This window comes from Bacillus cereus group sp. MYBK101-2 (assembly GCF_051918845.1).
GTDB lineage: Bacteria > Bacillota > Bacilli > Bacillales > Bacillaceae_G > Bacillus_A > Bacillus_A paranthracis.
Genome location: NZ_JBQAIE010000014.1, coordinates 57672 through 115342 on the forward strand (window position 1 = coordinate 57672; position 57671 = coordinate 115342).

Below are 57671 nucleotides of genomic sequence, written 5' to 3' on the forward strand. Positions count from 1 at the left end.
CAGAAAGAGATTTCACAGCTTGCTCTCCACTAGATGCTTTCACATTAAGAAGTTTCATCATGTCCGCTGTAAACTGTTGTTCTAGTTCGTTACTTAAGACGCTTCCCTTTGAAAGACTTTCTAAATTCGGTAAAGCTAAATTTTCTCGAATTGAGAAATCTAGCACTAATCCTTCAGATTTTCTATCCTCTGTAATGAAAGCTATTCTTTGTCTAATCGCATCTATCGGACTATCAATCTTTACTTCTTGTCCATTTATAAAAATTTGGCCAGAATCTAAAGGTTCGTATCCAAATATCGCTTTCATAATATCTGTACGGCCAGCTCCCATCAAACCAGCAACACCAAGGATTTCACCTTTTCTCACCTGAAACGATACATTTTCAAACTTCCCTTTTTTCGTTCCATTACGCATCTCAAAAATCACATCGCCAATTTGACTATTTCGTTCTGGGTAACGTTCACCAATGCTGCGTCCCACCATCATACTCACTACTTCATCAAACGATGTTTCCGGAATGGATCTCTTTCCGACGTATTCCCCATCACGTAAAATCGTAATGGTATCACATATTGAAAAAATTTCTTCCATTCGATGTGAGATATAAACGAACGAAACGCCTTCTTTACGTAATTTATTAATGACAGTAAACAACGTTTCAATTTCACGATCTGTTAATGCAGCTGTAGGCTCATCCATAATAATAACGCTTGCATTTGTCATTAGTGCTTTCGCAATTTCGATAATTTGCTGTTGTCCAACCGATAACTCTCCTGCCAACATAGCGCCTTTTACATGTAATCCTAACTCTGCTAGTTGCTGCTGCGCAATAGCGTTCATTTGACGCGTACGTAAAATACCTGTCTTCCCATACATTAACTCTTTACCGAGAAACATATTTTCAGCTACTGTTAAATTCGGTAATATGTTCAATTCTTGATGTATAAATGCAATACCGTACTCTTCAGCTTCTTTCGCATTTTTAAAAGTTCGTTCTTGTCCATCAATCGTGATCGTTCCACCATCTCTTTTGTATACACCTGTTAAAATCTTCATGAGCGTTGATTTACCCGCTCCATTTTCCCCCATCAATGCATGGACTTCTCCTGTTTCAATCATAAACTGTGCATTCTTCAAAACAGGATTGCCATTGAACGCCTTTGAAATATTTTTCATTTCAATACGCATTCCCATCACTTCCCTTTATTAAAAAATCACGCCTGCATGTAAAATTACATTGGCATAAGGCGTAGCCTCACCTGTACGAATAATAGCTTTCGCTTTCTTTGTATGCTCTTTAAATTGTTCATGAGATACATATTCAAACGCTGGCTCTACTAATTTCAGCTCAATCTCTTTATTTATTTCCGCATTATTGTTAATAACCTCTTCTGCTAACGTCACTTTTTCAATTGCCATATCATCAGCTACCACTTGCAATACATCTAAAAAGCTAGGTTTTCCTATTTCAACAGCTAAATCAATTCTTTTTACTCCGTCAGGAATTGGTAAACCGCAATCAGCAATTACAATCGTATCCGTATGCCCAAGTGAAGCAAGGATTGATGCAATCTCACTATTTAATACGCCGTGCTTCTTCATCCGACAATCACCTGCACTTCACGTACTTTATCTCTCGTTGGCATACCGCCTTGCGCCCCAAGTTTCGTTACAGAAAGACCACCAGCAATATTCGCAAAACGAATTGCTTTTTGAAGTGTTTCTCCTTCAGAAAGCGCAACTGCTAATGCACCATTAAATGTATCACCAGCTCCAGTCGTATCTACTACATCAACAGCAATGCTAGGAACATGTACAATCTCCGTACCATTATGGAAACGTACACCGTTGGAACCTTCTGTCATCAATAGTTTGTTTGGATATTTAGCCAGTAACTCTTCAATTGGTGATGTGAAATCATCTAATACGATGCGACACTCATGTTCATTTGGCGTAATATAAGTTGCCTTTTCTAAAATATCTTCTGATAACACTTGTGCTGGCGCTGGGTTTAACATAACCGGGATTTTGTGTTCCTCACAAATAGCTAATACATATTTTACTGTTTCAAGCGGAATCTCTAGTTGAAGCACAACCATATCAGCTTTTATAAGAAGATCTTTTGAACGATTTACAACCGACTCATTGACAAGAGCATTCGCTCCTTGCACGACAACAATACTGTTATCCTCTTCTGCTAAAACGATATGAGCAATTCCTGTCGCCGCATCTGTAACCGGTACCACATAGTCGATAAAAACGCGTTCGTTCTCTAAATTTTTTCTAACTACAGTTCCATAATTATCGTCTCCTACCGCTCCAACCATCGCTACATTTGCGCCTAATCTAGCTGCAGCAACCGCCTGGTTAGCTCCTTTCCCTCCTGGAATTGTATGGAATGCTTCACCAATTACTGTTTCCCCTGCTTTCGGACGTTTTTTTGAAACGGCCACTAAGTCCATTGAAATACTACCTACTACTGCAATATTTGGCATCTATTTCATCTCCTTACTTCGTTGTATTTCGTTCTATAATTTCAATCGGTAAACGATAATGTTTCTCTTCTAATACGTTTCCTTCCATCTGCTCTAACAGCAGTTCTGTTGCAATTTTCCCCATTTCATAAATTGGCTGTGCAACAGTTGTAATAGATGGATACATCATCTCTGTTAAAGAAATTCCATCGAATCCGATAATTTGTAAATCATCCGGAATAGAAATCCCCTTTTGAAGCGCAGCCTTTACGATACCTATTGCAATTAAATCATTCCCAGCAACAATTCCATCAATATGCGGGTATTGTTCTAATAGTTCCACCGCTACACGCTCACTATTAGCTGGATCAAATGTACTCTCTGCAATCATATAAGAAAGATTATTTTGCGTAATAACGTCTACAAAGCCTTCAAAACGTTCATTAGCTGTACTTACGTCACGCGGTCCACGAATATGCGCAATATGTTTACAGCCTTTATCTATTAATAACTTTGTCGCTGCCTGACTTCCCGCATAGTTATCTGCATACACAGCAGGTATACGCTCATTAAACATACGGTCAATTGCAACGACTGGTACTGACAAGTTCATGTAATTCACACTATTTTGTGGATTTGTCGCTACAATAAATCCATCTACATTATTTTGCCTAAGTACATCAATATATTGCTTTTCTTTCTTTAAACTTTCATCAGAGTTACAAAGTACAACTGTATACCCTTGCTTATGCGCTACATCTTCTACGGCACGTGCAACTTCTGGAAAGAATGGATTCACGATATTTGGAACAACTAAGCCAATTAAACGAGATTTTTTATTATACAGTGAACGCGCTACTGTACTAGGCTTATAGTCTAGCATCTCAATCGCTCGTTCTACTTTCTTTAACGTATCTTCATGAACATATCCATTTTTATTTAACACTCTGGAAACGGTCGCAACAGATACTCCCGCTAATTTTGCAACGTCTTTAATCGTACTCATTTTCTTCCCTCTCCATTTCATGTAACCGTTTACAGAAAATAATATAACGTATTTCTAGAAATACGTCAATCATTTCTCACGAAAAAGCTTTTAAGGTTATACTCAAAAAAGCACCGCCATAAGGCGATGCTTTTTCATTACGAATAGGATACAGTTTGTTCTTTTTCCTCTGTAGCTGGCTCTTCAGCATCCTTTTTACGATCTGACAGTTTAATCTTCTGTAAGAAAATCGTAAAGATAGCGCCTACTACGATAAATACTAATCCTGTTAAGAATACAGTATGAAGTGAGTCTACTAAAGAGTTTTTCAAAATTGGTACAATGCTATTAGCGAATGCTTCTGGCATTTGTTTTAATGCCTCTGGACTAAATAACATTGAATATAAGCCTTGCGGATCTGTATGAATCATATCTTTAAATTTCGTTACCATTTGTCCCGCTTCTTTTGGGAATGTATCTAATACAGGTACTAAATTTTTTGTTAACGTTGTACCTGAAGTGTTATTCATGATTGATCCTAAAATTGTAATACCAAATGTTCCGCCGATTTGACGGAAGAACTGACTTGATGATGTTACGACACCAAGATCTTTTTTCGGGAAGCTTTCTTGTAACGCTAATGTTAATGTCGGCATTACAAGACCCATTCCTAAACCGATAACCATCATATAAGAAGTAGCAGTCAATTTAGTTGTGTGCATATCCATCGTTGTTAATAACCAGAATCCTCCAGCCATTATAAGCATTCCTGTAATAATTTGTGGTTTTACACCAACTTTTAATACAAGTTGCCCGCCAATAATACTCATCACAATCATTGTAATCATCATTGGCGTCATAATTGTACCTGATTCAGCAGCACTTACTCCTACAATTCCTTGCATGAAGAATGGGACGAACATAATCGCACCGAACATTCCAATACTCATAAAGAATCCAATCGCATTTAGTAATGTAAATGTACGATTTTTAAAGAAATGCATCGGTAAAATGGGTTCTTCTGCTTTCGTTTCAACGATAACAAAGCTAACTATACCAATTAGAGCTAATGCAAATAACCCGATAATTTGCCAAGAATCCCATGCGTAATCTTTTCCACCAAACGTTAATGCAAGTAATAAACTTACAACACCGAGAATCATCGTAAAGATCCCAGCGATATCAATTTTAATTGGTCCTGTTTGTTTATGTGATTTTAATCCCATTGCAATAAAGATTGTTGCTAAAATACCAACTGGCAAGTTAATGTAGAATACCCATCTCCAGTTCACTGCATCTACAATCCAACCACCCACTTGTGGTCCAATTACAGAAGCAAGACCGTATAACGCACCAAAAATACCTTGCCATTTCGCACGTTCTTTCCCCGTGAACATATCTCCAATAATAATCATAGCCATCGGCATCATAATACCGCCGCCAAGACCTTGAATACCACGGAAAATAATTAATTCTGTCATACCATTTGCCATACCACATAATGCTGAGCCAACCATAAAGATAACTAGCCCTGTTATATATACGTTACGACGGCCAAGTAAATCCGCTAATTTACCTGCGATTGGTACAACTGTCGTTGATGTTAACATATAAGCTGTTGTTAACCACGTCATTAAGCTTAATCCACCTAGTTCACCAACGATACGTGGCATTGCTGTACCAACGATTGTTCCATCTAAGGCAGCAAATAGCATCGCAATGATTAAACCGATTAACAACAACTTTCTATTTATATTTTCTTGTTGCTCCATGTAATCTCCTCAATTCCTCTTAGTTATTCTCTTTTTTCTCTTGTGTCCCGCAAATAATTGTTTCTAACTTCTCAAAGAGGCGTAACAAATCTTCTCTTTCTTGTAATTCTAAATGTGAGAAATATTTTGCAATGTGCTCATTACGAGCGGTCATTGCCTCTTCTACTCTAGCTTTCCCCTTTTTGGTTAACTCAATGACAACAACACGACGGTCCTCTTTGTCGTGATAACGCTCTACAAGCTCTTGGTCAATTAAGCGATCGATCATCACTGTAATTGCACTAGGCTTTACATACATCTTTTTTGCTAATTTTGTCGCCCTTGAAGCTCCAGAATGATCTAAAATCTTTAAAATATAAAACTGCGGTGGTGTAAGTCCTGTTGCTTGCATTTGTTCTAATAACTCTGTCTGCATTTTCTTTCCAATCGAAAAGGCAAGAGCTTGAATTTTATCGATATGCGTCATATCATTTGGCATGTTATCCACCTCTTATTTAAACAATAAAATATTTAACGTATTTAAATATTAATCCGACGAACAAAATCCGTCAATACTTTTTATCCGTAAAAACGTTTACATTTTTGTCACAAAGTTGTATAATTTTCGACGAAGTTAATATTGACAGTCACGGAGAATCGGAGTACACGGCTATGAATCATAAAAAAGGAAACTTTTTTATATTTCATGGCCTTTTTATATTCTCTCTGACTTACGACACTTCGAATTAATTTGGGGAGGATTTTCATTTTATGTTTTTCACACAATTCTTTAAACCTGCGCCCCACGCGGAACGCTTACCAGCTGATCGCGTTGATAGTGAATACCGTAAATTACGTTTACAAGTATTTTTAGGTATCTTCATCGGCTATGCAGGTTACTACTTTGTTCGAAAAAACTTTTCACTAGCAATGCCATACTTAATTGAACAAGGCTTTAGTAAAGGGGAGCTTGGGGTTATCCTTTCAGCAGTTTCTATAGCTTACGGATTAAGTAAATTTCTTATGGGTATCGTATCCGATCGTTGTAATCCTCGCTACTTTTTAGCAGCTGGACTATTTTTATCAGGTATCATTAATATTATTTTCGGCTCATTTTCTTTCATTACAACGAGCATTATACTTATGTTTGTACTTCAGTTTTTAAATGGATGGGTACAAGGGATGGGATGGCCTCCTTGTGGTCGTACAATGGTTCACTGGTTCTCTATTAGTGAACGCGGTACAAAAATGTCTATTTGGAACGTCGCTCATAATGTCGGTGGCGCACTTATGCCTTCCCTTGTAACATTAGGGTTATATTTCTTTGCAAATGACTGGAAAAGTATTTTTTACTTCCCAGGTATTCTTTCAATTTTAGTTGGTATTTATGTATTAATTACGATGAGAGATACACCTCAATCTTGCGGATTACCTTCTATTGAAGAACATACTGGAGAATATCCACCAGATGAAAAAGTACAAGATCGCGAACGCGAACTTTCGGTAAAAGAAATTTTATTTAAATACGTATTAAACAATAAATTTTTATGGTACATCGCTATTGCAAACGTTTTTGTTTATTTCGTACGTTACGGTGTTGTAGACTGGGCTCCTACTTATTTAGTAGAAGAAAAAAGCTTTACTCATAGTAGTTCACGTACAGCCTATGCTCTATATGAATGGGCTGGTATTCCAGGTACACTTCTTTGTGGCTGGATGAGTGATAAACTATTTAAAGGACGCCGCGCACCTGCTGGTATTTTATTTATGGTTGGTGTATTTATCGCCGTTCTTGTGTACTGGCTAAACCCTCCTGGTAATCCAATGGTTGATAGTATCGCACTTGTTGCAATTGGATTTTTAATTTACGGACCTGTTATGTTAATTGGTCTACACGCTCTTGACTTAGCACCAAAGAAAGCGGCTGGAACTGCAGCTGGATTAACTGGCTTCTTCGGTTACTTAGGCGGAGCAGCTTTCGCTAGTGCCGCTATGGGCTTTATCGTCGATGCATTTGGATGGGATGGCGGATTCATCTTATTACTTGCATCTTGTGTACTTGCAATGTTCTTCCTTGCTCTTACTTTAAAGACAGGATCTGTAAAACAAAAACAAGCTTAAGTACTAATATTATTCTTATCAAAAAAAGAGAGACTGTTCTTTCCAGAACACCTCTCTTTTTTCTACATATAATACTTTTTTCTTACAAAAGATTTATTTCCCTCTCACATATATGTTAGCGTTTCCAAAACACTTCAACCACTACTACAACTGTATTCAATTTTTATATAAAAAGATTTTTGAATATTTTCTCAACTTTCTCTTGTCAAACATTGTCAATTTATATTAAAATAACAACAACATACAAAATATTTAGTCTTTTCAGAAAGATGGAGGGATAGCCATGAAGAATCCACTTCTTCGCATTGAAAACTTACAGACTTCCTTTCGCATACAAGATCAATATCATGCCGCAGTTGATGATGTTTCGTTAACTGTCCATGAAAATGAAATTGTCGCGATAGTTGGTGAATCAGGTTGCGGAAAAAGTGCACTTGCCCTTTCCATTATGCGACTGCATAATGAAGCAAATACAAAATTACAAGGGCAGCTTAACTATAGAGATAAGGACTTACTAACGATGTCAGCCGCAGAAATAAATAAAGTACGCGGATCAAACATCGGTATGATTTTCCAAGAACCTCTTACAGCACTCGATCCTCTTATGACAGTTGGAAAACAAATAGAAGAAAACTTAGACTACCACACAAATCTTTCGAAATTAGAAAAGAAAGAACGCACCTTAGAACTACTTCATCAAGTTGGTATTCCAAAACCAGAACTTACATATAAACAATACCCACACGAATTATCTGGCGGAATGAGACAAAGAATTGTTATCGCAATTGCAATTGCTTGTAACCCAGCACTTATTATTGCAGATGAGCCAACAACGGCTCTTGACGTAACCATCCAAGCACAAATTTTAGACTTACTAAAATCTATTCAAGAACAAACGAAAATGGGCATCATTTTAATTACTCACGATTTAAGTGTTGTCGCAGAAACAGCCGATCGTATCGTCGTTATGTACGCTGGACAAGTTGTAGAAACAGGAAAAGTTGAAGAAATTTTTAACAACCCTCTTCACCCATATACTCGTTCTCTATTAAACTCCATTCCATCTGCGTATGCTGAAAAAGAAAAATTGCATGTAATTCAAGGAGTAGTTCCTTCGTTAGCGAAGATGCCTCGCACAGGTTGCCGCTTCCAAGCTCGAATTCCATGGATTAGGCCTGATCAACACGAGGAAAATCCAATTTTACATGAAGTAAAACCAGACCACTGGGTGCGTTGTACTTGCTACAAACATTTTAACTTCCAAGATAAGAAAGGAGATGACGTAACTCATGGCACTGCTTAAAGTAGAAGATTTAAAAGTACACTTTCCAATTAAAGGTGGTGTTTTCGGTCGTACATTAGATTACGTTCGTGCTGTTGATGGCGTAAGCTTCGAACTACAACCTGGCGAAACGTACGGAATCGTTGGGGAATCTGGGAGCGGCAAATCAACAACTGGAAAAGCAATTATGCACTTAACAAAAGCAACAGGCGGTAGCATTCATTTTAATAATAGAGATTTAACAAAATTAAGTCGCTCAGAACTAAGAGAACAACGAAAAGATATTCAGATGATTTTTCAAGATCCTTATTCATCCTTAAACCCGAAGAAACGTGTTATGGATATTATCGCTGAACCACTTCGGAATTTTGAGAAACTCTCACCTGATGAAGAGCGTAGAGCTGTTCAAGATTATCTTGATAAAGTTGGCTTAAATCCAGAGTCTATTTATAAATACCCACATGAATTTTCCGGTGGACAAAGACAGCGGATTGGTATTGCACGCGCACTTACACTAAAACCGAAGCTTATTATCGCAGATGAACCTGTATCTGCACTTGACGTGTCAGTACAAGCGCAAGTTTTAAACTTCTTACAAGATTTACAATCTGAACTCGGACTAACATACTTATTTATTAGTCATGATTTAGGTGTAATTCGCCATATGTGTGACCGTATCGGTGTTATGTATCGCGGACGCATTGTGGAAGAAGCAACTAGTGCTGAAATTTATAATAACCCACAGCACATCTATACGAAGCGCCTAATATCAGCTATTCCTGATATTCGTCCGGAAAACCGCGAACAACAGCGTAAATTGCGTCGTGAAGTAAGCGCTGAGTACGAAAAATCATACGAAAATTATTTCAATGAAAATGGACGTGCTTACGATTTAAAACCAATCTCGCCAACTCACCGGGTGGCATTACCATAAGGGAGTGATAAAACATGTGGAAATTTATATTACGCCGGATTTTAGTTATGATACCGCAATTATTCGTATTAAGCGTACTCGTCTTTACACTTGCTAAAGCAATGCCAGGTGATGCATTAAGTGGCGCTGAACTCGCAAACCCAAAAGCCGATCCAAAAGTAATTGAAGAACAACGTGAGAAACTTGGGTTAAATGACCCTATTCCCACACAATATGTAAGGTGGATTTCAAATGCCGTACAAGGGGATTTCGGTATTTCTTACGCACATAAAATACAAGTAACAGATATTATTGGGGAACGCCTTGGTAATACAGTGCTGTTAGCTCTTCTAATTCTTATTCTTACTTATTTAATCGCCATTCCACTTGGCGTTATAAGTGGGCGTTGGAATGATACGTGGGCTGATCGACTCATTACACTCTATAACTTTTTAGGATTTGGTACACCCCTATTTATTTTCGGATTAGTAATGTTATTCTTATTCGGCTTTTTATACCCGATCTTCCCTACAAGTGGTAGCGTTGATCCACAAGTGGCAGCCGGATCATTTGATTACTATTTAAGTAAATTAAATCATATGATTTTACCAGCTTTATCTGGGGCATTAATTGGCACTGTAGGAACTGTACAATATTTACGAAGTGAAATTATTGATACGAAACATAAAGATTTTGTACGCACAGTAAAAGCAAAAGGTGTACCAGAATCTAAAGTATATTCCAGACATATTTTACGAAATTCATTTTTACCAATTGCAGCATTTTTAGGATATGAAATTACAGGTTTAGTTGGTGGCTCTATTATTCTAGAAAATATTTTCGGCTACCCAGGAATTGGACAACTATTTTTCCAATCTATCACTCAACGTGATTTCAGTGTCGTAACTGCTCTTGTATTATTTACTGGATTCGCAACGCTACTCGGGACTCTTCTTTCCGATATTATTCTAAGCATCGTTGATCCACGTATTCGTATTGATTAATGGAGGTGAAGAAACGTTATGTTAGCAAATCCTGAAAAACAAACTGAAGTCATTCATTACGAAAAGAGCCCTTCTGGTTTCTCCATTATGTGGCGCGAATTTCGTAAAGATAAACTAGCAATGTTTTCCCTATTCTTTTTAGCTTTAATATTAATAGCCGTTTACGCAACTTCATTTATTATGAAACAAGAAGATATCGTTCGAGTTGATCTGTTCGCCATTTATGATCCTCCTTCAGCTGAACATTGGCTAGGAACTGATTATGGTGGCCGTGATATTTTCGGACAATTAATTATTGGTACACGTAATTCCTTTACAGTTGGTTTAGCCATTACTCTTTTATCAACCCTTATCGGTCTTACGATGGGACTAATTGCTGGCTATTTTGGAGGAGTTGTTGATAACATCATCATGCGTTTTATCGACTTTATGATGATTTTACCATTCTTAATGATTGTTATCGTATTTATCTCACTCGTTCCAACTTTCAATATTACTACATTTATTCTCATAATGACGGCTTTCTTATGGGTCGGAAAAGCAAGGCTTATACGCTCTAAAGTATTAACGGAGAAAGAACTTGATTACGTATCTGCATCAAAAACGTTAGGAACACCAAATTGGAAGATTATCTTCCAGCAAATATTACCTAATTTGAGCTCTATTATTATCGTAAATATTACATTAAATCTTGCTGGTAACATCGGCATTGAATCTAGTTTGACTTACTTAGGCTTCGGTCTACCAGAAAGCACACCGAGTCTTGGTACACTTGTAAGTTACGCAACAAACCCAGATGTATTGCAAGAAAAATGGTGGATTTGGTTACCCGCATCAATCATGATTTTAGTGTTGATGCTGTGTATAAATTTTATTGGTCAAGCGTTAAAACGTGCGGCTGATGCGAGACAAAGAAAAGGTTAAGGGGTGGAGAAGTTATGAACAAACCAAAATTGTACAAAGTATTAAGTACACTTGCTGCTTCAACATTATTACTATCTGCATGTGGGGGTGCTGATAGCGGTAGCAAAAAAGCAAATACGAAAAAAGTAGAAACAAATAAATTTAGTGCTGCTGTAAAAAATGATGGTAAAGAAATTAAAGACGGATCATTAACTTATGGACTCGTTTCAAATTCACCTTTCGCTGGTGTTTTAAGTAGAGTATTGTATGAAGTTGCTCCAGATTCAGAAATTATGGATTTCTTTGATGAAGGTTTATTAGCTTCAGATAAAAACTGGGAAATCACAAATGACGGTGCTGCAACGTATACAATTTCTGAAGATAAAAAAACAATTACTATTAAGATTAAAGATAATGTAAAATGGCACGATGGTAACCCTGTAACCGCTGAGGATTTAGAATATTCTTACTTAATCATTGGTAATAGTAAATATACAGGTATCCGTTACGATACACAAATGCAAATGATTGAAGGTATGGAAGAATATCACGCTGGAAAAGCTGACAAAATCTCTGGTATTAAAGTAGTCGACCCAAAAACAATTTCGATTACTTATAAAGAAGTAAACCCTTCATTGAAAACAGGTATTTGGACATATCCTACACCTAAAAAATATTTAGGTGATGTACCAATTGAAAAACTGGCTGAATCTGATAAGATCCGTCAAAATCCAATTGGATTCGGACCATTTAAAGTGAAGAAAATTGTTCCTGGTGAATCAGTTGAGTATGAGCGCTTCGATGATTACTGGGCTGGCAAACCTAAACTAAAAAATGTAACATTAAAAGTTGTAAATCCATCTATTGTTAGTGCATCTCTGAAAAAAGGTGATATTGATATTGCATCAATTACTGCTGATCAATATCCAAACGTAAGTAAATTAAAAAATACACAACTAGTAGGAAAAACTGCGCTTGCTTACACTTATATCGGATTTAAATTTGGACATATGGACAAAGCAAAGAATGAAGCTGTAATGGATAACGATAAGTTCAAAGATGTTCGTTTACGTCAAGCAATGGCTTATGCAATTGATAGAGAAAAATTAGGAGAAAAAGTATATCACGGACTTCGTGTTCCAGCTAACTCTCCAATTCCACCATCTATGCCAAAGTACCATAATAACAATGCTGGCGCATATAACTTAGATGTAGATAAAGCGAAAAAACTATTAGATGAAGCTGGCTATAAAGATAAAAATGGTGACGGATTCCGTGAAGATCCAAAAGGTAATGAATTTAAAATTAACTTCTTAGCTAGTAACGGTAGTGAAACAAGTGAACCACTGGCTAAATTCTATATTCAATCTTGGAAAGATATCGGCTTAAAAGTAGAACTTGTTGATGGACGCTTACATGAATTTAATGCTATGCGTGAAATGATTAAAAAAGATGATCCAAAGGTTGATATTTTCTCTGGTGCTTGGAACACTGGTTCTGATCCTGACCTTTCTGGTCTATGGGGTAAAAATGCTGGCTTTAACTATCAGCGCTGGGTAAATGATGAAAATACGAAGTTATTAGATGCTGGATTATCAGAAAAAGCTACTGATGAAAAATATCGTAAAGAAGTATACGATAAATGGCAAAAATTAATTCATGACGAAGCACCGATGATTCCAATTCATTACACATTTGATTTAACAGGTGTTAATAAGCGCGTAAAAGATTTTGATGTCAATGCTGAAGTGAATCAAATAACTTCACATTGGAAAGACGTTACTGTAACAAGTGAGAAGCCAGAAGTAGAAAAATAATCATAATAATAGCTCTTAGCATTTACTTACTGCTAAGAGCTATTTTTTATTTACAATCCTTTTCTTACTATTTATAACAACCAATTCCTTCCCCACTCTAAAATCAAAAGATTTGATGAATCATCTTTATTACAACAGCTAACGTAACAGATGCAGCAAATCCCCCTAAACAAATAAGACCGACACCTTGACTATATGACAAATCTTGAAATGCTTTCATCTTTTTCATCCTTCCTCTCTCCCCTTCGTTATTTTTATTTTACCAATGGAATAATGTTCATAACATCGATTTCACTAACAACAAACTTACAAATTTGTAAGTTAACATCTCAACTTATATATCTAGTATTTCCACAAATGCAAGGCATTTATACATAAAAAAGACCTTGCTATCCCAAGGTCCTTTTTACATTTTATTCAATTTACTTTATAATCATCACCGGACATTTCACACGTTTTGCTATTTTATGACTTACACTACCAAGCACCATCTCTTGCAGTGTATTTAACCCTCTACTTCCAGCTATAACAAGGTCTATATCCCCTGTATTTACATATTGAACGATCGTATCTCCAGGATCACCATGTAATATCGTAATTGTATAAGAAATGTTCTCTTTCTTTAATAAACCTTCAATCTCTTTTAATTTATCTTTTCGGCTAGCCGATATTGTTTCTAAATCTGTTTGGCCTTGTATAATATCTGATTTTGCTGTTCTATTATCTACTACGTACACAACTTCAACATTTGTTTCTTCGCTACATTTCGCAATATATGTTGCATGTTCCGCTGCTCGAAGCGCATGTTCAGAGCCGTCACATGCTAATATAATTTGTTTATACATATGCTGAATCCCCTTTTCGTTATCCTACTCGTATTATATAATAAAGCCCCCTAAAAAGGAGGCTTCTAACTAGCAATTCTTTTATTATAAGTAGCTAAATTAGTAACAAGTTTTGCACTACGTTCATTTAATCCCGTTATACTTACTTTCACGCCACTTTGTTCATACTTCATAATAACTTTATCAATTGATGCCACTGCTGAATCATCCCATATGTGTGCGTGAGAAAAATTCAACTCAATTTCTTTTACATCTTCCTCAAATGAAAAATTATTGATAAGATCTGCCGTAGATGCGAAGAAAAGTTGGCCATGAATTTCGTATATTTTCTTATTTTCAATATATAAATGTTTCACGTGAATCTTTGCCATATTGAATGCAAGTCAACTACCCCCACTGAGATAAAGCATTTCAGTGGGGGCTTGAGTTCGAACGCTAGGTCTTTTCGTCTATCGCTAGACAGTTTGACGCTCCAGCATTCATGCCACCATACGGTAACACCCCAAGTATGTTTTTGGTTGGTACTGGCAACGAACGATTGTTTTCCCACTTGCACCACCCTTTCGAAAAAGAGCAGTTCTTCCTTACGGAAAAAGCCACCACTCAGATGAATCTGGCGTGTGCTACAAGCCCCGACAAGTCGAGTACACATGGATGGTTGACACACCCACTAAGCTATGCGCGAAGCAACAGCCTTACGTTTTTGTACTTCTAATAAAATCGGTGTTTTCACTTTGAGGTGGTCATCCAATTCTACAACTTTTGATTTTTCCAATGTATTCAGCGCACCATTAATATCAGCGTGAATACATGTTCCTGATTGACTTCGATACAGACCACGCGTGATTCGTTTGCCACTAAAGCGATAATGCGTCCTATCATCCTTAGACAAAACAGGAACCGGATCTTTATCAAGAAAACTAGCTTTTGAAGTATAGCTTTCTTCTTGTTTTAAAAATCGTATACCTTCTTTTATACATTTATTCTCAATCGCTGCAATCAGTTTATGAAATGGGATTTGAACAAATGTTTGATTATTCTTTTTCCCTATATCAGATTTTTGTTTCCAACCCGTGTTATACCCTACAACAATCGTATCTATATCAAATTCTCTCACTTTTTTGAACAACAGGCCTACCGCTTGTGAAATGTAACCATTTATTTGTCTTTCCCTTTTATGCCAAAGTGCTGCCATTTTGTTCGTTACAACACGTTTGGAAATTCCATTGTCCATATTTTTTTGTTGCAGATTACATACCATTTTGTTGAAATATTGGTTTATGGATTTTGATTTTTTTCCATCAATTAAAAATGCATCACCTGTATTGGTTACGCAACTTAATAATCTATCTACACCTAAATCGCAACTCAAAGCAATACTTGTGGTCGTGGGTGTTTTCTTCATTTGAGAAACATGCATTTCATATGTGTAATGCACCTCAAAGAACCGACCTTTTTGCTTCGGTACAATCTCAATGTAGGAGATTTTTTTATTTCTTATATTTTTAGGCATACGTATTTGAATAGAACCAAACTTTTTTCTGAATGCAACACTCATCGGAATCATCCAATACCCGTTGTCATCTACTTTTGGAACTTGATAGATTTCAATAATTCGTTTGTCAGTTGTAGAAGAATAATTCGGAAACTTAGGACGACCTGCGAAGGTTTCAGGTTTTTTCTTCCACTGTTCCATTGCTTTAAAAAAGCTCTTCACTTCTGTAAATAAGGCTCTACGAATCGCTTGAACAGAGTTTGATTGAATGCCCCAGTAGTTCATATCGGCTTGCATGGCAGTGTCCACTTCTTTTACAGTAGCCATCTTGTTATGATTCAAGTAACTTTGTTTAATCGTGTACAATCCAACATTTCGCAATGCTTTTGAACTATGTGACATGCGCTGAAGTAACCGAAATTCTTTTGCAGTCAGGCAAGCTCGTCCAATATTCTGTTTCTGCGTGAAACGTTGCATGTCTTCTCTTTTCTTTTGTTTACGTAATACTTTCACTGCTTTCTTTCTAACCATTGTTTTCACCACCTTTCTTAGAAAGTTCATTACTTTTGACAAATCAATATTTGGAACGCAATGCAAAAATAGTCTTCATCACAATTCCTATTGGTTCAAGTAACAAAATGATTATAATTATCAAATTTCGGTGTCTTACGATATATTCCCTCCTTATCTAAGGACAGATTATATAACGAGTAGAAGATTTTGTCCTACGTAAAAGTTTCCTAAATAAAAAGACGCTACCTCAGTAGCGTCTTTGCTTCTTTTATTAATGTCCACCGTGCCCTTGACCATTTTCTTGTACAATCTCTAGCCTCTCATCCAATATACCTTGCGTTTCAAATGAAATATTTTCAGTATTTCCTAATAAGAATCCATGATTGTACGGGCCAAGTGTTGGGTCATCTTTAAACTTCGGTTGAATAGTAGCAAGGAAATTATACACTGGTTGTGAAGCTTTTCCTTCCTCTAATAAGATAACAGGTGCATGTTTACCCATATGTGAAAATGGTGCTCCTGCAACTGCCAAGTCTGGTGTTTTGTTTGAAACAAATGATACACCATGGCCTGGTTTTGTGAACCCCCATCCAAATTTTGTTCTTTCATCTTTAAATTTCGCAAATGCAATAGAATTTTCTACTGGAGTCTCTCCACTAATACGCGTTACTTTCCCGTATTTACTTAACTCTTTTTCTACTGCTTTTGAAATGATTTTTTCTGGTCCTAATACATATATATTCGCTTTATCTTTTCTCATCTTTAATGCCTCTATCGTCGCTTCTGGCACTTTATTCTTTTCTGTATAGAGTAGTGGTTCTGGCATATGAGAAATCCAGTTTACAGCTGGTGTTGTATATAAACGTCCTTCTTCTTCAGACGAACCGATAATAACACTATTTGGGTAGCTTCCTGTTATATCGGCATATTCTTTATCCACATCTTTTGCAAATGTAGCTGGATCTGTTTCTTTTATTTGCTTTACTTTATATTCTTTTAATTGCTCAAGGATAGATGAACCTACATCCCCCATCACCATAATTTGTGTTCCATCTTTCGTTCCGAGCGGATTTAATCGTTTTATTTCTTTTAACGTCATTTCGGGTACCTTTTCTTTTTCTATAAATAAAATTGGCCCGTTATTCGGATGATGAATAAGATCCGCACTCGCAGTACCTAATTGCCACTCGTTTACTGGTACTAAAATAATAGCGCCTGGCTGATTCTCTTTATGCGTTGCTGGCCATATCGTTTGTGAAGTTAATACTGCCATTTGCAAAGGATCGTTTGTGTTTAATCTCGTTACATTTTTTAAACTTGTCGTTAATAAATCATTCGATGCACTTTCGTTCATTTCTTTCGGTGCAGTTACCTCCTGATTCATTTTCATTTCCTTTTGCTCTGTTTTCTTCTCTTCTTTAGATTCATGATTTTTATGATCTGTATTTGTTTGTCCACATGCCGCAAGACCAACTGCTGTAATTATTGTTATCCCAAAAACTCGGGTCATTTTTTTCACTATACCGCCTCCGTATAAATCGTTTTCGAGCCAATATCATTACCTAAAATGGAATTTCAACTTTACAATAACAAGCAATTCTGAAGAAATTATGCAGACGCATTACAATCTGCACCATTTCTTCATGATTTTGCATTACAATTTAAGTAAAAATTATATATGGAGGGCTCTCTATGATTGATATACTGCTCGTAGACGATGAACCGCGAATGCTTGAATTATTAACGCTTTATCTTACTCCAATTGGATATAACTGCATATGTGCACAATCCGGAGAAGAAGCGATTTCACATATAGAAAATCAAAACTTTAAATTTATTTTACTCGATATTATGATGCCAAAGATGGACGGATGGGAAACGTGCAAAAAAATCCGCTCATTTAGTAACGTTCCTATCATTATGGTAACAGCTCGTGATCAAACTGTAGATCTCGTCCGAGGATTAAAAATCGGAGCGGATGATTACGTAACGAAACCTTTCCATGAGGAGGAACTTTTCGCAAGAATTGAAGCTGTTTTAAGGCGCACAAATGAACATAAACAAATCCAATATCACGGGATTATATGGGATGAAGCGAAGCACTCCGTTTCTGTCCATAATGAAGAACTTTTTCTTACTCCAATCGAATTCTCTTTACTCGGATTATTTTTACGTCATGTGAACTACGTATTAAGCCGAGATCAGCTCATTGAACGAATTTGGGGATTAAATACAAATACAGAAGATAGAACAGTCGATTCACATATTCGTAATTTGCGTGATAAATTACGAAAAGTAAATTTCCCTATTGATAATCATTTAAAAACTGTGTACGGAGTCGGATATCGATGGGTTGATACTTTAGATTAAGGAGCAAAACGATGAAGCGAATTTCTATTCAGCTCGGATTTTATTTTTTAATTGTTACACTTTTAATCGAAAGTGTTCTATTTGTCTTGCTTTATTATAGCCTTGTCAACAATAGAGTAAATGAAGAAATGACAGCTTTATTAAAGCGCGGAAATAGTCACAGAGATGTCCTTGAAAAGTATTTTGATAAGCAAACAATCTCCCATGTTGCGCTAATGGAATCCGAGGCCGAAACGACTGTCGTTATTACAAATGCAAATAAGGATGTACTAGCTAAATCCAACGAAATAAATACTACTATAAAAAGACATATTGAAAAGATGCAAACACGGACAGATCATGAAGGCGCAATTATAGAGAATCATTGGAAAACATCTAATTATATATGTACAGTTAGTCCCATTGTAATAGATGGAAAACATGAAGGCTATGTGTACATGTTTCTTGGGACAGAATCCATTGAAAAGATGGTGAATGGGCTAACAAGACAATTCATTATTGCTGGGATCATTACTTTTCTATTAACAGCCATCACCATCTTTCTATTATCACGTTTGTTAACAAAACCATTGTTACACATGAAACATGCTACTGAAAAAATGAGTAAAGGTGATTTATCAGTTTCGTTAACGACTACTCGAAATGATGAAATTGGTGAACTAGCATCGTCTATTCAAACGCTTGCTAATGATTTACATTATATGAAAACAGAGCGAAGTGAATTTCTAGCAAGTGTTGCTCACGAATTACGAACGCCGTTAACATACGTAAGAGGTTATGCTGACATTGCTTTAAAAGAAACCACATCTCCTGAGCAACGTTTGCGATATTTATCGATTATAAAAGACGAATCTGATTACATTACAAACTTAGTTCAAGATTTATTTTCACTTGCACAAATGGAACAACATAACTTTTCTATTCAAGTAAAGGAAGTACATTTACACACCTTCCTTACTCGCATATCTGAAAAAGTAAACGCCATGTATAAAGAAAGATACATTACAGTTTCTTTCTCTTGTCCTCCTACACTGCTAGTAAATTTAGATGAACAACGATTCGAACAAGTTGTGGTGAACATTTTAAATAACGCTTATAGACATTCAAAAGAACATTCTCATATCCGCATTTCTGTTATAGAAGAAAATAAGCGTATCACCATTACAATAGAAGATGAAGGCGAAGGTATTCCTCCTGAAGACCTCCCTCACATTTTCGAACGCTTTTATCGAGTGGATAAAGCAAGATCACGAGCTACCGGTGGAACTGGTTTAGGACTATCTATTGTGAAAGAAATTGTAGAACTACACGGCGGAACTATTACTGTAACGAGCGAAGTCGATCACGGATCTTGCTTTATTATTTCATTGCCATCTATACAAAAACACGACTACCATCAGTAGTCGTGTTTCTTTATCATTTTACTTTATAATATAAATTCACAAATTGCCCAAAACGTTTCGTATCTGTTAAAGTTAAATGAATTTCCGGGTTCTTATTTTGGAATAACGGAACCCCAGAACCTAATATATGCGGTGTAATCGTAACAACATATTCATCAATTAGATTATTCTTAAAGAACTCTCTTAAGAGACTCCCTCCACCGACCATCCATATTTTAGATCCTTCTTGTGCTTTTAACCTTTTTGTAAACTCCACTACATCTTCATTTACAAACTCCACGTGTTCGTTTGAACCTTTTTGTGAGTTAGAAAAAACATAACATTTTTTATCTACATACGGGAATGGTTCTATATGCTCTACTACATAATCGTACGTTCTTTTCCCCATAATTATTGTATCAATTGTTTCATACATTTCTGTATAACCGTTATCTCCCTCTCCTTCCGTTTCCATTAACCACTCTAAATCATCATTTTCTTTCGCAATATATCCATCTAAGCTCGCCGCAATAAATAAAACAATTTCACGTGACATCTCTTTTCCTCCTTGTGTTTCATCTTGATAACATTATGATGTAAACAATATACTAACAATAAAACATGACACTTTATGTCACGTTAAATAGAAAAAGGTGATACATTTGTCAAAAGCTAAACGCTTATTAGATATTCTTATATTTGCTTCTGCCAAAAAGACATTTACAGCTCAAGAAATAGCTGACGAATTTAATATTTCTGTTCGTACTGTCCATAGATATATTGTAGATTTAAGTGATATGGGATTACCTATTTATGCTGAACAAGGTCGTAATGGAGGCTATAAAGTATTAACAAATAGAGTCATTCCCCCTATATTATTTACGGAAGAAGAAGCAGTCTCCATCTTTTTTGCATTTCAATCTTTAAGCTACTACAGAAACTTGCCTTTTAACACAGAAATCAATTCCGTTACACATAAACTGTATAGCTCTCTACAGCATGATGCGAAAGCAAAAGTTGATAAAATACGTTCTTATATCGCTTTTTGGAATCCGAAGAGAACAATTAATACACCTCTTTTAAACGAAGTACTAACTGCGGCTATTGAAAATAAAAATTTACACTTTCAATACGAATCTAAATCGGGGATAAAAACAAAACATGTTCATCCTATCGGTGTATATGCGCATGACGGGCTATGGTACTTACCATCCTATGACTTCAGTAGAAAAAAAGTATTACTGTATCGCGTTGATCGTATTCTTTCTATATTATCAATGGAAGAAAATGAAGATACATTCATGAATTTAGAAGAGTGGTTTGCCTCTAACTCTAACGTAATACATAGTCCTACTCAGTTACATGTTTTACTAACAACAGAAGGTGTACGCCAATGTAAAAGCGTTCCTTACCTTGAAGAATTCGTAGTAGTAAACGAAGACGGGACAGGATATATACATTCAACAATTGATAAAGGTGAAATAAACTTTATTATCCCTTTATTTTATAGACTTGGGAAAGATGCACGAGTTTTAGAACCGAAAGAATTGATAGACGGTTTACGTATACGTGCAAAAGAAATTTTACATATGTATGAAGACTAAAAAGCTGCTACATATAAGCAGCTTTTTAGTCTAGTTATTTAACTATTGACGAATATCAATCCACCAACGGTATTCCGCATTCATATTTTCAGTACTTCCATTCCCTCTGTAATGGAAAGCATCAAGGAAGATGGAATCTAGTTTATCCTCATCTACAAAATAACCTAACTTAACATTTACCGTTTGTCCTGGTCGGATACTACCAATATTGTAAAAGCTTTTTCCCTCTCCGTGAGGTTCTAAATAATCAACCTCGCCCGTCATAATATTTTTCTCGGCAATTCCATCTTCTTCAGCGTATTTCCATACATTACCTTCAGATTTAAGCAGCTTTATAGATGGATGCATATAGATTTCTTCTGTCGCTTGCTTACCTATATTTTTAACTGTTGTTGTTAAGTAAACAAATTTAGGATGAACTAATTTTGACTCTACTAATTGATCAATTGAATCTTTACCATTTCCTAGCTTATATTTATCCCTTCTATATGGTTTCAATTGTCCAGCTTGATCCAAAGCTTGATTCTTGCTTAGTATCCCTAAGCCCATTTCATAAAAGTTCTCTTGTTTAAAATCTTTGATTGAATCAAAGACTTCAACTTTTTCTATCACATATTCAATTTGGCTGTTATCCATAGATATCGTTACTGGCACCTTTTGTCCTATATGAAATAGTCGTTTACTATCTTTTTTCAATGGAATCACCTTATTTTCTTTCGGTTCAGCTGCTTTGGTAAAGCGATTTTCATCATAATCTGCTATATATGATGCCTTTTCTTTTGACGTAGGCTCAAGTGAAATACTCCCTAACACATCTATCATTTGTTCTTCGTTTACATCGGATCCAATATAACTTTCTAGCATAATCCCTTCTTTCTCAAAAAAGAGAAAGACCTTTCTGTCAAACATTACGTTGTTGTTTCCAGTTTCTTTATGGACAATTACTGCTTTCCTGCCATTTATCTCTTTTTCTTCATAACTTTTTGAATATAAAGTTTGAAAATCCGCATTTTCTCCCACTCTCGAAAGAACGAATGAAAATCCACCCATTGCGTAGTTATCTTTAAATGAATATTTCATAGCAGAATCATCAATTGCTTCCATATTTTCTGGCAATTTACCAACCTTCAACTTATACCACTGATCACTCTTTTTCGAATCCTTATTTGTTAAGGAAACATTTACTTCGTAATTTTGTTTTTGAACAATCATATTATAGACTTTCACTGCACCAAAAACGGTTGTCGGCATGCCAATCAATAAGCAAGCAGCAGCGATTAACATACGATGTCTTTTACGCTTTTTCTGCGGTTGTCCATCTTTCAGCTTCATTTCTTCCATAAACAATTTCTTTTTGCGCGTATATGTATGTGAAAATTCATGTTGTTCTTCGAGTTTATCAAAATCATCTAAAGCAATCTTTTCAGCAAGTTCATATATTTCTTTGGAGTTCTTTGAATTCGTCATGTTGTATACCTCCTATAATAGTTTGGACTCGTTTTCGAGCGCGTTCAAACTGCTTGCGGACATTGACCTCCGTTATCCCCATAACACTTGAAATTTCTTGATACGTTAAGTTATAGAAGACTTTGTACTTAAACACCTGTCTATTAGATTCATTTAACTCTTTTAGCAATGCATCAATTTGAACCTCAGACATTTTACGTTTTTCCCACTCTTCAATATTTTCATCTACTGCCTCTACTGATTCTCTTTCATATTCTTCTAAAAATGTTTCATGTCGTTTATTTTTCCGGTAACTATCAATCGCCTTGTTTTTCGCAATCCTCAAAATGTAACGTTTAAGCTCTTGAGTAGCCAAACTATGAAGCTTTTCCAAGTTCTTATAAAGAGTAATAAACGTCTCTTGAACCACATCTTCAGCCTGTTGAATATTATTTAAAATAGAATACGCTACATAATAAATCTTTTGTTCATACAACTCATATAGCTCTTCCATCTTTTCATAATCGTTGTTTGTAACCTTCATATAATTCCTCCTCTCACTCTATATAACGAATGAGCACCATACTTTGTGACACTGCAAAATCTTTTTATAGATAAAATTTAATAATAGGATAAACAAAAGCCCAATTTCTCTATTTTAACTGAGAAATTGGGCTTTTTAATATTAGAATTTTCCTGACCGCTACGCCTTTTCAATAAGCAGCATATGCTCTATCGCTTCTTTTAACAAATGCTTAGTCTCTTCAAAATTATGATTGTGCTTTTCTCCCGATTGTACCGTATAAAATTCAGCAAACGAGCGCTCTTTATATCTTGGTACGACATGCATATGGTAATGTGTTAACTCGTTAAATACTCCACCATTTTGACAAACTGTAACTCCATCTGGTTTATATAATGCCTTAATCGCTTTTGCAATAATCTTAGAAGCATCCATAATGGATTTTGCTACAACATCATCTAATTCATCTACTTCTACAACATGCTGTTTTGGCACAATTAAAGTATGTCCTGGATTGAAAGGTGCATGATCTAAAAAGCATGTTACATAGTCATCTTCATATACTTTATATATTTTTTCCTCTCCGCCTGCTAATTTACACCCTAAACATTCCATCATATTTCCCCCTTTATTAAAAACATAAAAACGTGAGAGCTATATTCTCACGCTTTTATATTTCACTTTATTAGTTCAATTGTTTCCGTAACTTGTATACTATCTTTTACCGATTGAACTATCGTGCAATTTTTCACTGCAAGCTGTAGCGCCTTGTCCAACTGCTCTTCTGTAATGTTTTGTGCTTTAATTTTATAGTGCAAATGAACACTTTCAACTGGTTTTGATAATGCTTCACTTCTACCAATTTCCGTTTCAATTGTAAACGTATCGTATGGAATACGTTTCTTTTCTAAAATTGTTCGAAAGACAATTGCACTACATCCTGCAATTGAAGAAATGAGTAATTGTAATGGTGAATACCCGTTTTCTTTTCCAATCGCTAATTGACCATACGATAAATCTGCCTCAATATCATCTTGTTTGATGGTTAGTTTCATTTGTTGTCTCCACCTTCATCGGTTTCTGCCGTTTCTTATTTATATAATAATATATGTAGCAGAAAATGATAAATGGAATACCACAATATAACGCCATTCTTTGTTCTGGAATAAACGCTAAACTAATAACGACGATACTATTTGTAATTAAAGCTAAAATAGGAACAATTGGATATAACGGTGTTCTATATTTTAAGTCCTCTAACTTTCCTCCGCCTTTTATATACTGACTTCTAAAGCGAAGTTGTGACAGGGCAATAATGATCCAACTTGAAACAGCTGATAAACCAGCTATAGATAATAAGTACATGTATACTGTATCTTCTGCAAGGAAGCTTGTTAATAAAGATAATGCAGCTACAGCAATTGTTACAACTAACGCTGTAATTGGAATACCACGTTTATTTACTTTTTGGAAAGACTTTGGTGCCATTCCTTCATTTGCAAGTGACCATAGTATACGAGTTGCCGCATATAACCCTGAATTCGCTACAGATAGTAACGCTGTAATAATAACGAAGTTCATAATATCAGCTGCATATGGAATACCGATTTTATCAAATACAACTACGAACGGACTTTCAATTACGCCAGCTTCTTTCCAAGAAATTAATCCTACTAAAATCGTCATTGTTAAAATGAAGAATAACATAATGCGCCATACTGTATTACGGATCGCGCGTGGAATTGTTTTTTCTGGATTTTCACTTTCTCCCGCTGCAATCCCGATTAACTCTGTTCCTTGAAACGAGAAGTTCACTGTAATCATTGTAAGTAATACGGCAGCTAGTCCATTCGGGAATAATCCGCCATCGCTTACAAAGTTAGAAAATAGAGGTGCTGCTTCTTTTCCGTCATATGATATAAACCCTAATAATGCACTACCACCAAGAACAACAAATGCAAGAATTGTAATTACTTTAATACTAGAAAACCAAAATTCTAATTCAGCATAACTTTTCGCCGAAATTGCGTTTGACGCATATAAAATAACACCGAATACGAGACACCATACCCAAACATCAACATTCGGAAACCATCTTTTCATCATTAAACCGATTGACGTTAATTCTAGTCCTACTGTTACTGCCCAACCAAGCCAATATAGCCAGCCGATCATAAAGCCCGTTCCTGGTCCAATAAACTTCGTCGCATACTTTTGGAAAGAACCTGAAACTGGCATCGCTACCGTTAACTCTCCAAGACAAAGCATTGTTAAATACATAATAAATCCGCCCACTAAATAGGAAAGGATGGCTCCCCCTGGTCCAGCCTGATTAATGGTGTAACCTGAACCTAAGAAAAAACCAGTCCCGATTACACCACCTAGTGCGATCATAAATAAATGTCTACTCTTCATCGTACGATGTAATTTCTCATTCGTTGGTTGCTGCATCTAAATCCTCCCCCTACCAATACCCCTATATCTTGTTAAAATTTTCTGATAATAAAAATATACACGAAAGCGATTACATTTTCTATATAAAATTAAAACTTTTCTGATAAAATAATATAAAAAATTGAATTATTGCAAGATTTAGATTCTATTTAGAGGAAAATAAGGATAAACAAGGAAAAAACCCTTACATATATTGTAAGAGTCAACGAAGTTCTAATCTTCTCGATAAAATTGATAAACTATAATTTACGATAAAGTACATACAAGCTACTACCATAAACGTTGGAATCATATAATTTACATTTTGTCCGCTAATAATTTGAGCATTATGCATAAGCTCTGGCAGTGATATAACAACTGCTAATGATGTATCTTTTAACAATGAAATAAACTGACTAACAAGCGGCGGAACCATTCTTCTTAACGCTTGCGGTAAAATAATGTGCCAAAGCGCTTGCACATACGTTAACCCTGAAGACCTTGCAGCCTCAATCTGTCCTTTCTCAATAGATAATAGGCCACTTCGAACAATTTCAGATATCATTGCTGCTTCAAATATTGTTAATGCAACAATTGCAGCTGTTATAATTTCTAATTTCAAGCCTGCTTCTGGAAGTGCAAAATACGTGAAAAATATAATTAATAGTAGTGGTAAGTTTCGAATTACTTCAACGATAATTCCTAATATTTGTGAGACAATAGGGATTTTCATGTAGCGCAATATCCCTATTACACTACCAATAATAAAACTAAGTACAATTGCTATGAGTGCTACCTCTAGCGTTATAAGTAATCCTTTTAATAAAAATAGAATATGATCACCTGTTATTGCTCCCTTAAAATCCATTTACACCGCCTCCTTTGCTAAGCGTTTTTCTAAATAACGCACTAGCATACTGAGCGGAATTGTTAATATTAAATAAAACATCCCGACAAATATATACACATCGAACGTAACAAATGTCTTCGTTGAAATTAAGTCTCCTTGATACATTAAATCAGCTCCAGCAATAATTCCGAGTATGGAAGAGTTTTTTACTAAATTGAGAAATTGGTTTCCTAGAGGAGGGATTACAATTTTCATCGCTTGGGGTAAAACGACATGGTACATCGCTTGCGTATAAGTCAATCCTGAAGAACGTGCTGCTTCCATCTGACCTTTCGCGACTGATAAAATACCAGCGCGAATAACTTCCGCAATAAACGCTGCAGTATATACGGTAAGCGTAACCGTTCCTGCTACAAAACCATTTAAAGTAATTCCTACTACAGGTAAAGCGAAATAGAATATAAATGCAATTAATACGAGTGGAATATTTCTTACAAATTCTACAAAAGTTGCTCCCAACCAATTTAAAATGCGAATCGGTGCAATACGCATTACCGCTAATATTATGCCTAAAATAAAACTGCCTATTAATGCGATGACACTAGACATCACTGTATATTTAAATCCTTCTAAATACATATCAATGTTATTCGTTAATATAGAAAAATCAGGCACATATTCTCCCCTCTTTCTTTAGAAGAAGAGGATGAGTACTCTCATCCTCTCACTTTTACTATTTATCACTTTACTTCTCTGGTTTTTGCCCAATCCATTTCTCATATAATTTGTCATACTCTCCGCTTGCTTTCATGTCTTTAATTAAGCTATTAATCTCTTTCGTTAAATCATCTGCACCTTTTTGAACTGCAATTCCGTACGGCTCATCCGTGAAAATTTTCCCTACAACTTCATAATTCGAATCTTGTTTTGCCATGCCGTAAAGAATTGCATTATCTGTCGTTAACACATCACCTTTCCCTGCTTTTAACGCCGTAAATGCCTCACTGTAATTTTCAAATTCTAATACAGTCGCTTCCGGTGATTTTTGGCGAATGTTATTTGTAGACGTTGAACCTTTGACAGCTAACACTTTCACGCCCTTTTTCACATCATCAATACTCTTAATATCGCTCCCTTTTTTCACAAGTAACGATTGTCCTGCTTTAAAATATACATCTGAAAAATCCACTTCTTTTTTACGTTCTTCTGTAATTGTCATCGTTGCGATAATTGCATCAATATCGCCGTTTTTCAATAGTGGAATACGTGTTTTTGACGTTACTTCCTTCAGCTCCAATTTCTTTTCATCACCAAGAATTTTTTTCGCAAGCGCCTTTGCAACATCAACATCGAATCCTTCTACTTGCCCTGTTGAAGGGTTTTTCAATCCAAATAAGTTCGTATCATTCTTCACCCCAACTATTAATTTCCCGCGCTTCTTAATTTGCTCAACAGCCCCGCCTTGCTTCGTATTCGTTTCTTTTGCCTCATCTTTTTTACTACCGCACCCGGCAACGACAAGTACGAATAAACATGAAAATACAATTAAGGTAAACAACTTTTTCATTTTAAGCATAAAATTCCTCCTTTAATGATTTAACACTCGACTTAAAAATAGACGCGCTCTTTCTTGTTCAGGACTCGCAAAAAATTGCGCCGGTGTTGTATCCTCAATGATTTTGCCATCATCCATAAATAAAATCCGATCAGCTACCTCTCGCGCGAATCCCATTTCATGCGTGACAACGACCATCGTCATCCCTTCTTTAGCTAGCGTTTTCATAACGTCAAGTACTTCTCCAATCATCTCTGGATCAAGAGCAGACGTAGGCTCATCAAATAGCATAATTTCCGGCTGCATTGCGAGCCCTCTAGCAATTGCTACCCTTTGTTGTTGTCCTCCGGATAATTGATGTGGGTATACGTTAGCCTTCTCCGGAATTCCTACTTTCTCTAAATAAAATATCGCTGTTTTCTCAGCTTCCTCTTTTGAAATTTTATTTACTTTAATAGGTGCTAGTGTAATATTTTGAAGAACCGTTTTATGTGGATATAAATAAAAATGTTGAAAGACCATTCCGATATTTCGGCGTAATTCATTCATATCTGTTTTGGCATTGTGTACCTCCGTATTTTGTACAATTAACTCTCCATCTGTAATTGTCTCTAGCTGATTTATGCAACGAAGCAACGTGCTTTTTCCCGATCCTGAAGGCCCAACAACTACTACCACTTCACCTTTCTTCACTTGCACATTAATATCTTTTAAAACTTGAAAATTGCCATAATATTTATTTACGTTACGAAACTCTATCAACATACTCCCCCCTTCCTCTAACAAAGCATGTACATTCTTTTTATATTCAAAAATAAGCAAAAAAATAACTTACAGCCTCATTTTGTCCATAAAAAAAGCAAAGGGATTTTCCCTTTGCTTTTTCATTTCTATTTTATTAAGATACTTCTTCTTTCTTATCTTTTCTGTATTCATGCTCCCAGAAATCAGCATTTTTAATGCCTAATGGCCCTGGATCGAATACTGGATCTTTTCCTTCCTTTTTCTGCTTTTCATAATCCTTTAATGCGACTAGTGCTGGTTTTTGTAACAGTAAAATCGCAATGATATTTACCCATGCCATAATTCCTACACCGATATCACCTAAAGCCCAAGCTGTTGCTGCTGTTTTTATACAGCCATAGAATACAGCTCCTAAAAATACAAATTTTAGTACCAGAGACAGCCAAGGACGATCTTTCTCACGATTTAAGTACGCGATATTCGTTTCTGCAATGTAGTAATACGCCATAATTGTTGTAAAGGCAAAGAATAATAACGAGATTGCAACGAAACCATTTCCAAATCCAGGGAAAACAGATTCTACTGCTGCCTGTGTATATCCCGGTCCTGGTTGAGCACCATTTAATTTATTTACGATAAAGTTTTTTCCGCTTGCATCAAATACGTTATACATGCCTGTAATGATCATCATAAATGCTGTTGCTGAACAAACAAATAATGTATCAATGTAAACGGAAAATGCTTGCACTAAGCCTTGCTTAGCTGGATGCGATACTTCAGCTGCTGCTGCTGCATGTGGTCCAGTTCCTTGCCCTGCTTCATTAGAATAAATACCACGTTTTACTCCCCAAGAAATTGCTAAACCGATAATACCACCAAATGCTGCTTCTAATGCAAATGCACTTCTTATAATTAACATAAATGCTTCTGGCAATTTTTCAATATTCATAGCGACAATAACACAAGCTACTAAAATATAACCAACTGCCATAAACGGTACGACAACTTGTGCAACGTTAACAATTCGCTTTACTCCACCGAAGATGATAAGAGCTAATACAACAACTAATAAAGCCCCTGATAATGTAGTGTTAATTCCAAAAGCTGTCTCTAAACTTACGGCAATACTATTTGCTTGCACACCTGGTAGTAAAAGCCCCGTTGCAAGAATTGTCGCTGCAACGAATACTAATGCATACCATTTAACACCTAAACCTTTTTCAATGTAATAAGCAGGTCCACCGCGAAACTGTCCTTGATGCTTTGTCTTATAGATTTGCGCGAGTGTTGATTCTACATAAGCTGATCCTGCTCCTAAAAAGGCTACTGCCCACATCCAAAATACAGCCCCTGGTCCACCGAAGGCAACCGCTGTAGCTACCCCAGCGATATTCCCTGTCCCAACGCGCCCTGATAATGAAAGTGCTAACGCTTGGAATGAAGAAACACCAGCCTCTGATTTTTCTCCTTTAAATGTCAGCTTCACCATTTCTCCTACATGCCTTACTTGTAAAAACCTCGTTCGAATAGAAAAATATAAACCTGCTCCTAAACATAAATAAACAAGTGCTGGACTCCAAACAATATTATTTAACCAATTTACGAAAGCTTCCAATATTCCCCCTCCTTTTTATCAAGAATATTCAGAATATATAAAAATTATAAGTGTATACCTAATCTATGACAATATTATTTTAATAAAACAAACATATTTTTGTATAAAAAAACAAAGTATATATTTGTTTTATATACTTTGTTTTGAACTAAATGTATTATATATTCACAATTGCTTCTCTTTTTATAATTCTTTCGTATAGCTCTTCTGATAACTTTCGGAAATTATCTGGCATATCTTTCCCTTTAAACTTCTTTTGGATCGTGCCATATAAACCTATATCGCGTAAACGTAAAAATAACGGTAACGATTCATACCAACTATCCGCTAGCTTATGTTCATATTCGTATCCTTTTCTTAACACTTGTAATTGTTTACGAGCAAAATCGGTCTTCTCTTCCGCTGTCCACGGTGTAAATAGAACAGAGTAATAAAGAACCATCGCTAAATCGTGTATAAAGTAATTATAAGCCGCATCATCAAAATCAAAGATTGTTAGCTCTTTACCATCATAATGAAAATTTCCTGGATGAATATCCCCATGCATAAGGCCGAACGTTTCTCTTTCAATTGGAAGAGCCTTTATCTCATCCATTAATACCGCAGCGATCTTTTTCACTTGATCATCTTCTAATTCATTAACAATCCCACTCTCATCTTCTTCCCATGTATCACGATGATTTGTTTTAGGATAGTTCATTGTTAAACGATGCAGTTGACCAATCGCTTTTCCCCATGCTTCAAAATAAATATCGCCCCAATAGGGTGATTCTTCACCTTTTACTTGCTCACCTTTTGCATATGTAAATAAAGAAGCGAAAAAGAAAGTTTCATCTTCTGCTACGATTTCTTCTACGAGATTTCGAGACGTTGAATAAAGAGGTCCTGCTACCTTTGCCCCATTCTCCGCAACATATCGTAAAAAATCTAGTTCAGCTTCGACTTCTTTTTTAGAACGATGAGAAGAGTGGGTTAAACGCAATACGTAATCTTCGCCACGATCACCCTTTGCCTTAAAAATATAATTTTCAAAATCTCCAAGTGGCTTTTCTTCCACTGTTACATGAAATGTCTTTGCTGCTCTTACTAAAATTTCTTTTGTAAAAACTCGTTCTACTGCTATTTCCATATGTATCCCTCCTATATATCTTCTTAATTCGACATAAATGTTAAAAGTACTGCTATGAAATTGAATAATGCGTGGGCAATCATAGCCGATAAAATAGAATTTGTTTTCTCATATAACCCAAGCATAAATTTCTCACAAAAAACAAAAATTAACAGAAGTAACTTTATCTAAAAGAGGTGGAAATTATGACAGAGCAAAAAGAACAACAAGAGAGTACGGGCCAAAAGCATATGTTTCCATCACTTCCGGAAAACATTAATTATATCGAAAATAAGCTCTGTCATTCAGACGATATAAAAAAATTAGATCTTCCTTTCCAAAACGGCAAAGGAACAATCTTATATATCGAATCTTTAGCAGACCCCAATTTAATTCACCAATTAGCTCTTGAGCCTTTATTAACGCGGTCGGATTTGTCTTTAGATAAAGCTTTTGCCACATTAAGTATGAAGAAAGAAACAAATTTAAATTACGGTGTGCAACTTTTATTACAAGGCAAATCATTATATTTTCATGAACAAGTCGACAGTTTTTGTATTTTCGAAACAGGTTTATCTTTAAAGAGAGATATAGCAGAGCCTGATAATGAAGGCATTGTACGCGGTCCACATACTGGTTTTGTAGAAGATTTAGCAACTAATTTAGCTTCGATTCGTAAGCTCATAAAAAGCCCAAATATCGTCGTTAAATATTTCACACTTGGTGAAGAGATGCACATGAAAGTGGCAATTGCTTATATGCAAAACATAGCGAATGACGATTTAGTTACAGAAGTAAAAAGAAGATTAGAAACGATTAAGACAGATGCACTTATGCCTCCAGGATATATACAAGAATTTATAGAGGATACGTCTTTCTCACCATTTCCACAGCAATTAAATACAGAGCGCCCTGATAGAGTCGCAGCAAATTTAATGGAAGGACGAGTTGCTATTTTTTCTGATGGAGATCCAACAGCTCTTATCGTTCCTGTTACGTTATTTGCTTTCTATCAATCACCAGATGATTACAATAACCGCTGGATTGTCGGTTCTTTCGTCCGAATGATTCGCTTAGTGAGTTTCTTAATTGCTTTTCTCTTACCAGCTATATATATCGCAACCGTAGCCTTTCATCCTGATGTATTGCCACTTGAACTTGTGTATACAATTAAAGCTTCATTAGAGAAAGTACCTCTTCCTCCTATTTTCGAAGCCCTCTTAATGGAGCTAATTTTCGAGTTGTTGCGGGAAGCTGGTATTCGCTTGCCGAGCCGAGTTGGGCAAACAATCGGTATTGTAGGCGGTTTAGTAATTGGTGATGCAATTGTAAAAGCTGGACTTGTTTCTTATACGATGATCATCGTTGTAGCTTTAACTGCTATCTCATCTTTTCTCGTTCCATCAAACGATATGAGCTCAGCAGTTCGAATTCTTCGTTTTCCATTAATGATTCTTGCTGCCATATTCGGATATGTAGGAATATCATTCGGTCTCATTATAACTTTTGTTCACTTATGTCAGCTTCATTCTTTTCATACGCCATATCTTTCTCCTGTTGCACCAATGCGGATTAAAGATATGAAAGATTCTTTCGTAAGACTACCAATTTGGTCATTTTGGGAACGACCACATGATCCAAAACCGAAAAAAATGCAGCGCCAACATGTAACGAGAGAGGATGAGGACGGTGACAAACACGCAAAGTAAAATTTCGCTAGTTCAATTTACCTTTTTCGTTATTCAATGCCAAATTGGAGTGGGCATACTTTCTCTCCCAAACCGTCTTCACCCAATAGCAAAAGGTGGTGGATGGATTTCTGCTCTCATCGCTGGGCTTGCAATTCAGCTTATTATTTTACTTATGTGGCTTTTCTTAAAAAGATTTCCTGATGCTGATATGTATGAAAGTGTTTGTATGCTATTTGGTAATAAATTTGGAAAATTATTAGGTTTTCTTTATGTTTTTTATTTCACTCTTATCGGTATGACAGTTATGTTAAGCGCTTGTAATGTCATTAAAGTTTGGATATTACAAGCTACTCCTTGGTCTGCCATTCTCATGCTATTTACAATGGCTTGTTGTTATGTAGCTTATAACACGTTTAAAGTCATCGTACGATTTTATGTCATGGCCTCTATTCTTATTTTACCTATGGCGCTTTTAATTGGACTTGGACTCTCACGGGCTGACTTTTCTTATATTTTTCCAATTACAGAAGCTGGATGGTGGAATATTATTCAAGCATCAAAAGAAACCATTACAGCTATGTATGGTTTTGAAATTTTTCTTATCGCTTTCCCCAAAGTAAATGGGAGTTCTGTAGCAAAACTGAAGGCAATTTCTATCGCGAATGGATTTGTAACTCTTTTTTATACTTTTACTGTTTGGATTTGTTTTATCGTATTTAGTCCAAAACAAATTGAGCTTATTCCAGAACCAGTTGCTTACTTATTACGATCCTTGCATATCGGGATTATAGACCGAACTGATTTACTATTCATACCAATTTGGATGATAACAGTTGTAGCTTCTATCGCTAGTTATTACTGTGCTGCTTCTATAGGGATTGGACATATATTCAATCTTGGTAATCATAAAAAGGCTGTCCCAATCGTTGGTATTATTGCCTTTAGTGTAGCTTTATTTATCGATACACCTGAAGAATTAAAAGTAATTGCAACTTTCACTGATAAGTTCACGTATATTTTCATCGTTGTCCTCCCTCTTTTATTTCTACTTTATTCAGTAATAAGAAATAAGAAAGGAGAACAGTATGTTCAAAAAAAGAGTTAAATTACTTTTTGTATTATGTACTAGTGCATTCCTTTCTGGCTGCTGGGATCAAGAACCATTAAGGGAAGCAAGGTTAGCTTATAGTATTGGATCTGATATTACAGAAGAGAATAAACTCCAGCAAACAATCGAGCTCGTAAAAAGTTCAAGTGGAGAACAATCTTCATTCGAGAATGAAATACATTCAGCAACCGGGCATAACATACGGGATACGAGCGATGCACTGAAAAAAAATGTAACCGGGAACATTCGTTATTTCAAATATGGTGTTCAATTACTAGGAACCAAAATTCTAAAAAAAGGTGTACTACCTTATTTAGATGTCAGCTTTCGGGACCCAACAAACCCAACTGCTTTAGTAAAGCTTATTGCAGTAGATGGTGAAACGTCCGAGGTACTCGAAAAAAAGAAAGTAGGAAATTTATTAATTGGAGATTTTTTAAAGAAAAAAGTGAAAAGCTTAGAAGATATGAGTGTATTTCCAAAAGAAACTTTAGAAACAGCTGCTACAAAAATGTTAGATCCCGGTAAAGACTTTACCCTCCCTTCTATAAAAATAAAAGGAAAAGAAGTAGTTACAAACGGGTTAGCTTTATTTAACAATGATAAATTAACTGGGCATTTACCTTTGAAACAATCTGTTTTATTCGTGTTATTAACCGGAAAAATGGGAACAAGTGCCCGTATAACCCAAAAACTTACTAGCGATGAATCAGAGAAGACATCTGATTATTTAACAATGGAAATTAGCAATCGAAAGTTAAAACGAGACTTAAAAATAACAACAGATAAAAAAGGAAATGTTTATGCTCATATTAAGCTTCAGTTAAAAGTTATAGCCCTTGAAGCTCCGAGAGATAATCTTTATAAAATGGATGAAAGAAAAAAGCTAAATAAAGAATTATCAAAGCAACTTACAAAAGAAGCGAAAAAAATAACAAATAAACTACAAAAGGCAAATTGTGATGCTTTTGGGATTGGTAGACACCTTATCGCGTATCATCCTGATTTATGGAAGAAAAAAAAGTGGAATAAAGATTATGCAAAAGTAAAGTTTAAACCAGAAGTAGACGTAAATATTTTGTATAGTGGTGTCTTAAAATAAAAGGTTGTATGCCACGCAGGCATACAACCTTTTTATTTCGTATATCGATATACAATTGATTCATATGGTCTTAAGTTAAGTTTTGCAATATCCTTGCTGGAATCCTTATAATTCGAAAGTAGTACTTCTTGTTTCATTCCATTTAATTGAACGTGCGCTGGTACTGAATACGTTATTTCTTCTCCATAGAAGTTATTAATAACAAGCAGCACTTCACTCTCTGTAATGCGAGTATATGCCCAAATGTTAGGATGGTTTTCATCTAAAATAGCATATTCTCCTTCTGTAATTACATCATACGTTTTTCTAAGTTGGATTAGTTTTTTATAATGATAAAATACAGACTCTTTATCTTCTAGTGCCTTCTCTACATTTATTTCTTTAAAGTTTTCAGCCACTGAAATCCAAGGTGTACTTGTTGTAAAGCCACTATTCATCTCTTCATTCCACTGCATTGGAGTTCGGGAGTTGTCACGAGATTTTTGTTTTAAAATCCCAATAATCTCTTCTTTTGATAATCCTTCTTCCAGCTTTATATCGTATATATTTAACGATTCTACATCGCGATATTGCTCAATAGACTCGAATTTAGGATTCGTCATACCGATTTCTTCACCTTGATAAATGTAAGGTGTCCCCTGCAACATATGCATAGCTGTCGCTAACATTTTCGCAGATTCATTTCGGTACTCTTTATCATCACCAAAGCGTGACACAATACGAGGCTGGTCATGATTACACCAGAATAACGCATTCCATCCCCCACCCTTTTGCATTTCAATTTGCCAATTAGACATAATCTCTTTTAATTTAATAAAATCAAAATCAGCCTTCGTCCACTTATCACCATTCGGATAATCAACTTTTAAATGATGGAAACTAAACGTCATACTTAATTCATTACGCTCAGGGTTTGAATATTTAATACAATTATCAATTGTCGTAGATGACATTTCTCCAACTGTAATTACATCTTTCCCTTCAAAAACATTTCGGTTCATTTCTTGTAAATATTCATGAACACGCGGGCCATCTGTATAATATTTACGTCCATCTCTTGTCGCTGTACTTCCGTCATCATTTAAGAATTGTTGATCTTTTGAAATTAAATTAATAACATCTAATCGGAATCCAGTTACCCCTTTATCAAGCCAAAAGCGCATCATATCATATACTTCTTCACGAAGTTTTTCATTTTCCCAGTTTAAATCCGCTTGTGTCTCATCAAATAGATGTAAATAATATTGCTCTGTCTTTTCATCATATTTCCAAGCAGACCCACCAAACTTAGATTCCCAATTATTTTTTTCATCACGCCAAATATAGTAATTACGATATGGACTATTTTTATCTTCCTTCGCTTCTTTAAACCACTTATGCTCCGTCGAACTATGATTTACAACGATATCAAGCATAATTTCAATGTTACGTGCTTTTGCTTCTTCTAAAAGCTCTTCAAACTCTTTCATCGTTCCGTAAGATGGATCAATACGGTAGTAATCACTTACATCGTATCCATTATCATTTTGTGGCGATTGGTATATCGGTGTTAACCAAATATAATCTACTCCGAGTTCTTTTAAATAATCTAGTTTTTCTGTAACCCCTTTTATATCACCGGTTTCTTTATTGTAATAGCTATTAAAGCTCTTCGGATAAATTTGATAAACTACACTTTTATGCCAATCCTTCATGTTTAACTTCCTCCTACTTCTGTTTTACTCGTTTTGCAAATAACCACGTTAACGTAAATGGGATTACAACTGCGATAATCATTCCGACAATAAACATGGGAATCGATTTCGGAATGATAGAAATAAATGCTGGTAATCCGCCAATTCCGATAGCCGGTGCTAATACACCATTTAACGTAATAAATATTGCTGCCACAGCCGATCCTATAATTGCTGCATAGAACGGGAATTTATTTCGTAAGTTTACACCAAACATAGCTGGCTCTGTAATACCGAAATATGCCGAGATTGCTGATGTAGATGCCATACTTTTATCATTTTGATTTTTAGAAATCCAGAACATCGCAAGTGCCGCACTACCTTGCGCAATGTTAGAGAGAGCAATCATTGGCCAAATGAATGTACCACCGTGTTGTGCAATTAATTGTAAATCGATAGCAATAAACATATGATGCATACCTGTAATGACAAGTGGTGCATACAATGCTCCAAATAATACTGCTCCAACTACTGGTACTGTTTCATATACACCTACTAATCCTACTGTTAATAAATCTCCAATATGACGTGTAACTGGACCAATAATTCCTAATGCTAATACACCTGTCACAACGATTGTTGTAATTGGTACAACTAATAATTGAATTGCATTTGGTACATGTTTCTTTAAAAAGATTTCTACTTTACTTAATACAAATGCTGCTACTAAAACCGGCAAGATTTGACCTTGATACCCTACTTTTTCAATTTGAAATAATCCTAAAATATCGAAGTACTCAATCTTTTGTCCATCTAAACCAGTTGCTGCTTTTCCGTAATCCCACGCGTTTAATAATGCTGGATGCACAAGCATTAATCCCATAACAATTCCTAATATCGGACTACCACCAAAACGCTTCGTTGCTGACCACCCGACAAGTGCTGGTAAGAATACGAATGCTGTATTGGCCATCATATTAATTAAATCCCAAAGCCCGCCTAAGTTTGGATACACATCTAATAAATTTTTACCTTCAAAAAATAAGTCCTTCGCCCCTAATAGGTTGTTAATTCCCATTAGTAAACCAGCTGTTACGATTGCTGGTAATATCGGCATAAATACATCTGAAAATACTTTTACAAACTTTTGAGCTGGATTTAACTTTTGGTTTCCAGAATCTTTTACGTCAGCTACTGTCGCTTCCTTCATACCTGCAAGCGTTATCAATTCAGCATATACTCGATCAACATCTCCTGGACCGATTACAATTTGAAATACCCCAGCGTTATGAAACGCTCCCTTCACTAATGAAACAGACTGCAAGTTATCGTTATCTATTTTACTTTCATCCTTTAAAGCGATACGGAGTCTCGTTACACAGTGCGCAGCTTGTTCAATATTGTCTTTCCCGCCAATATACTGCAACACTTCCTCTGCTGTTTTACGATAGTCTTTCCCCATATTCCCGTCCCTCTTTTCTTTTTTTGATACCGTTTACAATTACATATTAACTCGTATATATAAGTTAGTCAACACTCGTATATACGAGTTTGTCGTTTTTTTATAAAAAAAGAGATGAAACGTTATTACGTTCCATCTCCTTATTTTCTCCGCGCCACATCCGAAAAATGAAAAATATCTAAGCGGTGGCGGGATTCTGTATATTCGAACTGACTTCCATCATACAAATGCGTAAAGTTTTTCACGACAACAACATAATCTGTTCCATTTAAATCTAAATACTTTCTATCGTCCTCTGTACATGGTTGCACTTCAATTACTCTCTGTGAGTAACTAATATGAAGACCTAGTTCTTTCTCAATATATTTATAAATGGACCCCGCTGCAATTTCACTCGTTAATCCAGGAATATATTCCGATACAAAATGATTAATATCCAAAATTACTTTTTCTCCATCAATATTTCGTACGCGTTTAATATGGTCTATGTCTGTTTTCTCTTTCACATTTAATAGCTTTGCAACCTCTTTTGTCGCTTTTACTTTCTCCATTTCCACGACTTCTGTAATACAATGGCGTCCTAAACGTTCATTTTCTTCTTGGAAACTTACAATACCACCAAAGTTGAATTCAATGTTTTTTCGCTTTAAAACAAAAACACCTTTTCCGTGTATTTTTTGAACATATCCACGTTCTTGTAATAAATCTACAGCTTTTCTTACAGTACCGCGGCTCGCTTCATATTGCTTCATTAATTCAGTTTCTGATGGGATTTTGCATCCCTCTTTTAATTGCCTATTATCAATAGAATTACTGATTTCTGTATAAATTTGTTCATACTTACTCATCATCTACAATAGCCCCTTGTCACCTTCTAGTTCTATATGTATTATACCATGCTACACTCTTCTGCCAATCTCTCACTTATTTTCCAGTATAGGAAAAATAAAGGTAAATATTTAATCTCTAAAACGTATTTTTATAAAAATTTTTATATTTTTCTTTTCATTCAAAAAAACATGTAGTATACTAACTTCAAAATCAGAGGAGAAAGGGAGCAAAGAACTATGCTTACTTATACAACAATTGTAGTTACATTTGCACAAAAACATCATCATCATACGTAACCCTTGAAACCTAGCGGAAAAATTACGCGTAGGTACAAGGGTTATTCCCGTTGTACCTACGCTTTGGCGAAAGAGCCATGTAGGTATTTTTTATCTACATGGCTCTTTTTTTATTGCCAAAAAGCTAGTAAAAAATGATGTTTAAGCAAAACTTACTACAAAGGAGTTAACAAAAATGGAAACGAAAAAATGGGGATTATGGATTTTAACAGCTTTTGTTATCGGAAATATGGTTGGTGGTGGCGTATTTATGCTCCCAGCGAATTTAGCACAAGTATCAGGTCCAATGGGTTCTACACTTGCATGGAGTATTACAGGTCTTGGCGTATTTATGATTGCACTCGTGTTTGGAAATTTAGCAATTCGAAAACCAGAATTAAAAGCAGGACCACAAAGTTACGCTCAAGCAATGTTCCCTTCAAAAAAAGCGGGTAAAGTTGCAGGATATAGTATGGCATGGGGATATTGGGCTGCGAACTGGGCTGCAACAGCATCTGTTATTATTTCCTTCGCTGGATATTTATCAACATTCTTTCCAGTTTTACAAAGTAAGCAAATTCTCTTTTCAACGAACGGATTTTCACTAGAACTCGGAAAAGGATTAACTTTCCTCGTATGTAGCCTTATGTTATGGGGAATTCAATATATTCTTTCTCAAAATATTGACCGAGCTGGAAATATGAATCTTCTTGCTACCATTGCAAAGATTATCGGATTTACAATGTTTATTGTAATCACATTATTTATTTTCAATGCCTCTAATTTCGGAGACGGTCAAACATTTATGAATGAAGCAGGACAATCCATTTCTTTAGGTGGACAAATCAATTCAGCTGCTATTGCAACACTTTGGGCATTTATCGGTATTGAATCTGCTGTCATGCTTTCTAACCGTGCAAAATCTCAGCGTGATGTAAAAAAAGCTACTATTTTCGGATTAATTATCGCTCTTCTTATTTACATGTCAATTACTCTACTTACAATGGGCGCTCTCCCGCAAGATGCTTTAAAAGAGTCTCAAAAACCATTAGTAGATGCATTAAATTTAGCCATTGGCAATAAAGGTGCCTATATCATGGCTCTACTTGCACTTGTATCTTTATTTGGATCTACAGTGGGCTGGATTGTTGTTAGTTCAGAAGTACCTTACCAGGCTGCAAAGAACGGACTTTTCCCTAAGTTTTTCGCGAAAACGAATAAAAAAGGTAGTCCTTCAAAATCATTATTAATTACAAATGTAATGACGCAGATTTTCTTGTTCTCAACGATTTCTGGTACCGTGTCAGAAGCTTATAATTTCGCTATCGTTGTAGCAACATTAGCTTATTTAATTCCATACCTTGTTTCTACGCTGTACCAATTCAAATTAGTTATTACAGGAGAAACGTATGATATAATGCCTGGCTCTCGAATAAAGGACGGCATCATTACTACATTAGCATTCATATATTCTATTTGGGTTATCAAAACGGGAACTGCTGATTTAAAAACGTTCTTCTTAGGAATCGGATTGTTCGTATTAGGTCTTATTCTCTATCCAATACTAATGAAAAACTCACAAAAAATGAATTAAAAAAGAGAAGCTACGCTTCTCTTTTTTATATAAAATCTGTAGTTAACTTTTCTTTTAACTCTCCTACAGATAAAGGTTTCGCATAATAAAATCCTTGCACATAATCACAACCCATAGATTGTAATAAACTTTCTTGCTCTACTGTCTCTACCCCTTCAGCAACTACTGCTAAATGTAAGCTATGGGCAATTTCAATAACAGATTTTACAATCGTTCGCTCTGGCTGTGCATGATCATAATGAAATTCACGAATAAAATTACGATCAATTTTTACTATATCCAGCGGTAATTGTTTTAAATAATATAAGGAAGAATAACCCGTTCCGAAATCATCTAAAGCAATTAAAATACCCATATTTCTTAATTCTTGTAATGTAGCAATAATATAATCAAAATGACGAACAGCAATGCTTTCCGTTATTTCTAAAATTAAACGATTCGGCGGAAATCCAGTTCTCCTTAAAATGCTACGTACAGATAAAATAAAACGCTTTTGCATTAATTGTTGTATGGATAAATTCACAGATAACTTTAGTCCTTCTTCGTACTCTGGCAATGTTTTAAACAAGCGACATGACTTTTCTAATACCCAGTCTCCTAATTTTATAATAAGTCCAGATTCTTCAGCTACTGGGATAAATTCGCCTGGTGAAATAGGTCCTTCTTCTGTCGAACAACGCGCTAAAGCTTCAATACCAGTATATTTCTTCGTTTTCAAATCAATAATAGGCTGCAGTGCCACATCTAACTCTTCATCACGAATTGCCTTTTGCAAAGCAAATTCAATTTTCATTCTACGATTTATTTTCGCACGTAACTCATCTGTAAAGAAACACGCTGCATTTCTTCCCTGTTCTTTCGCACTATACATAGCTAAATCTGAATTCTTCAATAGAGTTTCTACATCTTGTCCATCTTGCGGATATGAGCACAGTCCTAGACTAGCTGAAATGTATACTTCATGACCTTCAAGTATAAATGGCGCCTGAAAGCATGACAACACAGATGTCGCTAGCTGCCTCATCTCATCTTGTGTATGATTTTTTGTTAACAACACAAATTCGTCGCCACCCAGCCTAGCCAGAACATCTTTCTCTCCTAGCACATAATGCAACCGTGAAGCAACTTCGCTTAAAAGTAAATCTCCTATCATATGACCTAGCGTATCGTTTACTAATTTAAAACGATCCAAATCAAAATAAATCATACCAAACTCTCTTTTATCTGCAATTAATTCGTTAACAGTCGTTATTAATTGTAAACGGTTCGGTAAACTCGTTAAAGCATCATGATACGCAAGCTCCCTATAACGACTTTCGCTTAACCGTAACCTCTGTTCTGCTTCTTTCCTACTACTAATATCATTTCGAATCGCAATAAATTGATATGGCTCTCCTTTTTCATTTAAAAATGGAACAATTGTTGTTTTAACCCAATAATATGTACCATCTTTTGCTTGATTTCGAATCTCACCTCTCCATACTTTTCCGCTCAAAATACGCTTCCATAGCATTTGAAAAAATGTTTTCGGATGATGTCCTGAATTTAAAATACGATGATCTTTCCCTATTAACTCTTCTCGTGTATATTTGGAGATTTCACAAAACTTATCATTTACATATGTAATAAGACCCTTTCGGTCTGTAATCGCAACAATTGAAGACTCATCTAATGCTAACTTTAAATCTCGCAATGAAGATTCATATAATGCATGACCTCTTTGTTCTAGCATGCGCATCTCTCCTTGCTTCCTATCTGACTAAAACACAACTTGTTTCTTTTCATAGAAATAGAGATATTTCATTTCCTAATAATCGTCCTTTACATAAATCATATTTTGAAATATGTCGATTAAAATAACATAATATTATTTGTAATAAAAAGCAATATAATACCGTTTCAATTATAAATAGTAGTTTCTTATCGCTATAATTAGCTAACTCTATTCAAAAACATATGTAAATTTTAATTATTATATATGTTTTTGAATTACAATAACAAAATATTAACATATTTTCACCTTAATTTTGGAAGTATTTTATAAATAAATACCGTATTAAACAAAAAAAGAGGATAGCCTCTTTTTTTTTAATACGGATACGGTGTTTGTTGATACCCCGGATATGGTGTTGGATATGGAACTGGATATGGCGCTGGATAAGTTACTGGGTACGGTGCTGGATAGTATCCTCCACCTGCTGCACCCGTTAATGCGCCAGCTGTAAGCCCACCTAACACACCTCCAGCAAAACTTCCTGGGAAAAAGCCACCGCCCCATGAGCCTCCACCCCAGCCCCATCCACCTCCGTGATGATAATGGTGATCATGGTGATTGTGTCCTCCATGGTGGTGATGTCCGCCATTATGGTTGTGTCCCCCATGATGATGATAATGATTGCGATAATACAATCCGTTATTTTCTATATAATTCATGTTTCCCCGCTCCTTTTCCATTTTCTCATCTTAATAGATATTGTATGAATAGTACGGCCCTTGTTGGTAACCTATATAATAGGAAGAATCCATGTAATATGGTTATCCCCTTTCCTATATAAGGGGCAAGGATTTTGTCCCTCCTACACTGTTTATTAACCAGCAAATAGCGAGCTAATAACGTAACAATATACTGTATGTAGGACAAATGCGGAAAGCATGGGGAAAATGTCTATATTTTGTAAAAAAAACAAAACACTTTATAATAAGAATGTCGGATTGTACCTTCTTATATGAGAAGTCTATATTTAAGAAAGATTAGAGGAATTTTATAGCAATGAAGAAGCCTATCGTTCAATTATTATTGATATTTATAATTGTATCTATCGTACTCTTACTTTTAGATACGTCTATCCTCTCACTATATACCTTTTTCGGTGTATTATGGTCTCTTACAATCATAGGAATATCTTTCGTTATTTTTATCGAAAATAGATCTCCTCAAAGTACCTTAGCCTGGTTTTTAGTATTAGCACTTCTTCCCGTTATAGGTGTGCTTTTATACTCTATTTTCGGGCGTAGCCGTTGGAGAAGAAAAAAGCATCTCCATCGTTCAGAAGAGCAAAGAAAGTTATTCCGTGAAATATTAGAAGGAAGACGACTAGAGTTATCACTTAAAGTCCCATTAAGTGAACGCTCTGTCCATTTAACAGAAGTCGTACAAAAATTTGGAGGCGGGCCTGCAGCAGATAGAACGACTACCAAACTTTTAACAAACGGAGATCAAACATTTTCAGAAATTTTGCAAGCTATTGAGCAAGCAAAACATCACATACATATTCAATACTATATTTATAAATCTGATGAGATTGGTACAAAAGTTCGGGATGCTTTAATAAACAAAGCAAAAGCTGGTGTTATTGTACGCTTCCTTTATGATGGATTAGGAAGTAATACGTTAAGAAGACGCTTTTTAAAACCTATGAAAGAAGCTGGGATTGAAATTGTTGAATTTGATCCTATTTTTTCAGCTTGGTTACTTGAAACCGTCAATTATCGTAACCACCGTAAAATCGTCATTGTAGATGGAGAAATCGGTTTTACTGGAGGACTTAACGTCGGTGATGAATATCTTGGCCGTTCAAAAAAGTTTCCCGTTTGGCGTGATAGTCATTTAAAAATCGAAGGAAAAGCGTTATATAAATTACAAGCAATTTTTCTAGAGGACTGGCTCTATGCATCTAGTGGTTTGAAAACCTATTCTTGGGATCAATTTATGAATAGACAATACTTCCCAGGTAAAGAAATTTCAAGTGCAGAAGGTGCGGTGCAAATTGTAGCGAGCGGACCAAGCTCAGATGATAAAAGCATTCGTAATACGTTATTAGCTATTATGGGCTCTGCAAAAAAATCTATTTGGATTGCTACACCATATTTTATTCCAGATCAAGAAACTTTAACATTATTACGTTTAAGTGCAATATCTGGCATAGATGTACGCATTTTATATCCTGGTAAAAGTGATAGTATTATTAGTGATCAAGCATCCCAGTCCTACTTCACTCCACTTTTAAAAGCCGGTGCCTCCATCTATAGTTATAAAGATGGCTTTATGCATGCAAAAATTGTACTTGTTGATGATAAAATTGCAACAATTGGAACAGCAAATATGGATGTACGCAGCTTTGAATTGAATTACGAAATTATTAGCGTACTGTATGAATCAGAAACTGTTCATGATATTAAACGTGATTTTGAAGATGACTTTAAGCATTCTACTGAAATTAAATGGAACGCCTTCCAAAAGAGAAGTATCAAAAAACGAATATTAGAATCTTTTATGAGGCTCATTTCTCCTTTACTATAAGCAATCAATGTATTATTGATTGCTTTTTCTTTTATATTTGTCCCCTCTCCTTTTCTTTGCATACCATATTAAAACAAGTTATCATAAGATGTATTACTTTATGAAAATAATGTTAGGTGGGACATACATGTTAGAACAATTTCATATACATGCTGATTTAAAACAGCAACTTTCTACAATTCACGAAAAGAATAAACAAGAAGCTGGTGAAAATGCACATTTGATCGGTACAAAAATATATAAAGCATCTGATAATAGCATTATCGAAGATGCCATTACAGCACTTCTTCTTGGCAAAAACATTCTATTAAAAGGGCCGACTGGTAGTGGTAAAACAGTACTAGCTGAAACACTTTCTTCTTTATTCCAAAAACCAATGCATAGCATTAACTGTTCTGTCGATTTAGATGTAGAAGGTATTTTAGGATACAACACACTACAAACGAAAGATGGCGCATCTGAAGTTGCATTCGTTAACGGTCCTCTTATGAAAGCAATGAAGAACGGCCATTTCCTATATATTGATGAAATCAATATGGCAAAACCTGAAACGTTACCACTTCTTCACGGTGCATTAGATTACCGTAAAATGATTACAAATCCATTTACACAAGAAGTTGTATACGGTGATGATGAGTATCGTGTAATCGCAGCAATTAATGAAGGCTACGTTGGAACAAGTGAACTAAACGAAGCGTTAAAAAACCGTTTCGTTATTATTGAAGTTCCTTACATCCAAGGTGATACATTAAAAGAACTATTATTAGCAGAATCAAAACTAAAAGATGTTGCAACAATTGAAAAGTTTGTTGCATTTGCAAGCGATCTTATGCCTTTAGCTCGTGATGGCCGCGTAAGTGAAGAAGCAGCAAGTATTCGTGGCATTATCGATGCATGTGATTTAGGTGTATATATTCCCGTTATGCGTGCAATTGAACGTAGTATTATCGCAAAATTAAACGATGAAACAGAACAAATGACTGTCCGTGAATTAGCAGAAAGTTATTTCTTTGAGGGATAATTCATGAGACAAATTTTTAGTGACAAAAAAATTGATGCGTCGCTGTTTCTACAAATGGAAAACTTAATGTATGCCCTTCTCAAAGAAGATGATGCCTACCTTGAGTATGGCTATAAAGCATACTACGACGAAATTGAAAAAAAGGTTGTCATTAGTCACTTTTGGGATGATCGAAAAGAAGAGGATACAGTAATCGGATTAAAAAGCGAAGTGTTTTTAAAAGCACTTGGTAATAAACATTACTCGGACATGACTTTAATTCGTTCTTATGCAATTGAATTGCAAGAATCACCCTTAAAAAAGTTTTTAACACAATTATTTGTTCTATTAGAAGATTTACGTGTTGAGGAAATCGTAAAAAACTTACGCCCTGGCACAAAGCATGTTTTTAAAAGAAGAAAAGAAATGTATCGCAATTACTTTAGCTCACAAAATGAAATCAATCGCGTTCGTAACTATCACGGTGATCGTCTATTTTGTCTCTGCTATCTTTCATTAACGAGCGATAAATATGAAATGTTTAATAATGAATATTTCGAGCAAATTGAAGCTATTTTGCATGAAACATTCCAAGCTCGTAATACGGAAGATATTATGTATATCGTTGAGAAAATTCGCTATCGCTTAGAGGAGCTTCTTGAAAGTGATATGCTGAACAACTATTTCGGGCATGCACCGCTTTATTTATCTGTCATTGCAGATGAAAAAAACTGTCGCGTCGAAGATTTAGCAAACGATGATACGCAGCTCATAGATGACGATGAAAATAAAAACAAAATGGATGAAAGCTTCTCAACATGGCACCGTGAAAATAAAAACAATGAAAACGAGAACTTTTTACGCTTTGAATTAGAAAGCGGAACAAAAACAAATATGATGGGTGACACTGCTCGCGAATCAGAAGATGGCGACCAAGCACTTGGCTCTGTACAAGGTACTTCTCAAAAAAGTACACAATCTAACTTTGATGGTGCTGACACAAAAGAAGCAAGAGCTTCTCACGCTTCTAGTCAAAATGATGGTGCATATGGTAAATATAACACTGGCGCTTCTCATACATTTAAAGAAGCACGTAAACCAAATCCTGATGAGAAAAAGGATTACCAAGCTATCAAATCAGTCGTTAATAAAGATGTAAAAGAATTAAAGAAAATTATCGAAAAAACGATTGAAAATAAAACGAATGCAAATAGTGATAAATATTACGGAAGACTTCGTAAGAAATTCCTTCGTATTTATACTGAAAAGCAGCCTCGCATGTTTTATAAAAAAGGGCAAGAATCGCAAGAGCTCGACGTTGCATTCCAACTATTAGTAGACTGCTCTGGTTCTATGTATAACAAAATGGAAGAAACGAAAAAGAGTGTGGTCCTATTCCATGAAGCGTTGAAATCTTTAAAAATCCCGCACGCTATTAGCGGATTTTGGGAAGATGCTTCTAGTGCTAAACCTGAAGATAAGCCGAACGTTATCCATGAAGTTGTAACGTATAAAAACTCAACGTTACCAAACGTTGGTCCAGAAATTATGCAGCTTCGCGAAGAAGAAGATAACCGCGACGGATATATTATTCGTATCGTTTCTGAAAAGCTTGCAAAAAGACCAGAAAAACATAAATTCTTACTTGTCTTCACAGACGGTGAACCTTCTGCGCTAGACTACCAACAAGACGGTATTTTAGATACGCATGAAGCTGTCAAACTTGCTCGTAAAAGTGGTATGGAAGTAATCGGAATTTTCATCGAAGAAGGCGAAGCGAAAGAAGCAACTTATCAATTAATGAAGAACATTTATAACCATCACTTCTTAGTTGCAAATCACGCTGAAGATTTACGTCTGAAGATTAAACCACTATTGAAAAAGTTATTACTGAAGACGATTGAATAGAAAAACAGGAGCCTTGCGCTCCTGTTTTTTTCTTTCAATCATCTTGTTTCTGGCTGAAACTTGTATGGAATGGCTACTTCTAATAATGCCTCGAATCCACCATCGTAGAATGGGAATCGTTCATTTGCAATTGCTCGGTCCACCCACTCTATTGCAGAAATTTCTCCTTCATCTTCTGCAATAAGTTCACCTGCTACTACATTTGCTCGGAATGTAAAAAGTAGCGCATGATTTCCTGACTCTTCAAAGAATTTTTCATTGATCGCAACAAGTCCACTAAGCGCGGCAGTTAAACCTGTCTCTTCTTTTACTTCCCTTACTAGAGCTTCCCCTAACGTTTCACCCTTTTCAACAGCCCCGCCTGGCAATGACCAAACGTTTTGTTCTACATTATGTACCATTAATATTTTATCCGTTTCCTCATCATGTATTAGTGCATATACGACGTCAACTCTTCGCATGTTGCTTGTCGCCTTCAATTAACTCATCCATTGTAAATAAAGAATGTAGCTGTAAGCCATCTTCTAATAAGTTTTCTCTTCCCTCTTTCGTTCGTTCAATGACGCCTAAAACATGGTGTACTTTCGCACCAAGTTCCCTTAAATCTTTCGTACTTAATAATATTTGCCCACCTGTCGTAATAACATCTTCAACAACACAAACATTTTTCCCAACAATATTAACACCTTCTGCTAACTTACATGTACCGTACTTCTTCGCTTCTTTCCTTACAAATACAACTGGTATACCCGTTTGTAAAGATAATGCTGTTGCTACTGGAATTCCTCCCATTTCTAAACCTGCGAGTACTTCTGTATCAGGAGGAATGAGCTCTTTCAACTGTTTAGCAATTTCTAATAACAGTACTGGATTAGATTCAAATAAGTACTTATCAAAGTATTGAGTTGATACTTGTCCTGATCGAAGTTTAAATGTTCCCGTTAAACGTGACGTATTGTAAATTTCCTTTGCTAACTCCCATTTCTCCATTGTATCTCTCCCCTTTATGCACAAATTAACTCATTTTATCACACTTGTAATTATTTGTATATTCCTAAAATACAAATAAAAGGGTCGATTCCTAAGAATCGACCCTTCCTATTAATTCATCACTAACTCAGCTGTGAGCTTTTTTTTTAACTTAGCCAACATGTCCGTTGTCATTTTGTCTAAATCATATTCTGCTTTAAAGCCCCACTCTTTCATTGCCGCTGTTGCATCAATAGAGTTTGGCCAGCTATCAGCAATTGTTTGACGAGCTGGATCTACAGCGTAATCCATTGTAAACGTCGGGATGTGTTTACGAATTGACGCTGCGATTTGCTCTGGCTCAAAGCTCATTGCTGTAATATTAAATGCATTTCTATGCACTAACTTACTTGGATCAGCTTCCATTAATGAAATAATCGCTTGTAAAGCGTCTGGCATGTACATCATATCCATGTATGTTCCTTCTGCAATGTATGAGGTGTATGTGCCTTTTTTAATCGCCTCATAGTAAATTTCAACTGCATAGTCAGTTGTTCCGCCTCCTGGAGGAGCTACGTAAGAAATTAAACCTGGGAAACGTACACCGCGCGTATCAACGCCAAATTTTTGATGATAATAATCACATAGTAATTCCCCTGCTACTTTGTTTACCCCATACATCGTAGTAGGACGTTGAATTGTATCTTGTGGTGTATTATCTTTCGGTGTTGATGGACCGAATGCACCGATAGAACTTGGCGTGAAAAACTTACAGTTTAATTCACGAGCTGCTTCTAATGCATTTACAAGTCCGCCCATATTTAAATTCCATGCAAATAACGGATTTTTTTCTGCTGTTGCTGAAAGTAAAGCTGCTAAATGAATAATTGTATCTACTTCATTGCGCTTTGCGATATCATGTAGTTTTTGTCCATCTGTTACATCTAACGTTTCAAATGGACCAGACGTTACTACTTCACTATCTGTTTCACGAATATCTGTTGCAATAACATTTGATGCGCCGTATACATCACGAAGTTTCATTACTAGTTCAGAACCAATTTGCCCTAAAGAACCGGTTACTAGAATTTTTTTCATTTTCCCCACTCCTCATTTGCAAGCTATTCAAAAGATGTCGTTACTTAAATGATGCCCATTTCTTTCCCTACTTTTTCATACTTACGAATTGCTTCATCTAACATTTCTTTCGTATGAGCTGCTGTTGGCATATTACGAACACGTCCTGTTCCTTTAGCTACAGTTGGGAACACGATAGATTTTGCATATACGCCTTCTTCATTTAGACGTTTACTAAATTCTTGTGTTAATACTTCGTCACCAATAATACAAGGTGTAATTGGCGTTTCACTTTCTCCGATGTTAAAGCCAAGTTCTTTTAACCCTTGTTTTAAATAGCGACCATTTTCCCATAAACGATCGTGCAACTCTGTACTTTCCATTAAGATTTCAATTGATCTCATGCAAGCTGCAGCATCAGCTGGTGTTAATGCTGTAGAGAATAAGAATGGACGTGAACGAACTTTTAACCAGTCAATTAAGTTTTGTTTCCCTGCTACATATCCACCAATTACCCCAATTGCTTTTGATAATGTACCAATTTGGAAATCAACTTTATCAGACAGACCGAAGTGCTTTACAGTTCCTGCCCCTTTACCAAGTACACCTGAACCGTGTGCATCGTCTACGTATGTCATTAAATCTAATTCTTCCGCAATCTCAACAATTTCTGGTAGTTTTGCAACATCTCCATCCATTGAAAAGACACCGTCTGTAATTACCATTAATTTATTGTAAAGTCCTGATTCTTTCGCTGCGATTGCTTTTTGGCGTAAATCTTCCATATCAGAATGTTTATAAACAATAATTTTTGCTTTTGATAGACGACTACCATCAATAATAGAAGCATGGTTTAACTCGTCTGAAAGAATCGCATCATTTTTATCCATAACAGCTGAAATCGCTGCCATATTACAATTAAATCCTGATTGATAAGCAATCGCTGCTTCTGTATGTTTAAACTTTGCAATTGTTTCTTCTAATTTAATATGCAAATCTAAAGTACCGTTAATTGTACGAACCGCTCCTGCTCCAACGCCGTACTTATGAATTGCACCAATTGCAGCTTCTTGCAAACGGCTATCTGTTGCTAATCCAAGATAGTTGTTTGAAGATAAGTTAATATATTCTTTTCCGCCAATTGTAATAATCGGTCCATTTGAACTTTCGAGCGGATCAATTACGTTATAAAGCCCCTTTGATTTTAAATCCTCTAAATTTTCTTCTAAAAATTTTGCAAGTGTTTTACTAGACATCGTGAAGCCTCCCATCATTCATGTAAGCGAATTATTGTCTTAATAGTTCTAATAATCCCTCTACTAGCTTAACACGTTTTCAGAATTTATTATAGAAAAATAGTTTAAAGTAACCGCTTACAATTCTAGATTATATATGATTCATTACAAGAAATCTATCATTTACTTTTCATATTTGGTAGAATAAAAAAAATATGTAAGGGGGCTTCAATCATGGCATTTACTGAATCTGATGTGTATAATAACGAAGCATTTTTTGAACAATATATGAAACGAAGATACCGAGAAAATAGCCCAAATGAATCACTTGAAAAGCCAGCCTTTTTTCAACTCATTGGTGATGTGAAAGGAAAGCGAATTCTCGATTTAGGCTGCGGTGACGCAAAATTTGGCAAGGAATTATTAGAAAAAGACTGCCACTCTTACACTGGTATTGAAGGCTCCGAACTTATGTATAAAAAAGCTAAAAAACAACTAGAAGATAAAAATGGGATCGTCCATTTTTTAAACCTCAAAGACTACACATACCCTCCTGCTACTTTTGATTTAGTAACATCTAGACTCGCCTTACATTATATTGAACATCTTCCTATCATTTTTCAAAATGTGTACGAAACTTTAAAAACAAATGGAACCTTTACTTTTAGCGTTCAACATCCTATTATTACCTCTTCATTTGAAAGCTTACAAACGAGCGAGAAAAGAACGAACTGGCTCGTCGATGATTATTTTAAACTGGGTAAACGCGTTGAACCTTGGATTAATCAAGAAGTTATTAAATATCATCGTACAATGGAAGAATATTTCTCATTATTACAACAAACTGGATTTACGATTACAAACATAAAAGAAGCTACACCAAACCAAACTTATTTTCAAAATACGGAAGAATATGAACGACGTTTACGTATTCCCCTCTTCCTCTTATTCTCTTGCCGAAAATAAAAAGACGATGAACCTCTCATCGTCTTTTTCATTATCTCATTGCATGAGCAACTTCTTTACGTACACGTCTTCCTTTTCCATGCGGGATACAAAGTGGCGTCCCAAATAACGGATCCGTACTAATTTGACATTCCATTCGGAATACATCACGTACTAGTTTCTCATCCACTACTTCTTCTGGCTTACCTTGTGCATATATTTGTTTATCTTGAATGGCTACAATATTATCTGCATAACGGCATGCTAAATTTAAATCGTGTAGTACCATAACAATTGTTCTTTGTTCTGTTTCATTTAATTCGAATAATAAATCTAGCACTTCAATTTGGTGAGTCATATCTAAATAGGTAGTAGGCTCATCCAGTAAAATAATATCTGTATCTTGTGCAAGCGTCATTGCAATCCAAGCACGTTGACGTTGTCCACCTGAAAGAGCATGCACATCACGCTCAGCAAATTCTGTCATACCTGTTGCAGCAAGTGCTTTTTGTACCATTTCCTCATCTTTTTCTGACCATTGTTTCAACCAAGTTTGATATGGATAACGTCCTTGCTTTACAAGTTGCAATACTGTAAGCCCTTCTGGCGCTTGCGGTCCTTGCGGTAAAATTGCCATTTGGCGAGCAATTTGCTTCGTTTGCATACTTTGAATGGCTTGATTATCTAACAAAATGTCACCAGTTGTTGGTTTTAATAATCTAGCTAGCGAACGTAATAAAGTTGATTTCCCGCAGCCGTTAGAACCGATAAAGATTGTAATTTCGCCTTTTGGAATTTCTAAATTCAACTCATCAATAATAATTGTTTCACCATAAGACAACGTCAAACGTTTCGTCTCCAATGCTTTTTGCATATTCATCTCCCTTTATGAATTCCGACTTTTATAAAGTAAATAAATAAAATAAGGTGCACCAATTGCTGATGTAAATACCCCTGCTGGAATTTCAAGTGGCGTGAAAACTGTACGCCCAATTAAATCTGCAGCAAGTACTAAAATTGCACCAACGATCGCCGCAACTGGGAGTAATGCACCGTATAAAGAACCAACTAGTCTTCGTGAAATATGAGGTGCCATTAAACCGACAAATCCAATTCCTCCGGCAAAGGCAACTGCTCCACCAATTAAAGCTGTACTAAGTAATAACATGAATACGCGTGATTTCGTTAAAGGAACACCAAGTCCTACCGCAATATCATCCCCTAGCTCTTGCGCATTTAAATGTCTAGCAGCTATAAATGATATTACCGTTAAAATGAGAACCCACGGCGCAAGTACCATAACGTTTTGCCATGAAGAACCGTAAACAGTACCTGTAATCCATACATTCGCTTGGCTCGCTTGATAAATTGGCGCAAGCAACATAAACAAAGTCGTTGCTGCTTTCGTTAATGCCCAAAAACCAACACCAATTAAAACAAGACTAATCGGTGATAACCCATCATTTCTCCATGCAAATAAATATACAAAAAGCGCTACAATCGTTGCCCCAGCAAAGGCTGCTAACGGCATATAATGAATGCTTACAGTTAGCGCGTTATTTTTATCGCTAAATAGAGCTAAAAATAATACAACTGCAACACTTGCACCACCTGTAATCCCGATGATATCAGGTGAAGCCAGTGGATTTCGAACGAGGCCTTGTAAAATACATCCTGCTACAGCAAGTGCGATTCCTACAAGGATAGCAATTAAAATACGAGGCATACGAAACTTATTTACAACCATATTGGACATCGCATCGCCATTTCCAGTAATCGCTTGCCATACATCATAAGGAGCAATTTTCATGTCTCCCATACCTGCACTCGCAAAAAACAATCCTATTAAAACAACTAGTAAACTGAATAAGACGAGACAAGCTCGTTTGTACATTAAAAACGAGAGCCCGCCTTTTCCTATACGAAACGGAATATACTTCTTCATTTGCTAAGCCCTCTCTTACGTGCAATATAAATAAAGAATGGGGCCCCAATAAATGCTGTCATAACCCCTACTGGTACTTCTTGTGGCATAATGACATATCTTGCTGCTATATCAGCTAAAATCAATAGTATTGCACCTAACAAACCACTATACGGTACTCTCCATCTGTGATCGACCCCAACAAGAAATCTGGCAAAATGCGGAGTAACAATACCAATAAACCCAATCGGACCAGCGACCGCAACTGAACCACCGGATAACAGGACAATAATAAGTAGTACGAATGATTTCATTAAAATCGTTCTTTGACCAAGTCCTTTTGCAACGTCTTCCCCCATCATCAATGTATTTACTTTCCCTGCCATCATAATAGATGCAATCCAGCCTATTAATAAATACGGGAATACTGATTGTAAAATTTCTAACTTTCTTCCTTGCACAGATCCGGCAAGCCAAAATAATACTTCTTCAAGCGCCTTTTCATTTAAAACAAGTAATCCTTGTGTTAATGATGAAAATAACGCACTAATTGCCACTCCTGCTAACGTTAATTTAAGAGGCGTTGTCCCCTCTTTTCCTAAAGAGCTAGAAGCAAATACAAGTACAGCTGCAATTGCTGCACCTAAGAAGGCAATCCACGTGAAAACTGATAATGATGTCACGGAAAAAATAACAATTGCTACAACTATGAAGAAAGCAGCACCTGAATTTAATCCAATAAAATCTGGAGAAGCAAGTGGATTTTTCGTTAAAGTTTGCATAAGACAACCTGCAATGGCTAAACTAGCACCAACACTCGCTGCAATTAATGCCCTTGGTAGACGCACATTTTGAATAATAATATGTTCATTGGACCCATTAAAATGGAAAAAAGCATCTAACGCTAATTTCCAACTCGTATTTGTATATCCGAAAATAATACTTCCCCAAATACAAGTAATGACTGCAATGATCCCAACAAATAATCCAATCCATTTTGCTCGATTTGTTTTTAATAACATGCAGCGTTTCCCCTTCAATGTATAATGATACGTTGTAAGTGTATTTCAACTTAATTCGCATTGTCAACGGAAATGAGAATTATTTTCAACCATATGTATTGACAATCAGAAGATAAAGGCTTAATATCATGCTTGCTATTGAAAAAACTTCTCAATATGTAGGGGGTACATAATGAAATTCATGCGAAAGAAATCGTTTACAGTATTTGTATTTTTATTAGCATTTTCACTACTTTTAAGTGCTTGTGGAAAATCAAATACGAAAGAAGAAACAAAAGAAGATACGAAAAAAGAAATGATTCCTGTGGAACATGCAATGGGTAAAACAGAAGTTCCTGCTAATCCAAAACGTGTAGTCATTTTAACAAATGAAGGTACTGAAGCTTTACTTGAATTAGGTATTAAACCAGTTGGGGCTGTAAAATCTTGGACTGGTGATCCGTGGTATCCACATATTAAAGATAAAATGAAAGATGTAAAAGTTGTTGGTGATGAAGGACAAGTGAACGTAGAAACTATCGCTTCTTTAAAACCAGACTTAATTATCGGTAACAAAATGCGTCACGAAAAAGTGTACGAGCAACTAAAAGCAATTGCACCTACTGTGTTTTCTGAAACATTACGCGGTGAATGGAAAGATAACTTCAAGTTTTATGCGAAAGCATTAAATAAAGAAAAAGAAGGTCAAAAGGTTTTAGCTGATTACGATAAACGTATGAAAGATTTAAAAGCCAAACTAGGTGATAAAGTAAATCAAGAAATTTCTATGGTTCGCTTCATGCCTGGTGATGTTCGTATTTATCATGGTGATACATTCTCTGGTGTTATTTTAAAAGAACTTGGATTTAAACGTCCTGGCGATCAAAATAAAGATGACTTCGCAGAGCGTAACGTATCTAAAGAACGTATTTCTGCAATGGATGGCGATGTATTGTTCTACTTCACATTCGATAAAGGAAATGAGAAAAAAGGCTCTGAATTAGAAAAAGAATATATCAATGATCCACTATTTAAAAATTTAAATGCAGTGAAAAATAATAAAGCATACAAAGTTGACGATGTGATTTGGAATACTGCTGGCGGTGTAATGGCTGCTAACCTACTATTAGATGATATCGAAAAACGCTTTGTTAAATAGTATTTCCCTAACCAGCTCCCCTTCTATGGAGCTGGTTATTTTTCAATTCACTTAAATGTCACATTATTTCATTTTGTATTTTTATTCCCAATATGTTATATTATAAAAGTAAATAGAATATATTTTCTCTATATCAGAATAAATGTTTTAATCTAAATTTTCTGATTAATCACTATTTTATTTTCTTTTAGAATTCAATTATTACATTTGAAAACGCTTATCATCTTGTTTTCAGGGCAAAATACAGTAACGGTCGAAGTAAAATAGAACTTTTTTAGAAATTTTCTTTCTATTTCCATATAATTCTATTGACTTCTAAATATTTTGTAAATTAAAATGATTACATAAATATCCGTTATACAGGATTAGGGGGAAACAAAAATGGATGCAGCTTTAAAATTAGACAAAGCTGGAGAGCAACAATCACCAAAAAAACATCCACCAGGGTTATACTTGTTGTTCTTTACAGAAGCATGGGAAAGATTTAGTTATTACGGAATGCGTGGCTTATTAGTTCTTTATTTAACAACGAGCTTAGTAAGCGGCGGTTTAGGATTTGATAAAGCAGTTGCAGTTCAAATTTACGGTATTTTCACAATGTTAGTATACTTCACACCGATTATCGGTGGTTGGTTAACTGACCATTTCATTACGAAGCGCCATGCCATTACTATTGGTGGTAT

53 protein-coding genes and 2 pseudogenes (2 of these 55 cut by a window edge) are annotated in these 57671 nt (G+C 35.7%); 19 read left to right on the forward strand and 36 right to left on the reverse strand.

Going from position 1 to position 57671, the window contains the following annotated elements; genetic code table 11:
* The 6 genes from rbsA to ACTFSI_RS22070 all read right to left on the reverse strand — a co-directional run.
* Nucleotides 1-1189, reverse strand: partial view of a ribose ABC transporter ATP-binding protein RbsA gene (gene rbsA, locus ACTFSI_RS22045; RefSeq protein WP_001217688.1) — the 5' portion only. The gene continues 296 nt to the left of window position 1, outside the view; the window shows 1189 of its 1485 coding nt (coding positions 1-1189); it begins with the start codon at nt 1187-1189; its stop codon lies off the left edge, out of view.
* Nucleotides 1190-1207: 18 nt separating this feature from the next.
* Nucleotides 1208-1603, reverse strand: a complete 396-nt coding sequence (rbsD, locus tag ACTFSI_RS22050; protein WP_000716155.1) for a D-ribose pyranase — start codon at nt 1601-1603, stop codon at nt 1208-1210.
* The gene (rbsK, locus tag ACTFSI_RS22055; RefSeq protein ID WP_001132853.1) at nt 1600-2496 is read right to left on the reverse strand and encodes a ribokinase; all 897 of its coding nucleotides are present in this window, start codon (nt 2494-2496) and stop codon (nt 1600-1602) included. Before rbsK ends, rbsD begins: the two co-directional genes overlap by 4 nt.
* A 13-nt stretch (nt 2497-2509) precedes the next feature.
* Nucleotides 2510-3481 (reverse strand): ribose operon transcriptional repressor RbsR, encoded by a 972-nt coding sequence (rbsR, locus tag ACTFSI_RS22060; protein WP_138322481.1) that lies wholly within the window; start codon nt 3479-3481, stop codon nt 2510-2512.
* A 137-nt stretch (nt 3482-3618) separates the two neighbouring features.
* Entirely contained in the window at nt 3619-5232 is a 1614-nt protein-coding gene (locus ACTFSI_RS22065) for an MDR family MFS transporter (RefSeq protein ID WP_000437635.1), read from the reverse strand.
* A gap of 19 nt (nt 5233-5251) precedes the next feature.
* Nucleotides 5252-5710: a MarR family winged helix-turn-helix transcriptional regulator gene (locus tag ACTFSI_RS22070; RefSeq protein WP_440045646.1), complete on the reverse strand. Its 459-nt coding sequence runs from the start codon at nt 5708-5710 to the stop codon at nt 5252-5254.
* A 272-nt stretch (nt 5711-5982) separates the two neighbouring features.
* Between ACTFSI_RS22070 and glpT the strand changes: the two genes are divergently transcribed.
* The 6 genes from glpT (at nt 5983) to opp4A (ending at nt 13251) form a co-directional block, all read left to right on the forward strand.
* Nucleotides 5983-7332, forward strand: a complete 1350-nt coding sequence (gene glpT, locus ACTFSI_RS22075; RefSeq protein WP_000466369.1) for a glycerol-3-phosphate transporter — start codon at nt 5983-5985, stop codon at nt 7330-7332.
* Between the two features lie 283 nt (nt 7333-7615).
* Nucleotides 7616-8635, forward strand: a complete 1020-nt coding sequence (locus tag ACTFSI_RS22080) for an ABC transporter ATP-binding protein (RefSeq protein ID WP_000795370.1) — start codon at nt 7616-7618, stop codon at nt 8633-8635.
* Nucleotides 8622-9548, forward strand: a complete 927-nt coding sequence (locus ACTFSI_RS22085) for an ABC transporter ATP-binding protein (protein WP_001196379.1) — start codon at nt 8622-8624, stop codon at nt 9546-9548. The genes ACTFSI_RS22080 and ACTFSI_RS22085 overlap by 14 nt, the downstream gene beginning before the upstream one ends.
* 14 nt (nt 9549-9562) lie before the next feature.
* The gene (gene opp4B / locus ACTFSI_RS22090; protein WP_000265445.1) at nt 9563-10531 is read left to right on the forward strand and encodes an oligopeptide ABC transporter permease; all 969 of its coding nucleotides are present in this window, start codon (nt 9563-9565) and stop codon (nt 10529-10531) included.
* A gap of 18 nt (nt 10532-10549) precedes the next feature.
* Nucleotides 10550-11455: an ABC transporter permease gene (locus ACTFSI_RS22095; RefSeq protein ID WP_000880731.1), complete on the forward strand. Its 906-nt coding sequence runs from the start codon at nt 10550-10552 to the stop codon at nt 11453-11455.
* Nucleotides 11456-11469: 14 nt separating this feature from the next.
* Nucleotides 11470-13251: an oligopeptide ABC transporter substrate-binding protein gene (opp4A, locus tag ACTFSI_RS22100; RefSeq protein ID WP_049112125.1), complete on the forward strand. Its 1782-nt coding sequence runs from the start codon at nt 11470-11472 to the stop codon at nt 13249-13251.
* Nucleotides 13252-13354: 103 nt separating this feature from the next.
* Here opp4A and ACTFSI_RS22105 read toward each other — a convergent pair whose 3' ends face one another.
* The 5 genes and pseudogenes from ACTFSI_RS22105 to ACTFSI_RS22125 all read right to left on the reverse strand — a co-directional run bounded on the left by ACTFSI_RS22105 (nt 13355) and on the right by ACTFSI_RS22125 (nt 17623).
* Nucleotides 13355-13480 carry a DUF4027 family protein gene (locus tag ACTFSI_RS22105; RefSeq protein WP_080776439.1) on the reverse strand — a complete coding sequence of 42 codons (126 nt, stop codon included), beginning with the start codon at nt 13478-13480 and terminating at the stop codon, nt 13355-13357.
* A 193-nt stretch (nt 13481-13673) separates the two neighbouring features.
* Nucleotides 13674-14096, reverse strand: a complete 423-nt coding sequence (locus ACTFSI_RS22110) for a universal stress protein (RefSeq protein ID WP_000277998.1) — start codon at nt 14094-14096, stop codon at nt 13674-13676.
* 65 nt (nt 14097-14161) lie between these two features.
* A pseudogene (locus tag ACTFSI_RS22115) lies at nt 14162-14476 on the reverse strand (STAS domain-containing protein); the annotation flags it as partial.
* Between the two features lie 290 nt (nt 14477-14766).
* Nucleotides 14767-16122 carry an RNA-guided endonuclease TnpB family protein gene (locus ACTFSI_RS22120; RefSeq protein WP_000251806.1) on the reverse strand — a complete coding sequence of 452 codons (1356 nt, stop codon included), beginning with the start codon at nt 16120-16122 and terminating at the stop codon, nt 14767-14769.
* A 253-nt stretch (nt 16123-16375) separates the two neighbouring features.
* Complete coding sequence (locus ACTFSI_RS22125; protein WP_044791353.1) at nt 16376-17623, reverse strand: cell wall-binding repeat-containing protein; 1248 nt, start codon at nt 17621-17623, stop codon at nt 16376-16378.
* A gap of 173 nt (nt 17624-17796) precedes the next feature.
* Here ACTFSI_RS22125 and ACTFSI_RS22130 point away from each other — a divergent pair, with 173 nt between their 5' ends.
* Together ACTFSI_RS22130 and ACTFSI_RS22135 are read left to right on the forward strand one after the other, a co-directional pair.
* Nucleotides 17797-18474: a response regulator transcription factor gene (locus ACTFSI_RS22130; RefSeq protein WP_000565452.1), complete on the forward strand. Its 678-nt coding sequence runs from the start codon at nt 17797-17799 to the stop codon at nt 18472-18474.
* Nucleotides 18475-18485: 11 nt separating this feature from the next.
* On the forward strand, nt 18486-19877 hold the full coding sequence (locus tag ACTFSI_RS22135) for a sensor histidine kinase (RefSeq protein ID WP_000822566.1): 1392 nt from the start codon (nt 18486-18488) through the stop codon (nt 19875-19877).
* Between the two features lie 13 nt (nt 19878-19890).
* Here ACTFSI_RS22135 and ACTFSI_RS22140 read toward each other — a convergent pair whose 3' ends face one another.
* A complete protein-coding gene (locus ACTFSI_RS22140; protein WP_000085785.1) occupies nt 19891-20412 on the reverse strand; it encodes a dihydrofolate reductase family protein in 522 nt (173 codons plus the stop codon).
* A gap of 97 nt (nt 20413-20509) precedes the next feature.
* Between ACTFSI_RS22140 and ACTFSI_RS22145 the strand changes: the two genes are divergently transcribed.
* Nucleotides 20510-21460 carry a helix-turn-helix transcriptional regulator gene (locus ACTFSI_RS22145; RefSeq protein WP_138322484.1) on the forward strand — a complete coding sequence of 317 codons (951 nt, stop codon included), beginning with the start codon at nt 20510-20512 and terminating at the stop codon, nt 21458-21460.
* 42 nt (nt 21461-21502) lie between these two features.
* Here ACTFSI_RS22145 and ACTFSI_RS22150 read toward each other — a convergent pair whose 3' ends face one another.
* From ACTFSI_RS22150 to ACTFSI_RS22205, 12 genes and pseudogenes are all read right to left on the reverse strand, one after another.
* Nucleotides 21503-22927 (reverse strand): DUF4367 domain-containing protein, encoded by a 1425-nt coding sequence (locus tag ACTFSI_RS22150; protein WP_000185105.1) that lies wholly within the window; start codon nt 22925-22927, stop codon nt 21503-21505.
* Nucleotides 22893-23450, reverse strand: a complete 558-nt coding sequence (locus ACTFSI_RS22155; protein ID WP_000869282.1) for an RNA polymerase sigma factor — start codon at nt 23448-23450, stop codon at nt 22893-22895. The genes ACTFSI_RS22150 and ACTFSI_RS22155 overlap by 35 nt, the downstream gene beginning before the upstream one ends.
* Before the next feature lie 159 nt (nt 23451-23609).
* Nucleotides 23610-24047, reverse strand: coding sequence for an HIT family protein (locus ACTFSI_RS22160; protein ID WP_228547395.1), 438 nt, complete (start codon nt 24045-24047; stop codon nt 23610-23612).
* 59 nt (nt 24048-24106) lie between these two features.
* A complete protein-coding gene (locus ACTFSI_RS22165; RefSeq protein WP_000778859.1) occupies nt 24107-24484 on the reverse strand; it encodes an OsmC family protein in 378 nt (125 codons plus the stop codon).
* A complete protein-coding gene (locus ACTFSI_RS22170; protein WP_001187091.1) occupies nt 24459-25880 on the reverse strand; it encodes an amino acid permease in 1422 nt (473 codons plus the stop codon). The genes ACTFSI_RS22165 and ACTFSI_RS22170 overlap by 26 nt, the downstream gene beginning before the upstream one ends.
* A gap of 205 nt (nt 25881-26085) precedes the next feature.
* On the reverse strand, nt 26086-26730 hold the full coding sequence (locus ACTFSI_RS22175) for an amino acid ABC transporter permease (protein WP_000345953.1): 645 nt from the start codon (nt 26728-26730) through the stop codon (nt 26086-26088).
* A complete protein-coding gene (locus ACTFSI_RS22180; RefSeq protein ID WP_001112662.1) occupies nt 26731-27387 on the reverse strand; it encodes an amino acid ABC transporter permease in 657 nt (218 codons plus the stop codon).
* 70 nt (nt 27388-27457) lie between these two features.
* Nucleotides 27458-28288, reverse strand: coding sequence for a glutamine ABC transporter substrate-binding protein GlnH (gene glnH / locus ACTFSI_RS22185; RefSeq protein ID WP_000916475.1), 831 nt, complete (start codon nt 28286-28288; stop codon nt 27458-27460).
* A 12-nt stretch (nt 28289-28300) separates the two neighbouring features.
* Entirely contained in the window at nt 28301-29029 is a 729-nt protein-coding gene (locus tag ACTFSI_RS22190) for an amino acid ABC transporter ATP-binding protein (protein WP_014481570.1), read from the reverse strand.
* Between the two features lie 136 nt (nt 29030-29165).
* Nucleotides 29166-30626 (reverse strand): alanine/glycine:cation symporter family protein, encoded by a 1461-nt coding sequence (locus ACTFSI_RS22195; RefSeq protein ID WP_138322486.1) that lies wholly within the window; start codon nt 30624-30626, stop codon nt 29166-29168.
* Nucleotides 30627-30783: 157 nt separating this feature from the next.
* Nucleotides 30784-31755, reverse strand: coding sequence for a phosphotransferase enzyme family protein (locus ACTFSI_RS22200; RefSeq protein ID WP_000401667.1), 972 nt, complete (start codon nt 31753-31755; stop codon nt 30784-30786).
* A 23-nt stretch (nt 31756-31778) separates the two neighbouring features.
* Nucleotides 31779-31871: pseudogene (locus ACTFSI_RS22205) on the reverse strand (CPBP family intramembrane glutamate endopeptidase); the annotation flags it as partial.
* 69 nt (nt 31872-31940) lie between these two features.
* Here ACTFSI_RS22205 and gerKA point away from each other — a divergent pair.
* The 3 genes from gerKA to gerKC are packed head-to-tail and all read left to right on the forward strand — an operon-like array spanning nt 31941 to nt 35635.
* Nucleotides 31941-33443 (forward strand): spore germination protein GerKA, encoded by a 1503-nt coding sequence (gene gerKA, locus ACTFSI_RS22210; protein ID WP_138322487.1) that lies wholly within the window; start codon nt 31941-31943, stop codon nt 33441-33443.
* Nucleotides 33424-34530, forward strand: coding sequence for a GerAB/ArcD/ProY family transporter (locus ACTFSI_RS22215; protein ID WP_044791377.1), 1107 nt, complete (start codon nt 33424-33426; stop codon nt 34528-34530). Before gerKA ends, ACTFSI_RS22215 begins: the two co-directional genes overlap by 20 nt.
* The gene (gerKC, locus tag ACTFSI_RS22220; protein WP_044791378.1) at nt 34511-35635 is read left to right on the forward strand and encodes a spore germination protein GerKC; all 1125 of its coding nucleotides are present in this window, start codon (nt 34511-34513) and stop codon (nt 35633-35635) included. Before ACTFSI_RS22215 ends, gerKC begins: the two co-directional genes overlap by 20 nt.
* Nucleotides 35636-35667: 32 nt before the next feature.
* On the opposite strand, the gene treC is transcribed toward gerKC, so the two are convergent.
* From treC to treR, 3 genes are all read right to left on the reverse strand, one after another.
* Nucleotides 35668-37329: an alpha,alpha-phosphotrehalase gene (gene treC / locus ACTFSI_RS22225; protein ID WP_138322488.1), complete on the reverse strand. Its 1662-nt coding sequence runs from the start codon at nt 37327-37329 to the stop codon at nt 35668-35670.
* 13 nt (nt 37330-37342) lie between these two features.
* Nucleotides 37343-38770, reverse strand: coding sequence for a PTS system trehalose-specific EIIBC component (gene treP, locus ACTFSI_RS22230; RefSeq protein ID WP_044791382.1), 1428 nt, complete (start codon nt 38768-38770; stop codon nt 37343-37345).
* A gap of 140 nt (nt 38771-38910) precedes the next feature.
* Nucleotides 38911-39621 (reverse strand): trehalose operon repressor, encoded by a 711-nt coding sequence (gene treR / locus ACTFSI_RS22235; RefSeq protein ID WP_000987250.1) that lies wholly within the window; start codon nt 39619-39621, stop codon nt 38911-38913.
* A 451-nt stretch (nt 39622-40072) separates the two neighbouring features.
* On the opposite strand from treR, the gene ACTFSI_RS22240 reads away from it, so the two are divergent.
* Nucleotides 40073-41470: an amino acid permease gene (locus ACTFSI_RS22240; RefSeq protein WP_000448433.1), complete on the forward strand. Its 1398-nt coding sequence runs from the start codon at nt 40073-40075 to the stop codon at nt 41468-41470.
* A 25-nt stretch (nt 41471-41495) separates the two neighbouring features.
* On the opposite strand, the gene ACTFSI_RS22245 is transcribed toward ACTFSI_RS22240, so the two are convergent.
* Together ACTFSI_RS22245 and ACTFSI_RS22250 are read right to left on the reverse strand one after the other, a co-directional pair.
* Nucleotides 41496-43202 carry a putative bifunctional diguanylate cyclase/phosphodiesterase gene (locus tag ACTFSI_RS22245; protein ID WP_000893366.1) on the reverse strand — a complete coding sequence of 569 codons (1707 nt, stop codon included), beginning with the start codon at nt 43200-43202 and terminating at the stop codon, nt 41496-41498.
* A 356-nt stretch (nt 43203-43558) separates the two neighbouring features.
* On the reverse strand, nt 43559-43903 hold the full coding sequence (locus ACTFSI_RS22250; RefSeq protein WP_044791387.1) for a hypothetical protein: 345 nt from the start codon (nt 43901-43903) through the stop codon (nt 43559-43561).
* 337 nt (nt 43904-44240) lie between these two features.
* On the opposite strand from ACTFSI_RS22250, the gene ACTFSI_RS22255 reads away from it, so the two are divergent.
* The 3 genes from ACTFSI_RS22255 (at nt 44241) to ACTFSI_RS22265 (ending at nt 48678) form a co-directional block, all read left to right on the forward strand.
* Nucleotides 44241-45770 carry a cardiolipin synthase gene (locus ACTFSI_RS22255; RefSeq protein WP_044791388.1) on the forward strand — a complete coding sequence of 510 codons (1530 nt, stop codon included), beginning with the start codon at nt 44241-44243 and terminating at the stop codon, nt 45768-45770.
* A 127-nt stretch (nt 45771-45897) separates the two neighbouring features.
* The gene (locus tag ACTFSI_RS22260; protein WP_000892968.1) at nt 45898-46791 is read left to right on the forward strand and encodes an ATP-binding protein; all 894 of its coding nucleotides are present in this window, start codon (nt 45898-45900) and stop codon (nt 46789-46791) included.
* 3 nt (nt 46792-46794) lie between these two features.
* Complete coding sequence (locus ACTFSI_RS22265; protein ID WP_001248871.1) at nt 46795-48678, forward strand: vWA domain-containing protein; 1884 nt, start codon at nt 46795-46797, stop codon at nt 48676-48678.
* Between the two features lie 38 nt (nt 48679-48716).
* Here the strand turns inward: ACTFSI_RS22265 and ACTFSI_RS22270 are convergent, their stop codons facing one another.
* The 4 genes from ACTFSI_RS22270 to ACTFSI_RS22285 form a co-directional block, all read right to left on the reverse strand.
* On the reverse strand, nt 48717-49139 hold the full coding sequence (locus tag ACTFSI_RS22270; RefSeq protein ID WP_001255107.1) for an NUDIX hydrolase: 423 nt from the start codon (nt 49137-49139) through the stop codon (nt 48717-48719).
* Nucleotides 49126-49668 carry an orotate phosphoribosyltransferase gene (gene pyrE, locus ACTFSI_RS22275; RefSeq protein WP_000417035.1) on the reverse strand — a complete coding sequence of 181 codons (543 nt, stop codon included), beginning with the start codon at nt 49666-49668 and terminating at the stop codon, nt 49126-49128. The genes ACTFSI_RS22270 and pyrE overlap by 14 nt, the downstream gene beginning before the upstream one ends.
* A 111-nt stretch (nt 49669-49779) precedes the next feature.
* On the reverse strand, nt 49780-50745 hold the full coding sequence (locus ACTFSI_RS22280; protein ID WP_000723139.1) for an L-threonine 3-dehydrogenase: 966 nt from the start codon (nt 50743-50745) through the stop codon (nt 49780-49782).
* Between the two features lie 44 nt (nt 50746-50789).
* Nucleotides 50790-51980 (reverse strand): glycine C-acetyltransferase, encoded by a 1191-nt coding sequence (locus ACTFSI_RS22285; RefSeq protein WP_000095906.1) that lies wholly within the window; start codon nt 51978-51980, stop codon nt 50790-50792.
* A 213-nt stretch (nt 51981-52193) separates the two neighbouring features.
* On the opposite strand from ACTFSI_RS22285, the gene ACTFSI_RS22290 reads away from it, so the two are divergent.
* Entirely contained in the window at nt 52194-52925 is a 732-nt protein-coding gene (locus tag ACTFSI_RS22290) for a class I SAM-dependent methyltransferase (RefSeq protein WP_000885950.1), read from the forward strand.
* A 31-nt stretch (nt 52926-52956) separates the two neighbouring features.
* Here the strand turns inward: ACTFSI_RS22290 and ACTFSI_RS22295 are convergent, their stop codons facing one another.
* Genes ACTFSI_RS22295 through ACTFSI_RS22305 form a run of 3 tightly spaced genes read right to left on the reverse strand, consistent with a single transcriptional unit; the run spans nt 52957 to nt 55850 of the window.
* Nucleotides 52957-53778, reverse strand: coding sequence for an ABC transporter ATP-binding protein (locus ACTFSI_RS22295; RefSeq protein WP_001167959.1), 822 nt, complete (start codon nt 53776-53778; stop codon nt 52957-52959).
* Between the two features lie 12 nt (nt 53779-53790).
* Nucleotides 53791-54849, reverse strand: a complete 1059-nt coding sequence (locus tag ACTFSI_RS22300; protein WP_000760068.1) for a FecCD family ABC transporter permease — start codon at nt 54847-54849, stop codon at nt 53791-53793.
* Nucleotides 54846-55850: a FecCD family ABC transporter permease gene (locus tag ACTFSI_RS22305; RefSeq protein WP_138322489.1), complete on the reverse strand. Its 1005-nt coding sequence runs from the start codon at nt 55848-55850 to the stop codon at nt 54846-54848. The genes ACTFSI_RS22300 and ACTFSI_RS22305 overlap by 4 nt, the downstream gene beginning before the upstream one ends.
* 172 nt (nt 55851-56022) lie before the next feature.
* Here ACTFSI_RS22305 and ACTFSI_RS22310 point away from each other — a divergent pair, with 172 nt between their 5' ends.
* Together ACTFSI_RS22310 and ACTFSI_RS22315 are read left to right on the forward strand one after the other, a co-directional pair.
* Nucleotides 56023-56988, forward strand: a complete 966-nt coding sequence (locus ACTFSI_RS22310; protein ID WP_138322490.1) for an ABC transporter substrate-binding protein — start codon at nt 56023-56025, stop codon at nt 56986-56988.
* Between the two features lie 381 nt (nt 56989-57369).
* A protein-coding gene (locus ACTFSI_RS22315; RefSeq protein ID WP_000338308.1) for a peptide MFS transporter crosses the window boundary here: on the forward strand, nt 57370-57671 show its 5' portion. 1048 nt of this gene lie beyond the right edge of the window; 302 of the gene's 1350 nt are visible here — the first part of the coding sequence; it begins with the start codon at nt 57370-57372; the stop codon falls past the right edge of the window.

Coding starts and splice junctions, on each gene's coding strand:
- ACTFSI_RS22255 (WP_044791388.1), top strand. CDS start 44,241: ATGAAGAAGCCTATCGTTCAATTATTATTGATATTTATAATTGTATCT.
- ACTFSI_RS22260 (WP_000892968.1), top strand. CDS start 45,898: ATGTTAGAACAATTTCATATACATGCTGATTTAAAACAGCAACTTTCT.
- ACTFSI_RS22170 (WP_001187091.1), bottom strand. CDS start 25,880: ATGCAGCAACCAACGAATGAGAAATTACATCGTACGATGAAGAGTAGA.
- opp4B (WP_000265445.1), top strand. CDS start 9,563: ATGTGGAAATTTATATTACGCCGGATTTTAGTTATGATACCGCAATTA.
- ACTFSI_RS22245 (WP_000893366.1), bottom strand. CDS start 43,202: ATGCTAGAACAAAGAGGTCATGCATTATATGAATCTTCATTGCGAGAT.
- gerKC (WP_044791378.1), top strand. CDS start 34,511: ATGTTCAAAAAAAGAGTTAAATTACTTTTTGTATTATGTACTAGTGCA.
- ACTFSI_RS22095 (WP_000880731.1), top strand. CDS start 10,550: ATGTTAGCAAATCCTGAAAAACAAACTGAAGTCATTCATTACGAAAAG.
- ACTFSI_RS22135 (WP_000822566.1), top strand. CDS start 18,486: ATGAAGCGAATTTCTATTCAGCTCGGATTTTATTTTTTAATTGTTACA.
- ACTFSI_RS22070 (WP_440045646.1), bottom strand. CDS start 5,710: ATGCCAAATGATATGACGCATATCGATAAAATTCAAGCTCTTGCCTTT.
- ACTFSI_RS22140 (WP_000085785.1), bottom strand. CDS start 20,412: ATGTCACGTGAAATTGTTTTATTTATTGCGGCGAGCTTAGATGGATAT.
- ACTFSI_RS22175 (WP_000345953.1), bottom strand. CDS start 26,730: ATGGATTTTAAGGGAGCAATAACAGGTGATCATATTCTATTTTTATTA.
- treC (WP_138322488.1), bottom strand. CDS start 37,329: ATGAAGGATTGGCATAAAAGTGTAGTTTATCAAATTTATCCGAAGAGC.
- opp4A (WP_049112125.1), top strand. CDS start 11,470: ATGAACAAACCAAAATTGTACAAAGTATTAAGTACACTTGCTGCTTCA.
- ACTFSI_RS22120 (WP_000251806.1), bottom strand. CDS start 16,122: ATGGTTAGAAAGAAAGCAGTGAAAGTATTACGTAAACAAAAGAAAAGA.
- ACTFSI_RS22160 (WP_228547395.1), bottom strand. CDS start 24,047: ATGATGGAATGTTTAGGGTGTAAATTAGCAGGCGGAGAGGAAAAAATA.
- glpT (WP_000466369.1), top strand. CDS start 5,983: ATGTTTTTCACACAATTCTTTAAACCTGCGCCCCACGCGGAACGCTTA.
- ACTFSI_RS22165 (WP_000778859.1), bottom strand. CDS start 24,484: ATGAAACTAACCATCAAACAAGATGATATTGAGGCAGATTTATCGTAT.
- ACTFSI_RS22250 (WP_044791387.1), bottom strand. CDS start 43,903: ATGAATTATATAGAAAATAACGGATTGTATTATCGCAATCATTATCAT.
- ACTFSI_RS22155 (WP_000869282.1), bottom strand. CDS start 23,450: ATGAAGGTTACAAACAACGATTATGAAAAGATGGAAGAGCTATATGAG.
- ACTFSI_RS22130 (WP_000565452.1), top strand. CDS start 17,797: ATGATTGATATACTGCTCGTAGACGATGAACCGCGAATGCTTGAATTA.
- ACTFSI_RS22080 (WP_000795370.1), top strand. CDS start 7,616: ATGAAGAATCCACTTCTTCGCATTGAAAACTTACAGACTTCCTTTCGC.
- treR (WP_000987250.1), bottom strand. CDS start 39,621: ATGATGAGTAAGTATGAACAAATTTATACAGAAATCAGTAATTCTATT.
- ACTFSI_RS22300 (WP_000760068.1), bottom strand. CDS start 54,849: ATGAAGAAGTATATTCCGTTTCGTATAGGAAAAGGCGGGCTCTCGTTT.
- pyrE (WP_000417035.1), bottom strand. CDS start 49,668: ATGGAGAAATGGGAGTTAGCAAAGGAAATTTACAATACGTCACGTTTA.
- rbsR (WP_138322481.1), bottom strand. CDS start 3,481: ATGAGTACGATTAAAGACGTTGCAAAATTAGCGGGAGTATCTGTTGCG.
- ACTFSI_RS22265 (WP_001248871.1), top strand. CDS start 46,795: ATGAGACAAATTTTTAGTGACAAAAAAATTGATGCGTCGCTGTTTCTA.
- glnH (WP_000916475.1), bottom strand. CDS start 28,288: ATGCTTAAAATGAAAAAGTTGTTTACCTTAATTGTATTTTCATGTTTA.
- ACTFSI_RS22285 (WP_000095906.1), bottom strand. CDS start 51,980: ATGTCTAGTAAAACACTTGCAAAATTTTTAGAAGAAAATTTAGAGGAT.
- ACTFSI_RS22280 (WP_000723139.1), bottom strand. CDS start 50,745: ATGAAAAAAATTCTAGTAACCGGTTCTTTAGGGCAAATTGGTTCTGAA.
- ACTFSI_RS22110 (WP_000277998.1), bottom strand. CDS start 14,096: ATGTATAAACAAATTATATTAGCATGTGACGGCTCTGAACATGCGCTT.
- ACTFSI_RS22240 (WP_000448433.1), top strand. CDS start 40,073: ATGGAAACGAAAAAATGGGGATTATGGATTTTAACAGCTTTTGTTATC.
- ACTFSI_RS22295 (WP_001167959.1), bottom strand. CDS start 53,778: ATGCAAAAAGCATTGGAGACGAAACGTTTGACGTTGTCTTATGGTGAA.
- ACTFSI_RS22150 (WP_000185105.1), bottom strand. CDS start 22,927: ATGACGAATTCAAAGAACTCCAAAGAAATATATGAACTTGCTGAAAAG.
- rbsK (WP_001132853.1), bottom strand. CDS start 2,496: ATGCCAAATATTGCAGTAGTAGGTAGTATTTCAATGGACTTAGTGGCC.
- treP (WP_044791382.1), bottom strand. CDS start 38,770: ATGGGGAAAGACTATCGTAAAACAGCAGAGGAAGTGTTGCAGTATATT.
- ACTFSI_RS22270 (WP_001255107.1), bottom strand. CDS start 49,139: ATGCGAAGAGTTGACGTCGTATATGCACTAATACATGATGAGGAAACG.
- ACTFSI_RS22105 (WP_080776439.1), bottom strand. CDS start 13,480: ATGAAAAAGATGAAAGCATTTCAAGATTTGTCATATAGTCAAGGTGTC.
- gerKA (WP_138322487.1), top strand. CDS start 31,941: ATGACAGAGCAAAAAGAACAACAAGAGAGTACGGGCCAAAAGCATATG.
- ACTFSI_RS22085 (WP_001196379.1), top strand. CDS start 8,622: ATGGCACTGCTTAAAGTAGAAGATTTAAAAGTACACTTTCCAATTAAA.
- rbsD (WP_000716155.1), bottom strand. CDS start 1,603: ATGAAGAAGCACGGCGTATTAAATAGTGAGATTGCATCAATCCTTGCT.
- ACTFSI_RS22065 (WP_000437635.1), bottom strand. CDS start 5,232: ATGGAGCAACAAGAAAATATAAATAGAAAGTTGTTGTTAATCGGTTTA.
- ACTFSI_RS22290 (WP_000885950.1), top strand. CDS start 52,194: ATGGCATTTACTGAATCTGATGTGTATAATAACGAAGCATTTTTTGAA.
- ACTFSI_RS22310 (WP_138322490.1), top strand. CDS start 56,023: ATGAAATTCATGCGAAAGAAATCGTTTACAGTATTTGTATTTTTATTA.
- ACTFSI_RS22200 (WP_000401667.1), bottom strand. CDS start 31,755: ATGGAAATAGCAGTAGAACGAGTTTTTACAAAAGAAATTTTAGTAAGA.
- ACTFSI_RS22305 (WP_138322489.1), bottom strand. CDS start 55,850: ATGTTATTAAAAACAAATCGAGCAAAATGGATTGGATTATTTGTTGGG.